At 56.3% G+C, this 57,279-nt stretch carries 56 protein-coding genes and 1 rRNA gene (1 of these 57 only partly in view); 17 read left to right on the top strand and 40 right to left on the bottom strand.

Annotation, left to right across the window (positions count from 1 at the left end; genetic code table 11):
• Together sseA and F0319_RS04755 are read left to right on the top strand one after the other, a co-directional pair.
• Positions 1-544: the 3' portion of a 3-mercaptopyruvate sulfurtransferase gene (gene sseA / locus F0319_RS04760; RefSeq protein WP_111965146.1), read on the top strand. The gene continues 302 nt to the left of window position 1, outside the view; the window shows 544 of its 846 coding nt (coding positions 303-846); the start codon falls outside the window, past its left edge; its stop codon occupies positions 542-544.
• A complete protein-coding gene (locus F0319_RS04755) occupies positions 544-1,314 on the top strand; it encodes a MurR/RpiR family transcriptional regulator (protein ID WP_149366377.1) in 771 nt (256 codons plus the stop codon). Before sseA ends, F0319_RS04755 begins: the two co-directional genes overlap by 1 nt.
• A 17-nt stretch (positions 1,315-1,331) precedes the next feature.
• Here F0319_RS04755 and sseB read toward each other — a convergent pair whose 3' ends face one another.
• From sseB to trmJ, 11 genes are all read right to left on the bottom strand, one after another.
• Entirely contained in the window at positions 1,332-2,108 is a 777-nt protein-coding gene (gene sseB, locus F0319_RS04750; protein WP_149366376.1) for an enhanced serine sensitivity protein SseB, read from the bottom strand.
• A gap of 78 nt (positions 2,109-2,186) precedes the next feature.
• Positions 2,187-3,473 carry an aminopeptidase PepB gene (gene pepB / locus F0319_RS04745; RefSeq protein ID WP_149366375.1) on the bottom strand — a complete coding sequence of 429 codons (1,287 nt, stop codon included), beginning with the start codon at positions 3,471-3,473 and terminating at the stop codon, positions 2,187-2,189.
• Positions 3,474-3,533: 60 nt separating this feature from the next.
• Positions 3,534-3,734 carry a Fe-S cluster assembly protein IscX gene (gene iscX, locus F0319_RS04740; protein ID WP_003860650.1) on the bottom strand — a complete coding sequence of 67 codons (201 nt, stop codon included), beginning with the start codon at positions 3,732-3,734 and terminating at the stop codon, positions 3,534-3,536.
• Position 3,735: 1 nt separating this feature from the next.
• On the bottom strand, positions 3,736-4,071 hold the full coding sequence (fdx, locus tag F0319_RS04735; protein WP_003860652.1) for an ISC system 2Fe-2S type ferredoxin: 336 nt from the start codon (positions 4,069-4,071) through the stop codon (positions 3,736-3,738).
• 1 nt (position 4,072) lies between these two features.
• Entirely contained in the window at positions 4,073-5,923 is a 1,851-nt protein-coding gene (gene hscA / locus F0319_RS04730; protein ID WP_149366374.1) for a Fe-S protein assembly chaperone HscA, read from the bottom strand.
• A 14-nt stretch (positions 5,924-5,937) separates the two neighbouring features.
• A complete protein-coding gene (gene hscB / locus F0319_RS04725; RefSeq protein WP_111965143.1) occupies positions 5,938-6,453 on the bottom strand; it encodes a co-chaperone HscB in 516 nt (171 codons plus the stop codon).
• A gap of 79 nt (positions 6,454-6,532) precedes the next feature.
• Complete coding sequence (gene iscA / locus F0319_RS04720; protein ID WP_003860659.1) at positions 6,533-6,856, bottom strand: iron-sulfur cluster assembly protein IscA; 324 nt, start codon at positions 6,854-6,856, stop codon at positions 6,533-6,535.
• 13 nt (positions 6,857-6,869) lie between these two features.
• The gene (iscU, locus tag F0319_RS04715) at positions 6,870-7,256 is read right to left on the bottom strand and encodes a Fe-S cluster assembly scaffold IscU (protein WP_003860661.1); all 387 of its coding nucleotides are present in this window, start codon (positions 7,254-7,256) and stop codon (positions 6,870-6,872) included.
• Positions 7,257-7,280: 24 nt separating this feature from the next.
• On the bottom strand, positions 7,281-8,495 hold the full coding sequence (iscS, locus tag F0319_RS04710) for a cysteine desulfurase (RefSeq protein ID WP_008502157.1): 1,215 nt from the start codon (positions 8,493-8,495) through the stop codon (positions 7,281-7,283).
• A 119-nt stretch (positions 8,496-8,614) separates the two neighbouring features.
• The gene (gene iscR / locus F0319_RS04705; RefSeq protein WP_045399615.1) at positions 8,615-9,106 is read right to left on the bottom strand and encodes a Fe-S cluster assembly transcriptional regulator IscR; all 492 of its coding nucleotides are present in this window, start codon (positions 9,104-9,106) and stop codon (positions 8,615-8,617) included.
• 216 nt (positions 9,107-9,322) lie between these two features.
• Complete coding sequence (trmJ, locus tag F0319_RS04700) at positions 9,323-10,048, bottom strand: tRNA (cytosine(32)/uridine(32)-2'-O)-methyltransferase TrmJ (RefSeq protein WP_111965142.1); 726 nt, start codon at positions 10,046-10,048, stop codon at positions 9,323-9,325.
• Between the two features lie 131 nt (positions 10,049-10,179).
• Here trmJ and suhB point away from each other — a divergent pair, with 131 nt between their 5' ends.
• Complete coding sequence (suhB, locus tag F0319_RS04695; protein WP_003860668.1) at positions 10,180-10,983, top strand: inositol-1-monophosphatase; 804 nt, start codon at positions 10,180-10,182, stop codon at positions 10,981-10,983.
• 40 nt (positions 10,984-11,023) lie between these two features.
• On the opposite strand, the gene F0319_RS04690 is transcribed toward suhB, so the two are convergent.
• Positions 11,024-12,004: a nickel/cobalt transporter gene (locus F0319_RS04690; protein WP_136195566.1), complete on the bottom strand. Its 981-nt coding sequence runs from the start codon at positions 12,002-12,004 to the stop codon at positions 11,024-11,026.
• Positions 11,995-12,633 (bottom strand): DUF1007 family protein, encoded by a 639-nt coding sequence (locus F0319_RS04685; RefSeq protein WP_149366373.1) that lies wholly within the window; start codon positions 12,631-12,633, stop codon positions 11,995-11,997. Before F0319_RS04685 ends, F0319_RS04690 begins: the two co-directional genes overlap by 10 nt.
• Before the next feature lie 125 nt (positions 12,634-12,758).
• On the opposite strand from F0319_RS04685, the gene csiE reads away from it, so the two are divergent.
• Complete coding sequence (csiE, locus tag F0319_RS04680) at positions 12,759-14,036, top strand: stationary phase inducible protein CsiE (protein WP_111965139.1); 1,278 nt, start codon at positions 12,759-12,761, stop codon at positions 14,034-14,036.
• On the opposite strand, the gene F0319_RS04675 is transcribed toward csiE, so the two are convergent.
• Positions 14,037-15,176, bottom strand: coding sequence for a 3-phenylpropionate MFS transporter (locus F0319_RS04675; protein WP_045908544.1), 1,140 nt, complete (start codon positions 15,174-15,176; stop codon positions 14,037-14,039). It lies immediately after the preceding gene.
• Between the two features lie 173 nt (positions 15,177-15,349).
• Between F0319_RS04675 and F0319_RS04670 the strand changes: the two genes are divergently transcribed.
• Positions 15,350-15,772, top strand: coding sequence for a DoxX family protein (locus F0319_RS04670; protein ID WP_023615984.1), 423 nt, complete (start codon positions 15,350-15,352; stop codon positions 15,770-15,772).
• Positions 15,773-15,826: 54 nt separating this feature from the next.
• On the opposite strand, the gene glyA is transcribed toward F0319_RS04670, so the two are convergent.
• Complete coding sequence (glyA, locus tag F0319_RS04665) at positions 15,827-17,080, bottom strand: serine hydroxymethyltransferase (protein WP_149366372.1); 1,254 nt, start codon at positions 17,078-17,080, stop codon at positions 15,827-15,829.
• A 304-nt stretch (positions 17,081-17,384) separates the two neighbouring features.
• Here glyA and hmpA point away from each other — a divergent pair, with 304 nt between their 5' ends.
• Positions 17,385-18,575, top strand: coding sequence for an NO-inducible flavohemoprotein (hmpA, locus tag F0319_RS04660; protein ID WP_149366371.1), 1,191 nt, complete (start codon positions 17,385-17,387; stop codon positions 18,573-18,575).
• A 73-nt stretch (positions 18,576-18,648) separates the two neighbouring features.
• On the opposite strand, the gene glnB is transcribed toward hmpA, so the two are convergent.
• From glnB to purL, 5 genes are all read right to left on the bottom strand, one after another.
• On the bottom strand, positions 18,649-18,987 hold the full coding sequence (gene glnB, locus F0319_RS04655) for a nitrogen regulatory protein P-II (protein ID WP_003860685.1): 339 nt from the start codon (positions 18,985-18,987) through the stop codon (positions 18,649-18,651).
• An 80-nt stretch (positions 18,988-19,067) separates the two neighbouring features.
• A complete protein-coding gene (gene glrR / locus F0319_RS04650; RefSeq protein ID WP_021241871.1) occupies positions 19,068-20,405 on the bottom strand; it encodes a two-component system response regulator GlrR in 1,338 nt (445 codons plus the stop codon).
• Positions 20,392-21,129 carry a two-component system QseEF-associated lipoprotein QseG gene (gene qseG / locus F0319_RS04645; RefSeq protein ID WP_149366370.1) on the bottom strand — a complete coding sequence of 246 codons (738 nt, stop codon included), beginning with the start codon at positions 21,127-21,129 and terminating at the stop codon, positions 20,392-20,394. The genes glrR and qseG overlap by 14 nt, the downstream gene beginning before the upstream one ends.
• A 1-nt stretch (position 21,130) precedes the next feature.
• Positions 21,131-22,558, bottom strand: a complete 1,428-nt coding sequence (qseE, locus tag F0319_RS04640) for a two component system sensor histidine kinase QseE/GlrK (protein WP_149366369.1) — start codon at positions 22,556-22,558, stop codon at positions 21,131-21,133.
• Positions 22,559-23,092: 534 nt separating this feature from the next.
• A complete protein-coding gene (gene purL / locus F0319_RS04635) occupies positions 23,093-26,980 on the bottom strand; it encodes a phosphoribosylformylglycinamidine synthase (RefSeq protein WP_149366368.1) in 3,888 nt (1,295 codons plus the stop codon).
• A gap of 267 nt (positions 26,981-27,247) precedes the next feature.
• On the opposite strand from purL, the gene mltF reads away from it, so the two are divergent.
• Positions 27,248-28,798 (top strand): membrane-bound lytic murein transglycosylase MltF, encoded by a 1,551-nt coding sequence (gene mltF, locus F0319_RS04625; RefSeq protein WP_111965132.1) that lies wholly within the window; start codon positions 27,248-27,250, stop codon positions 28,796-28,798.
• On the opposite strand, the gene tadA is transcribed toward mltF, so the two are convergent.
• Genes tadA through murQ form a run of 4 tightly spaced genes read right to left on the bottom strand, consistent with a single transcriptional unit; the run spans position 28,686 to position 32,154 of the window.
• Positions 28,686-29,192 carry a tRNA adenosine(34) deaminase TadA gene (tadA, locus tag F0319_RS04620; protein WP_220123739.1) on the bottom strand — a complete coding sequence of 169 codons (507 nt, stop codon included), beginning with the start codon at positions 29,190-29,192 and terminating at the stop codon, positions 28,686-28,688. The genes mltF and tadA overlap by 113 nt on opposite strands.
• Positions 29,193-29,248: 56 nt before the next feature.
• The gene (yfhb, locus tag F0319_RS04615; RefSeq protein ID WP_039263757.1) at positions 29,249-29,884 is read right to left on the bottom strand and encodes a phosphatidylglycerophosphatase C; all 636 of its coding nucleotides are present in this window, start codon (positions 29,882-29,884) and stop codon (positions 29,249-29,251) included.
• Positions 29,885-29,887: 3 nt separating this feature from the next.
• Entirely contained in the window at positions 29,888-31,249 is a 1,362-nt protein-coding gene (locus tag F0319_RS04610; protein ID WP_149366367.1) for a PTS transporter subunit EIIC, read from the bottom strand.
• 11 nt (positions 31,250-31,260) lie between these two features.
• Positions 31,261-32,154: an N-acetylmuramic acid 6-phosphate etherase gene (gene murQ / locus F0319_RS04605; RefSeq protein ID WP_111965129.1), complete on the bottom strand. Its 894-nt coding sequence runs from the start codon at positions 32,152-32,154 to the stop codon at positions 31,261-31,263.
• Between the two features lie 117 nt (positions 32,155-32,271).
• Between murQ and F0319_RS04600 the strand changes: the two genes are divergently transcribed.
• Together F0319_RS04600 and F0319_RS04595 are read left to right on the top strand one after the other, a co-directional pair.
• Positions 32,272-33,120: a MurR/RpiR family transcriptional regulator gene (locus F0319_RS04600; RefSeq protein ID WP_111965128.1), complete on the top strand. Its 849-nt coding sequence runs from the start codon at positions 32,272-32,274 to the stop codon at positions 33,118-33,120.
• Between the two features lie 46 nt (positions 33,121-33,166).
• Positions 33,167-33,427, top strand: coding sequence for a YfhL family 4Fe-4S dicluster ferredoxin (locus F0319_RS04595; RefSeq protein WP_008502177.1), 261 nt, complete (start codon positions 33,167-33,169; stop codon positions 33,425-33,427).
• Here F0319_RS04595 and acpS read toward each other — a convergent pair.
• From acpS to rpoE, 11 genes are all read right to left on the bottom strand, one after another.
• Positions 33,424-33,804, bottom strand: a complete 381-nt coding sequence (gene acpS, locus F0319_RS04590; RefSeq protein ID WP_023294331.1) for a holo-ACP synthase — start codon at positions 33,802-33,804, stop codon at positions 33,424-33,426. The genes F0319_RS04595 and acpS overlap by 4 nt on opposite strands.
• Positions 33,804-34,535, bottom strand: coding sequence for a pyridoxine 5'-phosphate synthase (pdxJ, locus tag F0319_RS04585; protein WP_149366366.1), 732 nt, complete (start codon positions 34,533-34,535; stop codon positions 33,804-33,806). Before pdxJ ends, acpS begins: the two co-directional genes overlap by 1 nt.
• 33 nt (positions 34,536-34,568) lie before the next feature.
• Positions 34,569-35,276, bottom strand: a complete 708-nt coding sequence (recO, locus tag F0319_RS04580; RefSeq protein ID WP_149366519.1) for a DNA repair protein RecO — start codon at positions 35,274-35,276, stop codon at positions 34,569-34,571.
• A gap of 18 nt (positions 35,277-35,294) precedes the next feature.
• Positions 35,295-36,200: a GTPase Era gene (gene era, locus F0319_RS04575; RefSeq protein WP_087449597.1), complete on the bottom strand. Its 906-nt coding sequence runs from the start codon at positions 36,198-36,200 to the stop codon at positions 35,295-35,297.
• Positions 36,197-36,877, bottom strand: a complete 681-nt coding sequence (rnc, locus tag F0319_RS04570) for a ribonuclease III (RefSeq protein ID WP_003860711.1) — start codon at positions 36,875-36,877, stop codon at positions 36,197-36,199. The genes era and rnc overlap by 4 nt, the downstream gene beginning before the upstream one ends.
• A 222-nt stretch (positions 36,878-37,099) precedes the next feature.
• Positions 37,100-38,074 (bottom strand): signal peptidase I, encoded by a 975-nt coding sequence (gene lepB, locus F0319_RS04565; protein ID WP_024908620.1) that lies wholly within the window; start codon positions 38,072-38,074, stop codon positions 37,100-37,102.
• A 15-nt stretch (positions 38,075-38,089) separates the two neighbouring features.
• On the bottom strand, positions 38,090-39,889 hold the full coding sequence (lepA, locus tag F0319_RS04560; protein ID WP_023308849.1) for a translation elongation factor 4: 1,800 nt from the start codon (positions 39,887-39,889) through the stop codon (positions 38,090-38,092).
• Between the two features lie 185 nt (positions 39,890-40,074).
• Positions 40,075-40,551, bottom strand: coding sequence for a SoxR-reducing system protein RseC (gene rseC / locus F0319_RS04555; protein ID WP_032640230.1), 477 nt, complete (start codon positions 40,549-40,551; stop codon positions 40,075-40,077).
• On the bottom strand, positions 40,548-41,501 hold the full coding sequence (gene rseB, locus F0319_RS04550; protein WP_023308851.1) for a sigma-E factor regulatory protein RseB: 954 nt from the start codon (positions 41,499-41,501) through the stop codon (positions 40,548-40,550). Before rseB ends, rseC begins: the two co-directional genes overlap by 4 nt.
• On the bottom strand, positions 41,501-42,151 hold the full coding sequence (rseA, locus tag F0319_RS04545) for an anti-sigma-E factor RseA (RefSeq protein ID WP_008502186.1): 651 nt from the start codon (positions 42,149-42,151) through the stop codon (positions 41,501-41,503). The genes rseB and rseA overlap by 1 nt, the downstream gene beginning before the upstream one ends.
• 31 nt (positions 42,152-42,182) lie before the next feature.
• The gene (gene rpoE / locus F0319_RS04540; RefSeq protein ID WP_006176728.1) at positions 42,183-42,758 is read right to left on the bottom strand and encodes an RNA polymerase sigma factor RpoE; all 576 of its coding nucleotides are present in this window, start codon (positions 42,756-42,758) and stop codon (positions 42,183-42,185) included.
• Positions 42,759-43,182: 424 nt separating this feature from the next.
• Here rpoE and nadB point away from each other — a divergent pair, with 424 nt between their 5' ends.
• Complete coding sequence (gene nadB, locus F0319_RS04535; RefSeq protein WP_111965124.1) at positions 43,183-44,802, top strand: L-aspartate oxidase; 1,620 nt, start codon at positions 43,183-43,185, stop codon at positions 44,800-44,802.
• Here nadB and trmN read toward each other — a convergent pair.
• Entirely contained in the window at positions 44,787-45,524 is a 738-nt protein-coding gene (trmN, locus tag F0319_RS04530; protein ID WP_111965123.1) for a tRNA(1)(Val) (adenine(37)-N(6))-methyltransferase TrmN, read from the bottom strand. The genes nadB and trmN overlap by 16 nt on opposite strands.
• Before the next feature lie 132 nt (positions 45,525-45,656).
• On the opposite strand from trmN, the gene srmB reads away from it, so the two are divergent.
• Complete coding sequence (gene srmB / locus F0319_RS04525; RefSeq protein ID WP_023344704.1) at positions 45,657-46,985, top strand: ATP-dependent RNA helicase SrmB; 1,329 nt, start codon at positions 45,657-45,659, stop codon at positions 46,983-46,985.
• Positions 46,986-47,036: 51 nt separating this feature from the next.
• Here the strand turns inward: srmB and grcA are convergent, their stop codons facing one another.
• Positions 47,037-47,420 (bottom strand): autonomous glycyl radical cofactor GrcA, encoded by a 384-nt coding sequence (grcA, locus tag F0319_RS04520; protein ID WP_008502190.1) that lies wholly within the window; start codon positions 47,418-47,420, stop codon positions 47,037-47,039.
• A 314-nt stretch (positions 47,421-47,734) separates the two neighbouring features.
• On the opposite strand from grcA, the gene ung reads away from it, so the two are divergent.
• Positions 47,735-48,424 carry a uracil-DNA glycosylase gene (ung, locus tag F0319_RS04515; RefSeq protein WP_111965122.1) on the top strand — a complete coding sequence of 230 codons (690 nt, stop codon included), beginning with the start codon at positions 47,735-47,737 and terminating at the stop codon, positions 48,422-48,424.
• A 40-nt stretch (positions 48,425-48,464) separates the two neighbouring features.
• On the opposite strand, the gene F0319_RS04510 is transcribed toward ung, so the two are convergent.
• Positions 48,465-49,598: a tRNA/rRNA methyltransferase gene (locus tag F0319_RS04510; protein WP_127731988.1), complete on the bottom strand. Its 1,134-nt coding sequence runs from the start codon at positions 49,596-49,598 to the stop codon at positions 48,465-48,467.
• 204 nt (positions 49,599-49,802) lie between these two features.
• On the opposite strand from F0319_RS04510, the gene trxC reads away from it, so the two are divergent.
• The 5 genes from trxC (at position 49,803) to F0319_RS04485 (ending at position 55,524) form a co-directional block, all read left to right on the top strand.
• Positions 49,803-50,222 (top strand): thioredoxin TrxC, encoded by a 420-nt coding sequence (gene trxC, locus F0319_RS04505; protein WP_111965120.1) that lies wholly within the window; start codon positions 49,803-49,805, stop codon positions 50,220-50,222.
• 69 nt (positions 50,223-50,291) lie between these two features.
• Positions 50,292-50,990, top strand: coding sequence for a tRNA-uridine aminocarboxypropyltransferase (gene tapT / locus F0319_RS04500; RefSeq protein WP_149366365.1), 699 nt, complete (start codon positions 50,292-50,294; stop codon positions 50,988-50,990).
• Positions 50,991-51,025: 35 nt separating this feature from the next.
• The gene (locus F0319_RS04495; RefSeq protein ID WP_149366364.1) at positions 51,026-53,689 is read left to right on the top strand and encodes a bifunctional acetate--CoA ligase family protein/GNAT family N-acetyltransferase; all 2,664 of its coding nucleotides are present in this window, start codon (positions 51,026-51,028) and stop codon (positions 53,687-53,689) included.
• 110 nt (positions 53,690-53,799) lie between these two features.
• Positions 53,800-55,155, top strand: a complete 1,356-nt coding sequence (gene pssA / locus F0319_RS04490) for a CDP-diacylglycerol--serine O-phosphatidyltransferase (protein ID WP_115876029.1) — start codon at positions 53,800-53,802, stop codon at positions 55,153-55,155.
• Between the two features lie 45 nt (positions 55,156-55,200).
• On the top strand, positions 55,201-55,524 hold the full coding sequence (locus F0319_RS04485) for a YfiM family lipoprotein (RefSeq protein WP_149366363.1): 324 nt from the start codon (positions 55,201-55,203) through the stop codon (positions 55,522-55,524).
• On the opposite strand, the gene F0319_RS04480 is transcribed toward F0319_RS04485, so the two are convergent.
• A complete protein-coding gene (locus tag F0319_RS04480; RefSeq protein WP_149366362.1) occupies positions 55,521-56,816 on the bottom strand; it encodes an MFS transporter in 1,296 nt (431 codons plus the stop codon). The genes F0319_RS04485 and F0319_RS04480 overlap by 4 nt on opposite strands.
• Before the next feature lie 209 nt (positions 56,817-57,025).
• Positions 57,026-57,141 (bottom strand): 5S ribosomal RNA (gene rrf / locus F0319_RS04475).
• Positions 57,142-57,279: the final 138 nt, after the last annotated feature.

Here is a 57,279-nt window from a genome sequence, read left to right as displayed (position 1 = left end):
ACCGCGCGCGTGGTGGATGCTGAAAAACTTCGGCGTGGAAAAAGTCTCGATTCTGGCGGGCGGGCTGGCGGGCTGGAAGCGCGACGAATTGCCCCTTCAGCAGGGTGGCGTAACGCTGCCGGAAGGCGAATTCGACGCGACCTTTGACACCCACGTGGTGAAACGCCTGACCGACGTGCTGGTCGTGAGCCATGAAAAAACGGCGCAAATCGTTGATGCCCGCCCTGCTCCGCGCTTCAATGCCCAAGCGGATGAACCGCGTCCGGGGCTGAAGCGCGGACATATTCCGGGCGCGCTGAACGTGCCGTGGGGCGATCTGGTGTTTGAGGGCGAGCTGAAAACCACCGACGAGCTGCGCGCTATTTTTGACCAGGCAGGGGTTGATTTACATCGTCCGATTATTGCCAGCTGCGGTTCCGGCGTAACGGCCTGCGTAGTGATTCTGGCGCTCGCCACGCTCGGCGTAAGCGACGTCACGCTCTACGACGGCGCCTGGAGCGAATGGGGTGCGCGAGACGATCTGCCTGTCGAACCCGCGAAATAATGGATAACCGCCTGGCCACGCTGTTAACGCGCGGGACGTCTCTGACCCGCGCGGAGTATCGCGTCCTCGCCCACCTCACGGAGCATCCGCTGCTGGTAGGCAACATCACGGTTCGCGAGCTGGCGCAGGCGACGTTCGTTTCTACCGCCACCATTATGCGGCTGTGCCAGAAGCTGGGGTTCAGCGGCTTTAGCGAGTTTATCTGGCACTGCAAGCAGCTGCTATCCGACACGCCGCATATTGCCGCTCAGGCGCAGTCGCGTCCTGAACTCCCGGTGCTGTTTAATCAGTTTATAGCCAACTATCAGCATACCTTTCAGTGGGTTACTCAGGAGAAACGCCAGCAGTTTGCTAACCTGCTGCGCCAGAAAGAGAGTTTCTTTCTCTACGGCGCCGGGTTTTCTTATCTGTTTGCGGAGTACCTGACCAAGAAGCTGCAGGTACTGGGCAAAACGGCGTTTATTTCCGGGCCGGGAGACAGCCGGAATATTTTCCTCAGCAACGCCGCCCGCTATCAGGTGTTTATTGCCGTCTCGCGCAGCGGCGAAACGGAACAGGTGCTGGATAAAGCGCGGATAGCCAAAAACGTCGGTATGACGATCGTCGCGTTTACCCGCGCCTCCGCCAATACGCTGGCGGGAATGGCGGACGTGCATTTTGCTCTCTATGACGAAGCGGTACACTTCGCCGCCGAAGCGGCAGGGGTGACGTCGTTTGAGTCGAATCTGGTGCTGCTGATGGATTTACTGCTGCTGGAAGCAACGGGGTGATATTCACCCCGCCGTAATCAGATGATGCGGTTAGTTTTGAGATCGCGCAGGAAACCGCCCCAGCGACGCTCGTAGAACGGGGTGATGTGCTCGGTTATAAAGTGGCTGATACCCTTCTCACCGTTTTTCACCTGGCAGATATCAATCGGCTCATCGCCTGGCAGCGTGTCGGTTGCCACGCTGCCCGTCGCCTGAATGATTTCGTCGATATCGCCATCGGCTTCAATACCGATCAACAGCACCGGCTGTTCGTCCGCACGCTCTTTAATGGAGCAGAGAAACGCGCGCCGGACGGGCTTGAGCGTTTTGAACAGCGTCGTCAGGGAATCAATCATCTGCGCGGGTGGCTCGGCCACCTCAGAGAGCAGCAGCGTTTCGCCCCCTTCCAGCACTTCCTGCGTGCTGAGCGGGTTGCCCTCTTCGCCAATCAGGTGGCTGATTTCACGCGGCGTAAACTCTTTCCCGGTCGGCAGCTTCGCGTTGAGGAATAGCGTCTGGCCGAGCGTCATTTCAAACAGGGTACGCACCGGCATCACCACGAACGCCTGTTCGTCTTCTACCGCTTTCTGAAGCGCTTCCAGCGAGGTGAAGAACGGGATCACCGACGTGCCGTCGTCTTTCTCCCAGTGCAGCAGATCCAGCGCGCTGTCTTCTACGACCTGCTCACCTTCCGCGGCGATACCCGGCACCCAGACGGTGGATTCCAGCAGGGTGCGGAAAAATGCCGGACGGTGGGCGGGCTCGGTCGCCGCCTGCTCCAGCAGGGTTTCTAATTCGTTTTTGGTTTCGGACATAGCAATTCCAGATGATGCATTTCCCCCTCCCCCCGGCCCTCTCCCCGTGGGAGAGGGTTAGGGTGAGGGCAATGAAGATTACTCAGCCGTCAGCAGGTTCGCCACGGTACGCACGCCCAGACCGGTCGCGCCCGCGGACCACTGCTCAACCGCCGCTTTACGGTAGGTTGCGGAGCAGTCAATGTGCAGCCAGCCTTCGTGATAATTCTCAACGAAGTGGGACAGGAATCCTGCTGCGGTGCTTGCACCCGCCGGGTACGCCGCGCTCGCGGTGTTGTTCAGCTCGGCAAAGTTGGACGGCAGCTGGCTGCGGTGGAACTCGGCCAGCGGCAGACGCCAGAACGGTTCGTTTTCCGCAGCGGCGCTTGCCAGCAGGCGAGCAGCCAGCTTGTCGTCAAAGCTGAACAGCGCATGGTAATCGTTGCCCAGGGCGGTTTTCGCCGCGCCGGTCAGGGTCGCCATGTCGATGATCAGCTCAGGCTTCTGGGCAGACGCGTCGATCAGGCCATCGGCCAGCACCAGACGGCCTTCGGCGTCGGTGTTCATCACCTCAACGTTTTTACCGTTGCGGTAGCGAATGATGTCGCCCAGCTTGAAGGCGTTACCGCTCACCATGTTGTCCGCGCAGCACAGATACAGCTTCACGCGCTTTTTCAGACCGCGGGTAATCGCAAACGCCAGCGCGCCGGTGATGGTTGCCGCACCGCCCATGTCGGACTTCATGGAGTCCATGAACGCGCTCTGCTTCAGGCTGTAGCCGCCGGTGTCGAAGGTGATGCCTTTACCTACCAGGCAGGCAAAGACCGGCGCTGCTTTATCGCCGGTTGGGTTGTAGTCCAGCGCCAGCAGGACCGGAGGACGCTCGGAGCCGCGGCCCACGGTGTGGATACCCATGTAGTTCTGCTCGCGCAGGTCTTCCCCCTTGGTGATGCGGTAAGACATTTTGTCGCCCGCCACGCCGCACAGCAGGTCAACCGCGCGTTGCGCCAGCTGCTCAGGGCCTAACTCTTCCGCCGGAGCGTTAATGGTGTCGCGTACCCAGTCGATGATTTGCAGGCGGCTTTCCAGCTCTTTCTGACCGGCTTCGTCGAGGTTCGCCCACTCAATTTTGCGGCTGCCTTTCGGCCCTTTGTAACCCGCCCAGAATGCCCAGCTGCGGTCGGTGTCCCAGCCTTCGCCTTCCAGAGAAACATGCTTAATGCCCAGACCGTCGATTTTGCGGGCAGCACGCTGGATCAGACCCAAATCGTCGTTGCCCGTCAGGTGCAGGGTAATGCCGTCGTTGTTGATGCTGTAGGTGGCTTTTTCGCCCCAGCGTGCGTCAGCAGGCTGTGTGGAGAGCGTAATCTTCATCGCTTCGGTCATTTTATTTTTCCTTATTAGCAACTAGCAAACGGGCCGCCTGAAGGCAGCCCGTTTTGTTATTTATTCTGCTTCATCTAACCAGACTAACAGAATCGCCTCCAGAATTTTTTCATTGGATGCGTTTGGATCGTCGTCGAAATCCTCTAAATCGCAGATCCACTGATGCATATCGGTGAATCGTACGGTCTTCGGATCGAGATCCGGGTTCGCGTCGTAGAGCGCTTCGCCGATTTCACGGCTGTCTGTCCACTTCAGTCCCATATTAATGCTCGCGTGCGTGGTTGATGGTGTAGCGTGGGAATTCCACGACCAGATCTTCATCGGTCACCGCGGCCTGGCAGCTCAAGCGGCTGTCTGGCTCCAGACCCCATGCTTTATCCAGCATGTCGTCTTCATCTTCGGTGCTCTCGGCGAGAGAGTCAAAACCTTCACGCACGATGCAGTGGCAGGTGGTGCAGGCACAGGATTTTTCACAGGCGTGTTCCACTTCGATACCTGCACGCAGGGCTACATCGAGAATGGTTTCACCGGTCTTCGCTTCCAGAACAGCGCCATCCGGACAGAGGTCCGCATGAGGCAAAATAACAATCTTTGGCATATTAAACCTCGTCCACGGACTGGCCTTTCAGCGCGACGCGGACAGATTTGTCCATGCGGCGAGCAGCGAAGTCCTGGGTTTGTTTATCAACGTTTTTAATGGCTTCTTCTATTGCGTCAGCGTCATTGCCTTCGGCCACGGCGCTTAAGCGCGCGGCAGCGTCGTCAATCACCTGGCGCTCAGCGGCGCTGAGCAGCGCGGCGTCGGCAGCGAGCGCGCCGGTCAGGCTTTCCAGCACGCGTGCGGCTTCCACTTTTTGTTCCGCCAGCATACGCGCCTTCACATCCTGCTCGGCGTAGCTCATTGAGTCCTGAATCATGGAGGCGATTTCGCCATCGGTCAGGCCGTAGGACGGCTTCACCTGAATGGACGATTCCACGCCGGTGGATTTTTCCATCGCCGTGACGCTCAGCAGGCCGTCGGCGTCCACCTGGAAGGTGACGCGAATGTGCGCCCCGCCCGCAGGCAGCGCTGGAATTCCGCGCAGCGCAAAGCGCGCCAGAGAGCGGCAGTCCTGCACCAGCTCGCGCTCACCCTGCATCACGTGGATGGACATCGCGGTCTGGCCGTCTTTAAAGGTGGTGAACTCCTGCGCGCGCGCCACCGGAATGGTGGTGTTACGCGGGATCACTTTCTCCACCAGGCCGCCCATGGTTTCTAAGCCCAGCGACAGCGGGATGACGTCCAGCAGCAGCATTTCGCTGTCCGGCTTGTTGCCAACCAGAATATCGGCCTGGATCGCGGCGCCCACGGCAACCACTTTGTCCGGGTCGATGGAGGTCAGCGGCGTGCGGCCAAAGAATTCGCCCACGCGCTCGCGCACCAGCGGCACGCGGGTCGAACCGCCCACCATGACCACTTCCAGCACCTCGTTCGCCTCAACGCCCGCATCTTTCAATGCGCGACGGCAGGCCAGCAGGGTGCGTTTAACTAAAGGCGCAATCAGTTCGTTGAACTGGTCGCGGGTGATCTCTCCCTGCCAGCCCGCAACGTTCACACTTACGGACTGCGCATCGCTCAGGGCGATTTTGGCGTCAATGGCCGCATCAAGCAGTTCACGCTGTACGCGCGCATCGCTGCGATCGCTGATGCCCGCCTGCTCGCGGATGTAGTCCGCCAGCAGGTGGTCGAAGTCATCACCGCCCAGCGCGGAATCCCCGCCGGTCGCCAGCACTTCAAACACCCCGCGGCTCAGGCGCAGGATAGAGATATCAAACGTCCCGCCGCCGAGATCGTAAACCGCGATCACCCCTTCCTGACCGGAATCGAGGCCGTAGGCAATCGCAGCCGCCGTCGGTTCGTTCAGCAAACGCAGCACGTGCAGGCCCGCCAGACGCGCGGCGTCTTTGGTGCCCTGGCGCTGTGCATCGTCAAAATAGGCCGGAACGGTAATGACTACGCCGTCCAGATCGCCGCCGAGCGTCGCCGTAGCGCGCTCAGCCAGCGCTTTGAGGATGTCGGAGGAAACGCGAATCGGGTTCAGCAGACCGGCCGCGGTCGCAATCATCGGCAGGCCGTTTTCACTGGCCTGCAGCTGATACGGCAGATGCGGGTAGCGGGTCTGAATATCGGCCAGCGAGCGGCCCATCATGCGCTTGACGGAGCTGATGGTGTTGGCCGGATCGCGCGCGGCGTTAGCGCGGGCGTCATAGCCTACCGCGTGACCCTGCTGCTGGTAGTGGACCACGGAAGGCAGCAGATGGCGGCCCTGCTCGTCAGCCAGCGTTTCCGCCTGGCCGCTGCGCACGGTCGCCACGAGGGAATTGGTGGTGCCCAGATCGATACCCACCGCCAGACGACGCTGGTGCGGTGCGGCACTTAAGCCAGGCTCACTAATTTGTAATAAGGCCATAATTGCTTCCGAAATTAAAAATCGAGCAGCTTTTCTTCGAGTTGTTCAGCACTGCTTCGCAGTTTATCGAGAAAACGGAGTTTGCGCACAGTGTCTGCCGCCACGTCCCAGGTCTCGTTGTTCAGTTGCTCCACCATCTGCTGATGGCGGGTATCGAACATGCCCTTCACGCGCGTGATAAAGCTTTCCAGACGCGCTTCGTCTTTGGCCTGTTCAATCTCATCGAGCTCTTCGCGAAGCTCCAGCTGCTCCATCAGAAACGCCGTGTCGCGCACGGTGTGCTGTTCGCTCGCCAGATCAAAACCGTTGAGCGAGAGCAGATATTCAGCGCGCGCCAGCGGGTGACGCAGCGTCTGCCAGGCCTGGTTGATGGTGGCAGAGTGGGAAACCGCAGCCAGCTGCTCTGCCTGAGTACCGCTCGCGAATTTGTCCGGATGGTACTGACGCTGCAGATCCTGAAAGCGGATCGTCAACGCCTGGAGATCGATCGGGTATTGAGCGGGTAGTCCGAAGAGAGTGAAGTAATCCATAACAATCTCAGGGGTAGCCTGTTAGAACAAACCCCACGCGCAGCGGGTACGCCACGGTGGGGTTTCGGATGACGCGCGGTTAAACGTGGAAGCTTTCGCCGCAACCACACTCGTCTTTGACGTTCGGGTTCGTGAATTTAAACCCTTCGTTCAGGCCTTCTTTAACGAAGTCCAGCTGAGTGCCGTTGAGGAATTGCAGGCTTTTGCCATCGACCACCACCTTCACGCCCTTGTCTTCAAACACGGTGTCGTCAGACGCCGGTTCGTCAACAAACTCCAGTACGTAAGCCATACCAGAACAGCCGGAGGTACGTACGCCCAGTCGCAGGCCAAAGCCTTTACCACGGTTCGCCAGAAAAGAGCTTACTCGCGCGGCAGCGCTGTCGCTAAGGGTAATCGACATACTCAAACCTCAATTATTTTGCTTCACGTTTGCTTTTGTAATCCGCAATGGCGGCTTTGATCGCGTCTTCTGCCAGAATTGAACAGTGAATTTTCACCGGTGGCAGTTCGAGTTCTTCAGCAATATCCGTGTTCTTAATTGCCTGTGCTTCGTCCAGAGACTTGCCCTTAACCCATTCGGTAACCAGGGAGCTGGACGCAATTGCAGAACCGCAGCCGTAGGTCTTGAAGCGCGCGTCTTCAATGATACCTTCATTGTTGACTTTAATCTGCAACTTCATCACGTCGCCACACGCTGGCGCACCGACCATGCCGCTTCCAACAGATTCGTCGCTGTTGTCAAAAGAGCCAACGTTGCGTGGGTTTTCGTAATGATCGATGACTTTTTCGCTGTATGCCATGATTGAATTCTCCTTATGTACCGATTAGTGATGTGACCATTCAATGCTGTTCAGATCCACGCCCTGCTTGAACATTTCCCACAGTGGAGAAAGGTCGCGCAGACGGCCAATGGAGTTGCGAACCAGCTTGATGGTGTAGTCAATCTCTTCTTCGGTAGTGAAACGACCTAAAGAGAAACGGATAGAACTGTGTGCCAGCTCGTCAGTCATACCCAGCGCACGCAGCACGTAGGATGGCTCAAGGCTTGCAGAGGTACAGGCAGAACCGGAAGAAACCGCCAGGTCTTTAAGCGCCATGATCAGCGATTCGCCTTCAACATAGTTGAAGCTGACGTTGAGGATGTTCGGTGCGCCCTGCTCGAGATCGCCGTTCAGATACACTTCTTCCATATCTTTCACGCCATCCCACAGACGGTTACGCAGCGTGCGCAGGCGTGCCATCTCGGTTTCCATCTCTTCTTTTGCAATGCGGTAGGCTTCGCCCATGCCCACGATCTGATGAACAGGCAGCGTACCGGAACGCATGCCGCGCTCGTGACCGCCGCCGTGCATCTGTGCTTCGATGCGGATACGTGGTTTACGACGAACGTACAGCGCGCCGATCCCTTTCGGACCATAGATTTTGTGGCCGGAGAAGGACATCAGGTCCACTTTCAGCTGGCTCAGGTCGATAGGCAGTTTGCCCACGCTCTGAGTCGCGTCCACATGATAGATGATACCGCGCGCGCGGCACATTTCGCCGATGGTCGCGATGTCCTGCACGACGCCGATTTCGTTGTTAACGTGCATGATGGAGACCAGAATGGTGTCATCACGCATGGCCGCTTCGAGCTCTTTCAGATCGATAATGCCGTTGCTCTGTGGCGCCAGATAGGTGACTTCGTACCCTTCACGCTCCAGCTGACGGCAGGTGTCCAGCACGGCTTTGTGTTCGGTTTTGCTGGTGATGATGTGCTTGCCTTTTTTCTGATAAAAGTTGGCTGCACCTTTGATCGCCAGGTTGTCGGATTCGGTCGCGCCGGAGGTGAAAACAATTTCACGCGGGTCGGCACCGACCAGGTCAGCAATCTGATTACGGGCGATATCAACCGCCTCTTCAGCATGCCAGCCAAAACGGTGTGAACGGGAAGCTGGGTTACCAAAGTTTCCGTCCAGGGTCAGACACTGCATCATTTTCTCGGCAACACGCGGGTCCACCGGCGTGGTTGCGGAGTAGTCGAGATAAATCGGTAATTTCATTGCTCTATAAACTCCGTACATCGCTTCAATGCAAGGAATCAGGCAACCGGCTGGATGTACGACCGAGTACACGGGGCGAGTCTTCGCCCCGGCCTGATTCTGAAATACTTATCGTTTTATTACGCGCGCAGTTTGACGTCGATAGCGTCCTGCGCGCGGGTGCTGCGTTGGGAATCATGGCCGTGCTGACGGCCCGATACGTCCAGAACTTCCTGGTTATTCACCAGCTCACCGAGGGTGATGTTGTTGAGGAAGCCGGTCAAACGGTCGCTCAGATCGCGCCACAGCGCGTGGGTCAGGCACTTATCGCCGCCCTGGCAGCCGCCTTTACCCTGGCAACGGGTCGCGTCAACGGATTCGTCAACTGCGCTGATCACTTCGCCAACTGCAATACTGCCCGCGTCTTTACCCAGCAGATAACCGCCGCCTGGGCCACGAACGCTGGAAACCAGTCCATTTTTACGCAGTCTGGAGAACAGCTGTTCCAGGTAAGAGAGGGAGATCCCTTGTCGTTCAGAAATATCAGCCAACGGAACCGGGCCCGCTTCGGAGTTGAGCGCAACGTCCAGCATCGCGGTCACGGCATAACGCCCTTTAGATGTCAGTCTCATGTCTTACTTAACCTCAAACTCGCCCCTGCCCGGGGTTTTTTATTGTAAAATGGGGGTATTGCATAGCAGGGCCAAGTCTGACATTCCTGACTAAAATGGTCAACTATTTACTTGACTGTTTTAGTCAGGTATTTAACCTTCTGTGCCTTCATAACCCAGGTGCGGGCTGATGCCCTCACCCCGCCCTTCTCCCACAGGGAGAGGAGGAAATCGACACTACTCTTTATTCTTCTGCTCAATCGACGCAAGAATCCCGCGCAGGATGTTCAGCTCCTGACTTTCCGGACGCGCGCGGGTAAACAGACGGCGCAGCTTGTTCATCACCTGCCCCGGGTGGCCTTCGCGAATAAAGCCGGTTGAGAGCAGCGTCTGCTCCAGATGACCGTAGAAGCGCTCAAGGTCATCCACCAGCGGGTAAGCCGTCTCTTCTTTTGGCTCGACCTCTTTCTCCTGCGTCGCCAGCCACGCCATTCGTACTTCGTAAGCGATAACCTGCACCGCCATCGCCAGGTTTAGCGAGCTGTACTCCGGGTTTGCCGCAATCGCGACGTGATAATGACACTTCTGCAGCTCGTCGTTAGTCAAGCCTACGCGCTCGCGGCCAAACACCAGCGCAACCGGTGCCTGTGCTGCTTCCGAGACACTTTTCAGGCCGCATTCACGCGGATCGAGCATTGGCCACGGCAGCGTGCGTGAACGCGCGCTGGTACCGACAACGAGGCTGCAGCCGGCCAGCGCTTCGTCAAGGGTATCGACGATCTGGGCATTGCCGATTACGTCGCTGGCACCGGCCGCCAGAGCAATCGCCTGAGAGTCAGGCTTCACCAGCGGGTTAACCAGCCACAGGTTCGTTAAGCCCATGGTTTTCATAGCGCGGGCAACGGAGCCCATGTTGCCGGTATGCGATGTTTCGACCAGCACAATTCGAATGTTTTGCAGCATAATTTTTAATGTCTGAATTCAGTGTCTGAAGAATATTCGGGCATATTATCATAAACGGGAGACATAATCCGATCCCGCTGCTATACTCTGCGCCGATTTTCCTGTTCTTTAACATCCAGTGAGAGAGACCGATGCATCCGATGCTGACCATCGCCGTGCGCGCAGCGCGCAAGGCGGGTAATGTAATTGCCAAACACTACGAAACGCCAGACTCCGTAGAAACCAGCCAGAAAGGCAGCAATGATTTCGTGACTAACGTCGATAAAGCCGCAGAAGCGATTATTATCGAAACGATCCGCAAATCTTACCCACAGCACACCATCATCACCGAAGAAAGCGGTGAACATGAAGGTACCGATCAGGATGTTCAATGGGTTATCGATCCACTGGATGGCACCACCAACTTCGTTAAACGCCTGCCACACTTCTCTGTGTCTATCGCAGTACGCATTAAAGGCCGTACTGAAGTCGCCGTTGTGTATGATCCAATGCGTAACGAACTGTTCACCGCGACCCGCGGTCAGGGCGCACAGCTGAACGGCTACCGTCTGCGCTGCAGCAACGCACGCGATCTGGACGGCACCATTCTGGCGACCGGTTTCCCGTTCAAGGCGAAACAGCACGCGACCACCTACATGAATATCCTGGGCAAACTGTTCACCGAATGCGCGGACTTCCGTCGCACCGGTTCTGCTGCGCTGGATCTGGCCTACGTGGCAACCGGCCGCGTTGACGGTTACTTCGAACTCTCACTGAAGCCATGGGATTTTGCTGCGGGCGAGCTGATCGCGCGTGAAGCAGGCGCCATTGTGTGCGACTTCACCGGCGGCCATAACTATATGTCTACCGGCAACATCGTTGCGGGTAACCCACGCGTTGTTAAAGCCATGCTGGCCAACATGCGTGATGAACTGAGCGATGCGCTGAAGCGTTAATCCCGGTAATCCCCTCTCCCTGTGGGAGAGGGGATCCCAACTAAAACGGCCGTAATCCCCTTCCCACCGGCACCGCACTCATCCACATTGTTACCGCAGCCACCAGCAAAATGACCCCGCCCGCCAGCGCAAGCGTGGTCCACCCTACCTGTCGCCACAGCACCGGCGTTTTATTGCCGCTGAGTTTGACCGCCAGCTGACGGAAGCTGTGTACCAACAGCGCTAAAGACGAAATAGTGAGAGAGGTTCCTGCCGCCATCGCCAGCGCGGACAGCATGCCCCAGCCGAACACGCCAATCACCTTACTGAAAAGCAGCACCATGATGGCACCCGAGCACGGGCGCATACCCATCGAGAGAACAATCATCAGCCGCGCACGCCAGTCGTCGCCGTTCTGCAACTGTTCTTGCGTGGGCAAATGCTGATGCCCGCAGCCGCAGTGTTCATCATGAACGTGGTGCGGCGTAAAGGATTTGAACGTTGGCTTTCGCAGCAGCGCGCGCAGCTTTTTCAGCGCCCGCCAGCACAGGATCAGCCCCAGCACGCCCACCAGCGCGTAGCTCCCCTTCTCCAGCCAGAAGCTGCTCATGTGCAGCTGGCGCGCGGGAAGCTGTAACAGCGAAAGGACGACCACGACCAGCGCAATCGCCACGCCGCCCTGAAGCAGCGAGGAGGCCAGCGTCAGGCCGATACTTGATTTCAGCTTTGACGGATGCGTGGCGAGCCAGGTTGTGATGACAATTTTGCCGTGCCCCGGCCCCAGCGCGTGCAGCACGCCATAGATAAAGCTGAACGCAAGCAGGGAACCGCCCGCCTTTGTCGGATTCTCCGCCACCGCCTTCAGCAGACCACTCATCTGCTGGTTGACCTCACGCTGCCAGATAATGCTTTTCATCATGACCTGCGGCCAGGCCTGCCACAGCCACATCGCGCCGCAAACGGCGAACAGCAAAAAGATCGCCAGCGGCCAGAGGTGCAGCCAGCGGCGCTGTTTTCGAACCGGAGAAGAGATCACTGACATTGTAACGTCACCTCCTGCGCGAACTGTTTACCCAATTCCATGTCCTCAGGCGGGGCATCTTCCTTGTCGAGGGAGACCGCAAAGTTCAGCGTCTCTTCGCTGGGCTTAGGGGTATGAACGCCGATTTTGCAGCTTTTTTGCAGCGCGTCCGGCAGCCGCACGTCGCTGTCTTTGTCATAGCGCATGTCGACATAATAGGTAGGGTCAAAGGTGGAAAAGCGATACGTTTGCCCCGCCAGCGGCTGAGGGTGCGCCAGCGGGAGCACGAACGTCAGCACCGCCCGGTGCCCGTCGCGCGTCATCCCGTATTCCGTGGGTCGGTTCAGAAATTTGACCTTTTGCCCGTTATGCCAGAACTCGGTGAAATAGTGCTGGCCGAGCACGTTAGCCATCACTTCTGCCGCCAGCATTTTCCAGATATCGTCACCGGGCTTCGCGTTTCCCGCATCATAGAGCAGATCGGCCGAGGTGATTTCATCCATCGTCCAGCGCATTTTCAGGCCGCTGAGCTGCGTGCCGTCGGTGACCAGCTCGGTCTGGAGGTCAATAAAACTGTGAGGATGTGCGCTGGCGGTGAAGCTGATAACCGCCAAAAATAACGCCATCGCACTTTGTTTAACTATTTGCATCAATTCCTCACGTCAAAAATTCTGTGATGTTCCCCAGCAATCCTGAATGAAAGGCCTGCCGGCGCGCTTTTCAGCGTTCATCCTTTAGCTATTCTTATCAAACATTCACACTGGATACCCGACAGATGATGACGACGCTTGAAATTCCATCTGTGCTTTCCAGTTCGCAGCGCCGCTGCCAGGTGCTTTTGATGCTTTACCTGCCCGATGCTGCCGTCACCGCACAGAGCATAATTGCTGCCAACGGCGTGGACGACGCGATGGCACGGCAAGATATAGCCGAGACGCGCGATGAAATCCAGCGCTATCACCGGCTGGATATCGTCACGCACCACGACGGCAGCTACCGGATTGAAGGCACAGCCCTGAATCAGCGTTTATGCCTGCTGCACTGGCTGCGCCGGGCGCTGCGGCTTTGCCCGCAGTTTGTCTCGCACCAGTTTACCCCCGCATTAAAAACCGCGCTTAAACAACACGGCATCGCGCGTCCGCTTTACGACGATGCGAACCTGCGGGCGCTGATCGGCTTCTGCTCTCGCAAGCTGCAGCGCCAGTTTGAATGCCGCGACGTCCAGTTTTTACAGCTCTATCTGCAATACTGCCTTATTCAGCACCAGCTCGGGAATACGCCGCAGTTTTCTCACGTTCAGCGCAGCTGGACCCAGTCAAGAGGGGAGTATTTTACAGCGCAGGAGATCGTGCGCCACTGGAGACGGCGCGTCCCGCAGGGTGCCCACGGGGATGAACAGCTGTTTCTGGCGCTGCTGTTTATGATGCTCCGCACGCCCGACCCGGTGCTCGATAAACACCAGCAGGATCAGCGTTTGCGCCGGGCCATCGTACGCATGGTCGCCCGCTTTCGCTCGCAGACCGGGATGAACTTCAGCGATGAGCAAGGGCTCACCGATCAGCTGTATATCCACCTTGCTCAGGCGCTGGACCGCTCGCTGTTTGAGATCGGCATCGACAATAACCTGCCGGAGGAGATCCACCGTCTCTATCCCCGGCTGTTACGCACCACGAAGGAAGCGCTGTTTGAGCTGGAAGCGGAGTTTGGGCTGCGTTTTTCCGATGAAGAGATGAGTCTGGTGGCTGTGATTTTCGGTGCCTGGCTGATGCAGGAGACCGATCTGCACGAAAAACAGGTGATCCTGCTGACGGGAGACGATAAAGCCAGTGAGGACCTGATTGAACAGCAGCTTCGCGAGCTGACGCTGCTGCCGCTCAACATTCGCTATCTGACGCTACAGGCTTTCCAGAAAGAGGGGGCACCGCGCGAAGCCGCGCTGGTTATCACCCCCTACCCTACGGCCCTGCCGCTGTTCTCGCCACCGCTGATTCATGCCGTTGAGACATTAAACGCGCAGCAGCAAGAACATATTCGCGCCATGCTGGAATCGTAGTTACGCGCGTGCGGCCACTTTCGGTCGAACAAACATTGCCGGTAGCGCCACCAGCGCCATTACCCAGAACACGCCATGCCCCAGGTGCTGGTAAAGGAACCCCGCAAAGACCGTCATGATCGCGATACTGCCCCCCATGGCTACCGCAGAATAGACGGCCTGCAGACGAATAACGTCTCCGCCCTCGCGCGCTGCGATATAGCGCATGGCCGCCAGATGGCACACGGTAAAGGTACCGCAGTGAAGAATTTGCGCCACAATCAGCCACGGCAGATCGGTTGTCCAGCCCATAATCCCCCAGCGCGCCACGCCGCACACGGCGGAAAGCAGCAGCAGGTCACGTGCGCCAAAGCGTCGAAACAGCTTCTTGCTCAGGGCGAAAATAATGACTTCGGCCACCACGCCCAGCGACCAAAGATAGCCCACTGCAGAAGCAGAATATCCCGCTCCCTGCCAGTAGATGGCGCTGAAGCCATAGTACGCCGCATGTGCCCCCTGCAGCAGACAGACACACGCCAGAAAACGCCAGCTCTGTGCAACCAGGCTCCGCCACGCGGGCCAGCCCGCGCTCTCCTGATGGCGACTTTCCCCTTGCGGCATCACCGACGGTCGCAGCAGCATGCCCAGCAGCATCGAGGCAATACCGATACTCAGCAGGGCAAGAATGGCGCGGTAATCGTAAAGGCTGACCAGTTTCCCCACCAGCGCAGAGCCAATCACAAAGGCGATAGAGCCCCACAGGCGCACGCGTCCATAGTCCATGGTGATCTGCTTTTGCCAGGTGTTCGCCAGGGCATCCGTCAGCGGTACCAGGGGTGAGAAGAACAGGTTAAAGCCGACCATCACCACCATCAGCCAGGCAAACTGGTGGCTGACCCAGAAGCAGGCCACAAAGACCAGGGTCAGCAGAGCAAGAATGCGCACGGCCTTGATCAGTAAGGAGGGATCGCTGACGCGCGGGGCAATCAGCAGGCTGCCGAGGAAACGCGCCACCAGCCCGGCCCCGAGCAGGACGCCGATGGTCTCGGGCGTCAGGCCGATACCCTTAAGCCAGACGCTCCAGAAAGGCAGAAAAATGCCGTAGCTAAAGAAATAGGTGAAATAACTGAGCGCCAGCCAGCGCGTGGAATGCAAGACCATGAATCCCTCCCGAAATCGAGGCCATAGTCTGGCGAGAATATAAAAATTAAGCAAGTAGATAGCCTGCTATAAATTAACAAAAATTTAACATCTTGTGCAATCGTCTGGCTTATGGCAGGGAATGAAAATATGTATTACGTTTAAATTACTCCACTTGCAGAGGTTTTTCTGCCATGAACTCACTACGTTATCTCGATTTCGGCCAGTCACGTCACCTGCTGCTGCTCATTGGCCGCATAGCCCTTGTCGTGCTGTTTATTATCTTTGGTTATCCCAAACTGACGGGGTTTAGCGGCACCGTACAATACATGACCTCGCTGGGGACGCCGATGCCCATGCTGGCGGCCATTATTGCGGTGGTGATGGAAGTGCCTGCCGCCATTCTGATCGTACTGGGGTTTTTCACCCGTCCTCTCGCGGTACTGTTTGTGTTCTATACCCTGGGCACGGCGATTATCGGTCACCATTACTGGGATATGACCGGTGATGCGGTCGTACCGAATATGATTAACTTCTACAAGAACGTCAGCATTGCTGGTGCTTTTATTTTGCTCGCCATTGTCGGTCCAGGAGCTATTTCCCTGGACCGGCGCTAAGCCATAAAAAAAGGCCGCAAGCGCGGCCTTTTTTATTTCTGCAGGGCAGAGGAATTATGCGTAGACCGGGAAGCGTGCGCAGATATCCAGAACTTTACCTTTGACGCGCTCGATAACCGCTTCGTCATTGATGTTGTCCAGAACGTCACACATCCAGCCAGCCAGCTCTTTCACTTCCGCTTCTTTGAAGCCGCGGCGAGTCACGGCCGGAGAACCGATACGGATACCGGAGGTCACGAACGGGCTCTTCGGATCGTTTGGCACGCTGTTTTTGTTCACGGTGATGTTGGCGCGGCCCAGGGCAGCGTCAGCTTCTTTACCGGTCAGGTTCTTATCAACCAGATCCAGCAGGAACAGGTGGTTTTCAGTCCCGCCGGATACCACTTTGAAGCCGCGGTTCAGGAACACTTCCACCATCGCTTTGGCGTTCTTAGCAACCTGCTGCTGGTAAACCTTGAACTCTGGCTCCATCGCTTCTTTCAGCGCTACCGCTTTTGCTGCGATAACGTGCATCAGCGGGCCGCCCTGCGCGCTTGGGAACACCGCGGAGTTCAGTTTTTTATACAGCTCTTCGTCACCGCCTTTCGCCAGGATCAGGCCACCGCGTGGACCCGCCAGGGTTTTGTGGGTGGTGGTGGTCACAACGTGAGCGTGTGGAACCGGGTTCGGGTAAACGCCTGCGGCGATCAGGCCCGCAACGTGCGCCATGTCAACGAACAGGTAAGCACCGATGCTGTCTGCGATTTCACGCATTTTTGCCCAGTCAACGATACCGGAGTATGCAGAGAAGCCACCGATGATCATCTTCGGCTTGTGCTCTTTAGCCTGCTTCGCCATGTCTTCGTAGTCAATTTTACCGGACTCATCAATACCGTAAGGGATGATGTTGTAAAGTTTGCCGGAGAAGTTAACCGGGGAGCCGTGAGTCAGGTGGCCGCCCTGCGCCAGGTTCATACCCAGAACGGTATCGCCCGGCTGCAGCAGCGCGGTGTAGACCGCGAAGTTAGCCTGAGAGCCAGAGTGCGGCTGCACGTTTGCGTAGTCAGCGCCAAAAAGTTCTTTCGCACGGTCGATAGCCAGCTGCTCAACGATATCAACGTACTCGCAACCGCCGTAATAGCGTTTGCCCGGGTAACCTTCAGCGTATTTATTGGTCAGCTGAGAACCCTGCGCCTGCATAACGCGCGGGCTGGTGTAGTTTTCGGAGGCGATCAGTTCGATGTGCTCTTCCTGACGTACTTTTTCCTGCTCCATAGCCTGCCACAGTTCGGCATCATAATCGGCAATGTTCATTTCACGCTTTAACATCCGCATCTCCTGACTCAGCTAACAAGTAAATTTTGGCCTGAAAAGGCAGTCCTGTTGGACGACGGGCAACAGTATAACTGATTAGTTCTGTGATAACAGGTCTTGACAAACGATTTTACGCAAACGTTTTCCTACCCGCCACGCAAGGGTTTGAGGAATAAAGCTCTCGCCCTTTCCAGCGGATTTCTTTTCAGGTTTGTGATGCATATTTTTCATCTTGCAAAGAACCATTTACAACGCAGGGGTATTTTTTATAAGATGCATTTAAAATACATCATTAAAGTCACATCGGAAGGAAGCAGCTATGCTCGACGCTCAAACCATCGCTACCGTAAAGGCCACCATCCCCCTGCTGGTGGAAACCGGCCCTAAACTCACCGCCCATTTCTACGATCGCATGTTCACGCACAACCCGGAGCTCAAAGAAATTTTCAACATGAGCAACCAGCGTAACGGCGATCAGCGTGAAGCGCTGTTCAACGCCATCGCGGCCTACGCCAGCAATATTGAAAACCTTCCAGCATTGCTGCCTGCGGTGGAAAAAATCGCGCAGAAACATACCAGCTTCCAGATCCAACCTGAACAGTACAACATTGTGGGCGGACACCTGCTGGCAACCCTGGACGAGATGTTCAGCCCGGGTCAGGAGGTGCTGGACGCCTGGGGTAAAGCCTACGGGGTACTGGCAAACGTGTTTATCAACCGTGAAGCGCAGATCTACAGCGAAAACGCCAGCAAGAACGGCGGCTGGAAAGGCACGCGCGCGTTCCGCATCGTTGAGAAAACGCCGCGCAGCGCTTTAATCACCAGCTTCGAATTTGAACCGGTGGACGGACAGCCGGTGGCCGATTACCAGCCAGGCCAGTATCTGGGCGTGTGGCTGAAGCCTGAAGGATTCCCGCATCAGGAGATCCGCCAGTATTCCCTTACCCGCAAGCCAAACGGCAAAGGCTACCGCATTGCGGTGAAGCGTGAGGACGGCGGTCAGGTTTCCAGCTGGCTGCACAACGAAGCTAACGTGGGCGACGTGGTGCATCTGGCCGCGCCGGCGGGCGATTTCTTTATGGCCGTTGACACCAATACGCCGGTCACGCTGATCTCTGCGGGCGTCGGCCAAACGCCGATGCTGGCGATGCTTGATACGCTGGCAAGATCACACCACGGGGCGCAGGTTAACTGGTTCCATGCGGCCGAGAACGGCGACGTGCACGCTTTTGCAGATGAAGTGAAAACGCTCGGGGCCTCCCTGCCGCGTTTCACCGCGCACACCTGGTATCGCCTGCCGACGGAAGCTGACCGCGCAGCTGCCCGCTTTGACAGCGAAGGTCTGATGAATCTTAGCCAGCACGAAGGCCTATTCAGCGCACCGGAGATGCAGTTCTACGTCTGTGGACCGGTGGCGTTTATGCAGTATGCCGCGAAGCAGCTGGTTGAGCTGGGCGTGAACAAGGACAACATTCATTACGAATGCTTCGGGCCGCATAAGGTGCTGTAAAGCAAAAAGCCCCTCGTTTGAGGGGCTTTTTTTCGTCGGATGGCGGCGGCGCCTTACCCGGCCTGGAAAATATTTAAATCGCCGCGTCGTCTTCTTCGCCGGTACGGATACGGATCACGCGCGCCACGTCGAAGACGAAGATTTTACCGTCGCCAATCTTGCCGGTCTGCGCCGTGCGGATAATGGTGTCCACACAGGTATCGACGATATCGTCGCTGACCACGATTTCAATTTTTACTTTCGGCAGAAAGTCGACCATGTACTCTGCGCCACGGTAAAGCTCGGTGTGGCCCTTCTGACGACCAAAACCTTTCACTTCCGTCACGGTCATCCCGGTGATGCCGACTTCCGCCAGCGCTTCACGCACATCATCCAGTTTGAAAGGTTTAATAATCGCATCAATCTTTTTCATGGTGGGTCCTTAAACTCTTGCCTGTAAGCTGCCTCGTAATCGATTGCTCACAGTATCATATTCAAGCGAATTTTGCGGTACTACTCTTTAAAATCGTTCGCTTCAAGCTCATGACGTGACAGCAGCTTGTAGAATTCGGTACGGTTGCGTCCGGCCATGCGCGCAGCGTGGGTCACGTTGCCTTTAGTGATCTGCAATAGCTTGCGCAGATAGTTCAGTTCGAACTGATTGCGCGCTTCTGCAAACGTCGGCAGAGCCGTGTTTTCCCCTTCCAGCGCCTGCTCCACCAGCGCGTCGCTGATCACCGGTGACGAGGTCAGCGCCACGCACTGCTCAATCACGTTCACCAGTTGACGCACGTTACCCGGCCAGCTTGCGGCCATCAGCCGCTTCATCGCATCGGTGGAAAACGCGCGCACGAACGGTTTATGGCGGTCGGCCGCCTGGCGCAAAAGATGGTTCGCCAGCAGCGGAATGTCTTCCGCACGTTCCGCAAGCGCAGGGATCTTCAGGTTAACCACGTTCAGACGGTAGTAGAGATCTTCGCGAAACTCGTTGCGAGCCATCACTTTTGGCAGATCGCGGTGGGTCGCCGAAATAATTCGCACGTTAATATCGATATCGCGGTTGCTGCCCAGCGGGCGCACTTTGCGCTCCTGCAGCACGCGCAGCAGCTTGACCTGCAGCGGCGCGGGCATGTCACCAATCTCGTCCAGGAACAGCGTGCCACCTTCCGCGGCCTGGAATAGCCCTTCCCGGCTGCTTACCGCCCCGGTGAATGCGCCGCGGGCGTGACCAAACAGTTCCGATTCAAGCAGCTGCTCCGGGAGCGCGCCACAGTTAATCGCAATAAAAGCGTTCTTGCTGCGCGGGCTGGCGTTATGAATCGCCTGCGCCAGGATCTCTTTCCCGGTTCCGCTCTGGCCGTTGATGAGCACGCTGACGTCAGACTGCGCCACCATCCTCGCCTGCTCTAGCAGGCGCAGCATCACGGGGCTGCGGGTGACGATAGACTCCCGCCACGCTTCATCCCCCGCCGGGGCGGCATGTTCCAGCGCGCTGTCGATAGCCTTATAAAGCGCGTCTTTGTCCACCGGCTTGGTCAGGAAGCTGAATACTCCCTGCTGCGTCGCGGCAACCGCATCCGGGATCGACCCGTGCGCGGTAAGGATAATTACGGGCATACCCGGCTGCTGCTTCTGGATCTCCGCGAACAGCTGCAGGCCATCCATTTCATCCATCCGCAGGTCGCTTATCACCAGATCGATTTTCTCTCGGCTGAGAATTTTCAGCCCCTCCAGCCCGCTTTCCGCGGTCACGACGCTGTAGCCCTCACTCACCAGACGCATCCCCAGCAGCTTTAATAGCCCGGGATCGTCATCCACCAGTAAGAGATGGGCTGGTTTACGGCTCGTCATGCTTCACGTCCTCTTGTTTCGGCGTATCGCTGTCCGGCGCAGCGGATGAACTCCCCGGCTGATATTTACGCGAAGAGAGCTGTCTTTCGATATCGGTCAGGTTCTCCAGCTTACGCGTCGTGGTATCCAGCTGGGTTCGTAAATGTTGCTGCTGCTGACGCAGCGTATCAAGCTCGCTGTCGGTTGACTGTTGCAGCTTGCTGTAGCGGGAGCGCTCTTCAGAAAGCTGAAGCTGTAGCGTCTGGCTATCGCGCCAGAGCTGGTATACCGGGCGTACCTGTACGGGTAGATTGACCACAAACGTGTCCAGTCGGGTTACATTAACGCGGCGTTCAACGGGGGTAATTTTCGCATCTGCGAGTAAAATCCCACGCTTGAAAGCGTCCTGCCAGGTGTCGTCATCCAGCATCGCCGCCTTCGAGCGGGCGTCTACCGGCGCCAGGCGCTGGGCGCAATCTATTCCACGCAGCCAGAACAGCGGGTTGCTTTCGACGTCATGCCCTGACAGGTTCCAGATGTCTTCGCAGCGGGTCGAGAGGAAATCGGCCAGCTGGTTATCGGGCCATTTATCTTCTTGTTTATCGCTAATGGCACTTTGCGGCACATGGGAAACACACCCTGCCAGAAATAAACAGGGCAGGCTCAGGCGAAGCGTGCGGCGGGAAAACACCGCGCGTACGGCGCGGGAAAAAACGTGTGACATACTCACCAGACATAGATTCATTTTATTGATTTTTCCGGCTCAGGGGCAGTTCAATACGGAAGCAAACATCCGAACGTTCGTCCGTGGCAATGTTTAGCTCACCCTGCATGCGTCGTATGCAGTCCCGGGCAATGCTCAAGCCCAGACCGCTTCCTTTCACCGCACCTTTCCGCTGATGACTCCCCTGGAAAAAGGGCTCGAAGATCATGGTTTTTTCGTCATCGGGGATCGGGGTGCCGGTGTTAGCGACGTCGATAAACACCCGGGAACCCTTCGTATAGCTTCGGATATAAATGTTACCGGATTCAGTACCATAGTGCACCGCATTGGAATAAAGATTATCCAGCACGCTCATTAACAGCATGGGTTCAGCGAGACAGGTCGGCGCATTCAGCTCTACACCGGTATGCATCATTTTAGCTCTTGCTGGCAAGCTATGGGCGGATATCACCATATCCACCAGCGGTTCAATCTCGACGTTTTCCAGTACGACCGCCCCATCTGCCAGCTTGCGGTTGTAATCCAGCAGTTGCTCAATCAGCTTCTGTAGATTCCGGCTGCTGTTATCCAGGATCTCGACAATTTCCTTCTGTTCGGGCGTAAGTGGCCCTGCCACTTCATCCGCCAGCAGTTCCGTCCCTTCGCGCATGCTGGCCAGGGGCGTTTTAAGCTCATGGGAGATATGGCGCAGGAACTGATGGCGCTGTGATTCAAGCCACGCCAGGCGCTCGGACAGCCAGATAATGCGCTGGCCGACGGATCGCAGCTCGCGGGGACCTTTAAAGGCGACCGTATCCCCGAGCGATTTCCCCTCCCCCAGGCGGTTGATCATCCGCTGGATACCCTTCACCGGGCCGATGATCATGCGGGTAAAGAGCAGAACCAGCCCGAGGCTCACCAGGAACAGCACCAGCGCCTGCCAGCCGAAGAACTGTCCGCGCTCGGCAATCTCCTGCTGAAGCTGCTGACCGCGGGAGAAGATCACCGTGCGCGTTGACTGCACCATCTCGGTGTTGGCACTGGCAAAAGCTTCGAGGCGTGCGGCGGCCGCCGCATCCGGGCCGCTGTTACTGCATTGCAGCTGCGCGAGATCGTTCAAATCCTGACGTAACGCCTGATACAGCCTGTCGTCAGGCAAAACCCCCGCATGAGCGTCCAGCATTTCGCTGTAGCGTTTGCGCTGACTCTGATAAACCTTTTCCAGCGTTCGATCGTCAAGCACGCAATACTGACGATAGCTACGCTCCATTTCCAGGGCGGCGTTTGTCATCGCTTCACTGCGTCTGGCGTCAATGAGCGTCGTGCGGTTGGTCAATGCCGCCTGCGCGCTCAGCGCGTTCAGACTTTGCCACGCCTGCCAGGCAAGGATCAGCAGCGGCAGCAGAATCAGCAGGAAGGCCATCATGACGAGCTGCCGCAGGGAGCGGGGGAAAACGGGCCAGCGTTTCAACGCATTACTCTCTTAATGGGGGTTTACGCAGAGCGTAACTGAGTCTGCCCTTCAGATACAACAAAGCCGGGTAAAAACCCGGCTTTGTCATGGAATGAGGCGGTGCCTAACTCGACGTTTCGCCCTGGCCTGATAAAGCATCGCTATGATCAGTAGTTGGACGGCAGGCACCTTTTTGTGCGTCATTCGAAATTTATGTAGCGCTTCCCGAAGGGGCTGACATAAGAAGGTGAATGAGCCACTGGCTAATATTATGCAACACCCGTGCCAGAATGCAAAACAAAATATTAACATATTGAAATATAACATTTTTACTCGTTAAGCTTGTTAATTATCGGTTGAATGATTTTCAGGCTAAGTGTCGCTATTAAGCAACACCTTAACGGAAACCTTTCCTGCCATATATAAATCAATAACTTAAATGTCTCTTTTTGGAGACACTTAAGTTGCCGGTCTGTCGCAATTATGCGACACAAATAAAAAAGCCCGGTTGAGCTTTCGCTTACCGGGCCTGGAAGGATGTGGGACTAAAACTTAACCCAATTGCTTACGCGCATTGCGGAAGATACGCATCCATGGGCTGTCCTCGCCCCAGTTTTCCGGGTGCCAGGAGTTGCTCACGGTGCGGAACACGCGTTCCGGGTGCGGCATCATGATGGTCGCGCGACCGCTTTCGCTGGTCACCGCCGTAATACCGTTGGCGGAGCCGTTCGGGTTAGCCGGGTAGGTTTCCGTGACCTTGCCGAAGTTATCGACAAAGCGCAGTGCCACCAGGCCTTTGCTCTCCAGCTGAGCCAGATGCGCAGCATCACGCACTTCTACCTGACCTTCGCCGTGGGAAACGGCGATTGGCATCTGTGAACCGACCATTCCCTGCAGCAGCAGAGACGGGCTCTGGGTCACTTCCACCAGGCTGAAGCGCGCTTCGAAGCGGTCAGACTGGTTACGCACAAAGCGCGGCCAGGCTTCGCTGCCCGGGATCAGCTCACGCAGGTTAGACATCATCTGGCAGCCGTTACACACGCCCAGCGCCAGGGTCTGCGGACGGTGGAAGAAGGTTTCGAACTCGTCGCGCACGCGGCTGTTGAACAGAATGGATTTCGCCCAGCCTTCGCCTGCGCCCAGCACGTCGCCGTAGGAGAAGCCGCCGCACGCCACCAGCGCCTGGAAATCTTCCAGACCGGTACGTCCGGCCAGCAGGTCGCTCATGTGGACGTCGATAGCGTCAAAGCCCGCGCGGTGGAAGGCCGCAGCCATCTCAACGTGGGAGTTAACGCCCTGCTCGCGCAGCACCGCCACTTTTGGACGCGCGCCGGTCGCAATGTACGGCGCAGCGATGTCTTCGTTAATATCGAAGGAGAGCTTCACGTTCAGGCCTGGATCCTGGTCATTGGACTTCGCGTTGTGCTCCTGATCGGCACATTCCGGGTTATCACGCAGGCGCTGCATCTGCCAGGTGGTTTCCGCCCACCACATGCGCAGCGTGGTTCGGCTTTCGCTGAACACCGTATGACCGTCTGCTTCAATGACGAAGCGGTCGCCCTGAACGGCTTTACCCAGATAGTGGACGCAGTCTGCCAGACCGTGCTTCGCCAGAATCGCTTCAACCGCATCGCGATCCGCCGCACGCACCTGAATCACGGCGCCCAGCTCTTCGTTGAACAGCGCAGCCAGACGGTCTTCGCCAAGCGTAGCGATGTTGGCTTCCACGCCACAGTGGCCGGTGAAGGCCATCTCTGCCAGGGTCACCAGCAGGCCGCCGTCGGAACGGTCATGGTAGGCCAGCAGCTTACGCTGCGCCACCAGCGCCTGAATCGCGTCGTAGAAGCCTTTCAGCTGCGCCACGTCGCGCACGTCGGCTGGCTTATCGCCAAGCTGACGGTAAACCTGCGCCAGCGCGGTGGCGCCCAGCGCGTTGTGGCCTTTACCCAGGTCAATCAGCAGCAGGGCGTTATCTTCGGTCGCCAGCTGCGGCGTAACGGTGTGACGCACGTCTTCCACGCGGGCAAACGCGGTGATCACTAGCGACAGTGGAGAGGTCATCTCGCGCTGCTCGTTACCTTCCTGCCAGCGGGTTTTCATCGACATGGAGTCTTTACCCACCGGAATGGTCAGGCCGAGTGCTGGACACAGCTCCTCACCCACCGCCTTCACGGCTTCATACAGGCCAGCATCTTCGCCCGGGTGGCCGGCTGCGGCCATCCAGTTTGCGGAGAGCTTGATACGTTTGATATCGCCAATCTGCGTCGCGGCGATGTTGGTCAGCGCTTCACCGACCGCCAGACGGGCAGAGGCGGCGAAGTCCAGCAGCGCCACCGGGGTGCGTTCGCCCAGCGCCATCGCTTCGCCGTAGTAGCTGTCGAGGCTCGCGGTGGTCACGGCGCAGTTCGCCACCGGGATCTGCCAAGGGCCGACCATCTGGTCGCGGGATACCATACCGGTCACGGTACGGTCGCCAATGGTCACCAGGAAGGTTTTCTCTGCCACAGCAGGCAGGTGCAGCACGCGGTTAACCGCTTCTGCCACGGTGATGCCCTGACGATCCAGCGCTTTTCCCGCAGCCTTGCGGGTCTGCACGTCGCGGGTCATCTTCGGCGTTTTACCGAGCAGGACGTCGAGCGGCAGATCGATCGGCTGGTTGTCGAAATGTGTATCGCTCAAGGAGAGATGCTGCTCTTCGGTCGCTTCACCGATGACGGCATACGGCGCGCGCTCGCGGCGGCACAGCTCGTCAAACAGCGGCAGCTGGTCCGCCGCAACGGCCAGCACGTAGCGCTCCTGGGATTCGTTACACCAAATTTCCAGCGGGCTCATGCCCGGTTCATCGCTCAGGATGTCGCGCAGGTTGAAGCGACCGCCGCGGCCGCCGTCGCTCACCAGCTCCGGCATGGCGTTGGATAAGCCGCCCGCGCCCACGTCGTGGATGAAGAGGATTGGGTTGGCATCACCCAGCTGCCAGCAGCGGTCGATCACTTCCTGGCAGCGGCGCTCCATCTCAGGGTTGTCACGCTGCACGGACGCGAAGTCGAGATCCGCATCAGACTGGCCGGAGGCCATCGAAGAGGCCGCACCGCCGCCCAGACCGATGTTCATCGCCGGGCCGCCGAGTACGATCAGCTTCGCGCCGACGACGATCTCGCCTTTCTGCACGTGATCGGCACGGATGTTGCCGATCCCGCCTGCCAGCATGATCGGTTTGTGGTAGCCGCGCAGCTCTTCGCCGTTGTGGCTGTCCACTTTCTCTTCATAGGTACGGAAGTAACCGTTCAGCGCCGGACGGCCAAACTCGTTGTTAAACGCCGCGCCGCCCAGCGGACCTTCGGTCATGATATCCAGGGCGGTTACAATGCGCTCTGGCTTGCCGAAATCTTCTTCCCACGGCTGTTCAAAGCCCGGGATACGCAGGTTGGAGACGGAGAAACCGACCAGACCCGCTTTTGGTTTTGCACCACGACCAGTCGCCCCTTCGTCACGGATTTCACCGCCGGAGCCGGTAGCCGCACCCGGCCACGGGGAGATCGCCGTCGGGTGGTTGTGGGTTTCAACCTTCATCAGGATATGCGCGGGCTCCTGATGGAAGTCATAGCGCCCTGCTTCGCGATCGGCGAAGAAGCGGCCCACCTCGGAGCCTTCCATCACCGCGGCATTGTCTTTATAGGCAGACAGCACGTGGTCAGGGGTTTGCTCCATGGTGTTTTTGATCATTTTGAACAGCGACTTCGGCTGCTGTTCGCCGTCAATAATCCAGTCGGCGTTGAAAATCTTATGGCGGCAGTGCTCAGAGTTAGCCTGCGCGAACATGTAAAGTTCGATGTCGTTCGGGTTACGGTTGAGCTTAACGAACGCATCCTGCAGGTAGTCGATTTCGTCTTCTGCCAGCGCCAGGCCGAGACGCAGGTTGGCGTCGATCAGTGCCTGACGGCCCTGCCCCAGCAGGTCCACGCTCTGTACTGGCGCAGGCTGATGGTGGGAGAAAAGCTTCTGTGCGTCATCGAGAGAGGCAAATACGCTCTCCATCATGCGGTCGTGCAGCTCAGCCGCAACCGCCTGCCACTGCGCGTCGCTCAGGGTTGAGGCTTCCACGTAGTACGCCACGCCGCGCTCCAGACGGTTAATCTGGCTCAGGCCACAGTTGTGGGCGATGTCGGTGGCTTTGGAAGACCAGGGGGAGATGGTGCCCGGACGCGGCGTCGCAAGGATCAGTTTGCCGGTTGGCGTATGGCTGCTGAGGCTTGGGCCATACTTGAGCAGGCGTTCCAGCTGTACGCGCTCCTCTGCATTCAGGGGGGCATTCAGGTCAGCAAAATGGACATACTCAGCGTAAATATTGCTTACCGGAAGGTCGGCCGCCTGAAAACGTGCCAGCAGTTTAGTGATACGGAAGGCAGACAGTGCAGGCGAACCACGCAGAATTTCCATCATAAGTCTCTCGTCTTCGAAGCGCCGGGGCGCTTACAGTGTGCGCAAGGGGGGAAAACGGGCGTCATTATAGAGAATCCTGAGCGCCGACGAAACCGTTTGCGTCGAAATAAAATTTGCCCAGAGGTTTAACAATAGATGTGACCTGTCTCTCTAATTGGTTGCCAAGTGGCGCAAGTTTACGCAAAATGCCGCTCATTCAATGGCAAACCTTATTATTAACATGGCTACAGCAAACTGAGGCAACCGGCGTCGCAGAGAATTAACTAATTGAAAAAATTAAAGATTAATTATCTGCTCATCGGCATTGTAACGTTGCTGTTGGCAGTGGCCCTCTGGCCTTCTATCCCCTGGTTCGGCAAAGCCGAAAACCGTATCGCCGCCATTCAGGAGCGGGGGGAATTGCGCGTCAGTACCCTTAACTCCCCGCTCATTTACAGCGACATCAACGGCAAAATCATTGGTCTGGATTATGAGCTGGCACAACAGTTCGCCGATTATCTTGGCGTGAAGCTTAAAATCACCGTCCGCCAGAATATAAATCAGCTTTTTGACGACCTCGATAACGACGATGCCGACATGCTTGCCGCCGGGCTGGTGTATAACAGCGAGCGCAGCAAGAACTACCAGCCGGGCCCGACCTACTATTCCGTTTCGCAGCAGCTGGTTTACCGCGTCGGGAGCCTGCGCCCGCGCTCGCTGGCTTCGATTAACGATCGGCAGCTGACGATTGCGCCCGGCCACGTGGTGATTGACGACCTGCGTGAGCTCAAGGAGAAAAAATATCCCGACCTGAGCTGGACGGTGGATCCGAAACTCGGCACGACGGAGCTGCTTGAGCAGGTAAAAGACCAGAAAGTGCCCTACACCATTGCCGATTCGGTCGCAATCAGCCTGTTCCAGCGCGTGCACCCTGAAATCGCCGTGGCGCTGGACGTTACCGACGAGCAGCCCGTGACCTGGTTTAGCCAGCTTGATGACGATCAGACCTTCTCTGCCGCGATGCTTGATTTTTTCAACACCATCAATGAAGACGGTACCCTGGCGCGTCTGGAGGAGAAGTACCTCGGGCACGGCGATGACTTTGACTACGTTGACACCCGCAGCTTCCTGCGCGCGGTAGACAGCGTCCTGCCGGACCTGCAGCCGCTGTTCGAAAAATACGCCCAGGAAATTGACTGGAAACTGCTGGCGGCTATTTCGTATCAGGAATCCCACTGGGATACCCAGGCCACGTCCCCGACTGGCGTGCGTGGTTTGATGATGTTAACCAAAAATACCGCGCTGAGCCTGGGCGTGAATGACCGTACCGATGCCGAACAAAGCATCAGCGGCGGCGCGCGTTATCTGCAGGATATGATGGCCAAAGTACCGGAAACGGTGCCGGAAGAGGAGCGGATCTGGTTCGCGCTGGCGGCCTACAATATGGGCTATGCGCATATGCTGGATGCGCGAGCATTAACGGCCAAAACGAAAGGCAACCCGGACAGCTGGTCAGACGTAAAGCAGCGCCTGCCGCTGCTGAGCCAGAAGCCATGGTATAACAAACTGACATACGGCTACGCGCGCGGGCATGAAGCCTACGCCTACGTGGAAAATATCCGTAAATATCAGATTAGCCTGGTCGGGTATCTGCTGGAGAAAGAGAAAGAGGCGACAGAGGCCAAACGGCTGGCTCAAAGCTACCCTGTCGTGGCGCCGGACGAACTTAATCGCCCAACAGCTTCAATTCTGCCTTTTGCTGCTTTTTCTGCTGACGGCGCATTCGAAAGAAATCACTTAATAGCCCCGAACACTCTGGTGCGAGCACCCCGCCGATAGTCTTCACCTGGTGGTTCATTCCGGGGTGCCCCAACACGTCCATCAGTGAGCCGGCCGCGCCGGTTTTTTCATCCCGCGCCCCGAAAACCAGAGTCCCGATCCGGCTGTGCACCATCGCCCCGGAACACATCACGCACGGCTCCAGCGTCACATACAGCGTGGTATCAAGCAGGCGATAGTTTTGCAGCACCAGACCGCCCTGACGAAGCGCCATAATTTCGGCGTGCGCGGTAGGGTCGTGGCGGCCAATCGGACGGTTCCACCCTTCGCCAATCACCTGGTTATTGTGGACCAGCACGGCGCCTACGGGCACTTCGCCCTCGTCCCAGGCACGCTGAGCGAGCGTTAGCGCGTGGCGCATCCAGTATTCATGATTGTATTCAGGGATGGACAACGGTTGATTCTCCAGTCGAAAAGCGGCGGCATTATACACACCCCTTATGGATAAGACTATTCGAGTTGCTGGAGTTCACCTGACGGCGTGACGCGCCAGCGATGCTGGCAAAAATAGAGCAGCGGGTTGTCCTGTTTGCTGTCGCTGTAGCCGCTGTACAGGCGCAGCGGCGTACCGATGCGTTTCTCCAGCTGGACCACTTTTTCATGCCCCAGACAGCGCAGGGTTAGCACCCAGCCGCCGTAACCGCGGGCAATTTGCGTGGCGATAAGATTCACGCGCGGAAGCCAGGGGGTATCAAAGTAGACCTGCTCCACAAGCGTCTGCGGGGAGCCTGTAATCAGCCAGATGTCGGCATCGTTCGCGTCGAGGTAGCTGGTCAGGCGCGCCTGTACAACAGGAAAGGCCGCAACGTGACCGCGAAACCAGTGCGCAAAATCCTTTTCGAGCTGTTTGAGCCGCGCTTCGCTGTGCCCAAAGGTACATCCCCACAGCAGCAGACTCATCGGCCATCGCGCCGCACGGCCTTTCACCAGCAGCGCGATACCGATAACGGGTAAGAGCGGTAGCACGAGCAGCGCATTCAAAGGCTGACGCCGCAGCAGGTAACGCATAAACGTACCAAACATATCCTGCTGATGCAGCGTTCCATCCAGATCGAAAAAGACAACGCGACGCGCGTGATTTGCCAAACCTTACTCCTCTGGGTCGTTGAATCCTAATAGCCAGGTAAAAAGGAACCCGGCGATCACCGCTACTAAATAGCCTAACAGATAGAGCATCACTTTTCCGGTCACGATGGTTAATGCCAGCGGTAAACCGGAAAGCCCAAAGGTGATCACGGTGGCGACTTTCCAGTAGCTGATCAGCGCCCCGCCTACCGCTCCGCCCAGACAGGCCGCGAGGAAAGGTTTACCCAGCGGCAGCGTAACGCCGAAAATCAGCGGCTCGCCGATGCCGAGCAGTCCGACCGGGAGTGCGCCTTTAATCATTTTCTTCAGACGCGCGTTGCGGGTTTTCATCAGTACGGCAATCGCCGCGCCGACCTGCCCCACGCCCGCCATCGACAGGATAGGCAGCAGCGCGTTATAGCCGTGCGCCTGCACCAGCTCGACGTGGATCGGCACCAGCCCCTGGTGCAGGCCGGTCAGCACCAGCGGCAGGAAGGTACCGGAAAGCACAGCGCCAACCAGCAGCCCGCCGCGGTCAATCGCCAGAGACGCACCGTGAGCGATGGCTTCAGAGATCCACCCGCCTAACGGCTGGAGGGCCACAATCGCTACGCTACCGGTAATCAGCGTGGTCAGCAGCGGGTTGAGGATAAGCTCAATCGAACCGGGCAAAATCGCGCGCAGCCGTTTCTCGATCCAGCACATCAGGATGACCACCAGCAGCACCGCAATCACCCCGCCACGGCCCGGCTGAAGCGCCTCACCAAACAGCGTAATCTGCGCCAACTGCGGGCTGGACAAAATGCCCGCCATCACCCCGCCCATCGCCAGCGATCCGCCAAACACCTTCGCGGTATTGACCCCGACAATAATGTTCATGATGGCGAACACCGCGCTGCCGAAGATCCCGAGAATCCCCAGCAGGTTCGGATACTGCGTGGCGAAATCCCCCACAATATCCGGTCGCTTGAGGATATTGATGATCCCGGTGATCAGGCCCGAGGCAATAAACGCCGGGATTAGCGGAATAAAGACGTTTGCCAGCTGTCGCAGCGCATCGCTCATCGGGGCTTTATATTTGGCTTTCGCCTGCGCTTTGGTGCGCTCAGTATCGTCAATCGACACGCTCGCGCTAACGCCCATCAGCGCGCGCATGGCGTCAACAACCTGCGCCGCTTTCCCCGGCCCGACGATCAGCTGATGCTGCTGGCCCTGCTTCACGTAACCGCTGACGCCGGACAGTTGCTTCAGACGCGACACGTCAAGCTGGTCGTCGTTATGCACCTCGACGCGCACGCGCGTCATGCAGTTTTCGAGACGCTGAATATTTTTTTCCCCACCTATCCCCTGAAGGATATCGCTGGCGAGCGCTGCTGTTTTGTCCATAGACGCCTCTGTTAGTTTTCTAATGCCGCCCGTAAGAAGCCGTTATGCGCATCGAGTTTTGCTCTCGCGGTCGCCGCATCCAGCCCGCTTAAGATCATCAGAATGGCAGGTTTAACATCATGATCGGTTTGTTTGAGTACCGCTTCGGCCTCTTCACGGCCTGCGCCCGTCGCCTCCATCACCATGCGGCAGGCTCTGTCCACCAGCTTGACGTTGGTGGCCTGCATATCCACCATCAGGTTCTGATACACCTTGCCGAACTTAACCATCGCGCCGGTGGAAATCATATTGAGCACCAGCTTTTGCGCGGTCCCTGACTTGAGGCGCGTGGAGCCGGTGAGCGCTTCCGGCCCGACCACCGGAGAGATAGCGATAGCGGCCACCTGCGCAATCGGGGAGCCAGGATTACAGGAGATGGCCACCGTCGTGCAGCCGGTCTGGTTGGCGTATTCCAGGCCGCCAATGACGTACGGCGTGCGCCCGGATGCCGCCAGACCGACCACCAGATCCTTCTCCGTCAGATTCAGCGCCTTCAGGTCATCCTCGCCCAGCTGTTTGTTATCTTCCGCCCCTTCAACGGCTTTCAGCAGCGCACCGGGTCCACCGGCAATTAACCCAACGACCAGACCATGCGGCACCCCAAAGGTGGGCGGACATTCTGACGCGTCCAGAACCCCAAGACGCCCGCTGGTCCCCGCGCCCATGTAAATAATGCGTCCACCGGCCTTGAGGGCTTCCGCCGCCGCATCGACCGCTTTCGCCACCTCGGGTAATGTCTCTTTCACTGCCTGCGCGACCAGCGTATCCTGTTGATTAAAGCGGTTAACCAGCTCCAGGGTGGAGAGCGCATCCAGATCCATGGTTTGCGGGTTACGCGTTTCAGAAACAAGTGAGCCAAGATTCATTTTTGTACCTCAAGAATTTTTAATTCATAATAATCACACTATAATGGAATATAAAATTCATTCAGGCGAGCAAAATTCGTATTTGCGCAGATAATCACATTTTCGCCAGGAGACCGTATGAACTGTTTAATTCGCATTCGCCAGCGCTACGCAGGCTTTGCCCAAAGCGACAAGAAGCTGGCGGATTTTTTGCTTTCTCAACCCGATCGCGCGCGCCATCTCAGCTCGCAGCAGCTGGCGAGTGAAGCCGGCGTGAGCCAGTCCAGCGTGGTGAAATTTGCCCAGAAGATTGGCTTTAAGGGATTCCCTGCCCTCAAGCTGGCGATCAGCGAAGCGCTGGTCAGCAACCCCAATCCGCAGTCCATGCCGGTGCATAATCAGATCCGCGGCGATGACCCAATGCGGCTGGTCGGCGAAAAGCTGATCAAAGAGAACGTGGCCGCCATGCATGCGACGCTCGATGTGAATACGGAAGAGAAGCTGCTGGAGAGCGTGGCGATGCTGCGTAGCGCGCGGCGGATCGTTCTGACCGGCATCGGCGCGTCCGGACTTGTGGCGCGTAACTTTGGCTGGAAGCTGACGAAAATTGGCCTTAACGCCATCGTCGAACAGGATATGCACGCCCTGCTGGCGACCGTACAGGCGATGGATCCTGACGATCTGCTGCTGGCCATCTCTTACTCCGGCGAGCGTCGTGAAATCAACATGGCAACTGATGAAGCGCTGCGCGTCGGCGGTAAAATTCTGGCAATCACCGGTTTTACGCCAAATGCCCTGCAGCAGCGGGCCACGCGCTGTTTATATACCATTGCCGAGGAGCAGGCCACGCGCAGCGCGGCTATCTCGTCCACCAGCGCACAAATGATGCTGACGGACCTGCTGTTTATGGCGCTGGTGCAGCAGGATCTGGAGCGAGCGCCAGAGCGCATTCGCCACAGCGAAGAACTGGTAAAGAAACTGGTTTGACGCGTATAATGCCCGCCCAGTTTGTGTTGTTTCTGAGAATTTCCTGATGGCGCTGTTAATTACCAAAAAATGCATTAATTGCGATATGTGCGAGCCCGAATGCCCGAACCAGGCCATTTCGATGGGCGACAGCATTTATGAGATTAACAGCGACCGCTGCACCGAATGCATCGGCCACTATGAAACGCCGACCTGTCAGAAAGTGTGCCCGATCCCGAATACCATTCTGAAGGATCCGGCGCACGTCGAGAGCGAAGAGCAGCTGTGGGATAAGTTTGTCCTGATGCACCACGCGGACAAACTTTAACTTTCGATGATCACCGTCGCGCTGGCATAGTGGCGTTCATCCGCGATCGTCACGTGCATGTGATTCACGCCCAGCTTCTCTGCAAGCTTTTGCGCCTCGCCCCATAAACGCAGGCTTGGCTTACCCAGCTCATCGTTAAACACTTCAAACTGGTTGAACGCCAGACCGTTACGAATGCCGGTCCCGAAGGCTTTGGCGGCCGCCTCTTTTACCGCAAAACGCTTCGCCAGAAAACGCACCGGCTGCTGATGCGCTTCCCAGATGGCCCATTCGTTATCGCTCAGCACACGCCTTGCGAGGCGATCGCCGCTGCGGGCGATCACCGCTTCAATGCGGGCTATTTCAACGATATCGGTACCCAAGCCCAGAATGGCCATTACTGACGCGCTTCCAGCATCAGGCGTTTCATCTCGGCGACCGCCTCTTTCAGGCCGCTCATTACCGCGCGGCCAATGATCGCGTGACCGATGTTCAGCTCGTGCATTTCCGGAATGGCGGCAATGGCCTTCACGTTATGGTAGGTCAGGCCGTGACCGGCATTGACCTTCAGGCCCAGGCTTGAGGCATACGTGGCCGCTTTAGCAATACGCTCCAGCTCTTTCGCCTGCTCGGCATCGTTTTTGGCATCAGCATAGCAGCCCGTGTGGATTTCGATATAGGGTGCGCCCACGTCGGCCGCCGCTTTAATCTGGGCGAAATCAGCGTCAATAAACAGAGAAACCAGGATACCGGCATCCGCCAGGCGCTTGCAGGCATCGCGCATTTTGTCGAGCTGGCCGGCCACGTCCAGACCGCCTTCGGTGGTCACTTCCTGGCGTTTTTCCGGCACCAGGCAGCAGAAGTGCGGCTGAGTCTCACAGGCAATGGTCAGCATCTCTTCGGTGACCGCCATCTCCAGATTCATACGGGTGTCCAGCGTCTGGCGCAGAATGCGCACGTCGCGGTCAGTGATGTGGCGGCGGTCTTCGCGCAGGTGAACGGTAATGCCGTCGGCGCCAGCCTGTTCAGCGATAAACGCCGCCTGAACCGGGTCGGGATACGCCGTGCCGCGCGCATTACGCAGCGTGGCGATATGATCGATGTTGACGCCTAACAGTAATTCAGCCATGACAATCCTCGGTTTTCTTTTCGATTCTGTGGTCTAACGTTTCGGCACAAACTGCCTGAATAATTCGCGGCTCTTTAAGGGCTTGCCGCCAAGATACGGCTTGAGGGCAATCCGGGTAAAGCGTTTTGCTGCGCGCAGGGTATCCCGATCGGGAAACTCGCGCTCATACAGCGCCCGGAGCTGGCGCCCGGTAAAGGTGCTGTTGTCGATCACGACGCTGGCAATAAAGCCTTTTTCTTCGCGGTAGCGGTAGGTCATGGTGTCTTCCACTTCGTCACCGCTGCCCGCACAGTGCAGAAAATCGACCCCGTACCCAAGATGGCCCAGCAGCGCCAGTTCAAAACGCCGCAGCGCAGGCTCGGGCGTGCCGGTTGCGCCAGCCAGCGCCTGGATACAGTGCAGATAATCAAAGAAAAGTTCAGAGAAGCGAGTCTCATGTTCAAGAACGCGTGAAATGAGTTCATTGACATACAGACCGCTGTAGAGCGTGATGCCGGAGAGAGGAAGCGCCAGGGAGACGGCTTCGGCGCTGCGCAGGGTTTTAACTTCACCTCGCCCACCAAAGCGAACCAGCAGCGGCGTGAAAGGCTGTAGGGCGCCTTTCAGGTTAGAACGTTTGGAACGTGCGCCTTTGGCAACAAGGCGCACGCGGCCCGACTCTTCCGTGAAGACGTCCAGCATTAGGCTGGTTTCGCTCCAGGGACGACTATGCAGAACGAAGGCGCGCTGCCATCCTTCCATCATACTCGTCGTCTTGAGTTACTGGTCTTCGCCGTAACCGAGGCTGCGCAGAGCACGCTCATCATCGGCCCAGCCAGATTTCACTTTCACCCACAGTTCGAGGTGAACCGGCGCTTCGAACATCTCCATCATGTCCTTACGGGCTTCAATGCCGATGGTTTTGATCTTGGCGCCTTTATTGCCGATCACCATCTTCTTCTGCCCTTCACGCTCAACGAGGATCAGGCCGTTGATGTCGTAGCCGCCACGCTCGTTGCTCTGGAAACGCTCGATCTCCACCGTCACAGAATACGGCAGTTCAGCGCCCAGGAAACGCATCAGCTTTTCACGAATGATTTCAGACGCCATAAAGCGCTGAGAGCGATCGGTGATGTACTCTTCCGGGAAGTGATGAATCGCTTCCGGCAGATGTTTACGCACGATGCCCGCGATGGTGTCCACGTTCAGACCCGTCTCTGCAGACAGCGGAACGATGTCGAGGAAGTTCATCTGGCTACCGAGCCACTGCAGATGCGGCAGCAGATCGGCTTTTTCCTGCACGTTGTCCACTTTGTTGACCGCGAGGATGACCGGCGTTTTGCCGTCACGCAGCTTGTTCAGCACCATCTCGTCGTCCGGCGTCCAGCGGGTGCCTTCCACAACGAAGATCACCAGCTCCACATCGCCAATCGAGCTGCTCGCTGCCTTGTTCATCAGACGGTTGATGGCACGCTTCTCTTCCATGTGCAGGCCCGGGGTATCGACGTAGATCGCCTGATACGCGCCTTCAGTATGGATACCGACGATGCGGTGACGCGTGGTCTGCGCCTTACGCGAGGTGATAGAAATCTTCTGCCCAAGCAGATTATTCAGAAGAGTGGATTTGCCAACGTTCGGACGTCCGACGATGGCAATAAATCCGCAATAGGTCTTTTCTTCGCTCATTCCAGCTCCAGCATTTTTAACGCCTGTTCGGCGGCAGCCTGTTCAGCCTTACGACGGCTTGAACCTGTGCCCACCACCGGTTCACTCAGGCCACTGACCTGGCAATGGATGGTAAATTCCTGATCGTGCGCTTCGCCACGAACCTGCACCACCAGATAAGACGGCAGCGGCAGATGACGACCCTGCAAATATTCCTGCAGACGCGTTTTCGGATCTTTTTGTTTATCGCCCGGGCTGATTTCGTCCAGACGGGTCTGATACCAGTTAAGGATCAGCTTTTCTACGGTCTGGATATCGCTGTCCAGGAACACACCACCAATTAATGCTTCGACCGTATCGGCAAGAATAGATTCACGACGGAAGCCGCCGCTTTTCAGTTCACCCGGCCCAAGACGCAGACATTCGCCCAGTTCAAATTCGCGCGCGATTTCCGCAAGGGTATTACCCCGAACCAGCGTGGCGCGCATGCGGCTCATATCCCCTTCATCCACACGCGGGAAACGATGATAAAGCGCATTCGCAATCACGAAACTTAAAATAGAGTCGCCTAAAAACTCGAGACGCTCATTATGTTTGCTGCTGGCACTGCGGTGGGTTAATGCCTGTTGCAACAACTCCTGATGATGAAAAGTGTAGCCCAGCTTCCGTTGAAGCCGATTAATTACGATGGGGTTCATGCGATACCAATAAATGAATGCGTCAAAAATGCAGCACACGAAACCGACCTGAGAAAACCAACGCGGTTTCGTGTGCCGTGGCACCCTTGCAGGGCCAACCTTAAACTTCGGGGGAATATTCTATACACAACGACAGGGGATGTCGTTAGTTCGAAGAGATTTATCGTGGAAATAATTCACGTAGCCGCTAATTAAAGCGGCTACGCGTTCATTTATTGAGAATTAATGGATTCCGCCGATACGACTCAGTCGAACACCGGTCGGCCACTCGCCTTCCTGTTTCTCAAAACTCATCCAGATGGCGGTAGCTTTACCGACCAGATTCGCTTCCGGCACGAAGCCCCAGTAACGGCTGTCAGCTGAATTATCGCGGTTGTCACCCATCATGAAGTAATGCCCTGGCGGTACAATCCAGCTCGCGAGCTGCTGGCCCGGCTGGCGATAGTACATACCCAGCTGATCCTGCGCGATTGGCACGGTGAGGATTCGGTGCGTCACATCGCCCAGCGTCTCTTTACGCTCAACCAGACGAATGCCGTCCTCTTTGGTTTCACCTTTCGGTACCTGGAAGAATCCGCTGGTCGCTTCGCCGCCGTTACGACGAGCAAAGGTCTGCACAAAATCACTTGGCTCAACGTTTGAGTAGGTGATTGGCAGCGCGTTTTCGCATGCGGTACCGGAGCTGCAGCCCGGCTGAACGGTGACTTCTTTCGCAACCGGATCGTAAGTCACTTTATCACCCGGAAGACCTACCGCGCGCTTGATGTAGTCCAGGCGCGGATCTTCCGGATATTTGAACACCACGATGTCGCCGCGTTTCGGATGACCGGTTTCGATCAGCGTTTTCTGGTAGATAGGATCTTTAATGCCGTAGGCAAACTTCTCTACCAGAATAAAATCACCGATCAGCAGCGTTGGCATCATTGAACCTGATGGGATTTGGAACGGCTCGTAAATAAACGAACGTACCACCAGCACAATCGCCAGCACCGGAAATACCGAGGCGCCCGTTTCCAGCCAGCCCGGTTTCGGGCCGACTTTCTTCAGGGTTTTCGCGTCAATCCCATCGCCAGTGGCTGCCTGTGCGGCAGCCTGACGTTCGCGACGTTTTGGGGCGAAGATAAACTTATCCAGACACCACAGCAGACCTGTCACCAGGGTAGCAATGACCAGGATCAGGGCAAACATGTTCGCCATGCCAACTCCTTAGGGTTATTTGCCGTCTTTACCAACATGAAGGATGGCAAGGAATGCTTCCTGCGGCAGCTCGACGTTACCGACCTGCTTCATACGCTTCTTACCTTCTTTCTGCTTCTGCAGCAGCTTTTTCTTACGGCTGACGTCACCGCCATAGCACTTCGCCAGAACGTTTTTACGCAGCTGTTTCACGGTGGAACGCGCGATAATATGGTTGCCAATGGCCGCCTGAATCGCGATATCGAACTGCTGACGCGGGATCAGATCTTTCATCTTCTCAACCAGCTCGCGGCCACGGTATGGCGCATTGTCGTTGTGGGTGATCAGCGCCAGCGCATCCACACGCTCGCCGTTGATCAGCACGTCCACACGCACCATGTTGGAGGCCTGGAAGCGTTTGAAGTTGTAATCCAGTGACGCATAGCCACGGGAGGTCGACTTCAGACGGTCGAAGAAGTCGAGTACCACTTCCGCCATCGGGATTTCGTAGGTCAGCGCCACCTGGTTACCGTGGTAAACCATGTTGGTCTGCACGCCGCGCTTCTCAATACACAGCGTAATGACGTTGCCCAGGAACTCCTGCGGCAGCAGCATGTGACATTCGGCAATCGGCTCACGCAGCTCGTGAATATTGTTCAACGGCGGCAGCTTGGACGGGCTGTCGACGTAGATCACTTCTTTCGAGGTGGTTTCAACTTCATATACTACCGTCGGCGCGGTGGTGATCAGGTCCAGATCGTATTCACGCTCCAGACGCTCCTGAATGATCTCCATGTGCAGCAGACCAAGGAAGCCGCAGCGGAAGCCGAAGCCCAGCGCCGTTGAGCTTTCTGGCTCATAGAACAGGGAGGCATCGTTCAGGCTCAGCTTGCCAAGCGCATCACGGAAGTTTTCGTAGTCGTCAGAGCTGACCGGGAACAGGCCCGCGTAAACCTGCGGTTTCACCTTTTTAAAGCCTGGCAGCGCTTTATCTGCCGGGTTGCGCGCACCCGTCAGGGTATCACCCACCGGCGCGCCGAGGATGTCTTTGATGGCGCAGACCAGCCAGCCAACCTCGCCGCATGTCAGCTCGGTGCGGTCAACCTGTTTTGGCGTGAAGATACCCAGACGGTCGGCGTTGTAGACCTGTCCGGTACTCATTACCTTGATTTTGTCGCCTTTGCGCATGGTGCCGTTTTTAATACGCACCAGGGAGACAACGCCCAGATAGTTATCGAACCAGGAGTCGATAATCAGCGCCTGCAGCGGGGCATCCGGATCGCCTTCCGGGGCCGGAATATCACGCACCAGACGTTCCAGCACGTCGGTGACGCCGACACCGGTTTTCGCGGAGCAGCGCACGGCATCGGTCGCGTCAATGCCGACAATATCTTCAATCTCTTCCGCTACGCGCTCAGGATCGGCGGCTGGCAGGTCGATCTTGTTCAGAACCGGCACAACTTCGAGATCCATTTCCATCGCGGTGTAGCAGTTTGCCAGGGTCTGGGCTTCAACGCCCTGCCCGGCATCCACCACCAGCAGCGCGCCTTCACAGGCCGCGAGCGAGCGTGAAACTTCATAGGAGAAGTCAACGTGGCCTGGGGTGTCGATAAAGTTCAGTTGATAGGTTTCACCATCAGCCGCTTTGTAATCAAGCGTAACGCTCTGCGCTTTAATGGTGATACCGCGTTCGCGTTCCAGGTCCATGGAGTCCAGAACCTGGGCTTCCATTTCACGATCAGACAGGCCACCGCAAATCTGGATAATACGGTCAGACAGCGTCGACTTACCGTGGTCAATGTGAGCAATGATCGAAAAGTTACGTATGTTCTTCATATAGTTAAATAATTATGCCTTACGAATTCCTGGAGGCCGCTGTTCTTAGCCTGACGTTTTTCAGTGCGAAAACGCAGCATTCTACACTACATCCTCGCTACCTGGAAATGCACTTAGAGACTGGTATAGCGTGAAGAAAGGACGTTTTCTGTTTTAGGGTGTAAAAAAAGATAAAGCCCGATGGATCACCGGGCCTCAGAAGAAAGCGTTTCAACACGAAGCTGGTCTGGCGCCAGCCCAACGCTGAGAATGACAGGCTGCCACTCCTCGCGCGCGGCAAGCGTTGGGGAGAGACCTTTGGCAAGCCAGAATCCCCCCACGCCACCCAATGCGGCACCGCATATAGCGGCCACATCGGTACCAAACAGCATCTGAAACAGACCACCCATGATAAACAGACCGACCAGCGGAGAGAGATACACCAGCATAGCGGAGCTGAGCAGGCTGCCTTCCGCGATGCCCAGTTCCACCTTCTGCCCGGCCATCAGCGGCTGTTCGCTTGGCACTGAAATCGTGTGCGATGTTTGTGGCCCGAGCTTGTTCAGCACGCGGCTGCCACAGCCAGCGCGGGATGCACAGCTATTACATGAGGCTTTAACATCGCAGCTCACCAGCGCAATGCCGTTCTGCCATGAGACAACTGTCGCCCACTCTTTGATCATTGTGCAGCCCTGAATTTAATGCTGTCGGAAATACGCTTCGCCGTTTGCGGAGGGAGTTCTCCCACAATGGTGATCTCTGCATTATCGCGTACCGTTGTACTCACCGTACGGCGCCCGGTACGCAGCATTTGTTCAGCGCTGTTTGCCGTTGCGCGATTGATATTCACCGAGAAGCTAAACAAACCATCTGAATAGAGGCGCGATTCCACCGGCGTTTCAATCGTTGGCAGCTGACGACGGCTGCTGGACACTTCGCTAAACCCTTGTGGGATCCAGGCAGGTACCCAGTTGAAATTAACGGAATCCCCGGCAGGAACAGAAAGCAGCGGCGGCAGGCTGGCCTTAGCCAGATTCTGCATGCTGTTACCAACCTGATTGTTCACGCTGAACGAAATAACGCGGAACTGTTCCAGCGTTTCACCGTCACGGTCAAGCAGGTCTACACGCATCGGGAGTTTAGTTTCAGCGTCGATCCAGACAATATAGCTGTAGCGCGTTCCATCCCGGGCGACAACGCGGATCACCTCGCAAAGTCTGTCCGCAATACGCGTACGCCCTACCGAAATAAAATCATAGTAAGGGGCAAGCCGTTTGAAGTCGGTGTAAATGAGTGACGGCAGGGAATCAACGATATAGTCGCCATTCAGCGTGAAAGGTTCCAGGCCGGGCTCGAAATAGCTGATTTCGTTACCACGCTGGACAACTTCCCGACGCGGGCCATCCATCTGTAAAAGCTGGGCGAGCGGCTGGTTATCAAGACGGGCATGGCGATAGCGTAACGACTCGACGCCCTGCTTGTTGATGCTGATAAATGCCAACTCGTAATTGAGTGACTGGCTGGCCAGATTCATTTGCTGCAACAACGCCCCGGATGATACATCAGCCGAGGCGTTGGCAGAGAAGAACAGGCTACCCGCCATCAGAGACATGGCGAACCAAAGTTGCTTCATTACTGCGATTGCGTTCCTAAAGTTTGGTTTCCGGGCACCTGCACAGCAGCTTGCTGTGTCTGCGCCTGCTCAAACTGAAGCTGTTCAGAGTGCAGACGACGCTGCAACTCATAATCCTGCAACATCGCATTAATGCGACGGCGCTGCTCCTGAACCTGCTGTTGCTGGCCGCCGCTGGCGGAAGCATCAGCCGGTACGCCCAGGCTTACCGGGCTGGCTTTGCCCATCATCGGCAGTGTGTTAAACACTGGCGCTTCTGGCTGCTGATTAGTTTCAGACTGAGTATTATAGTGCTGGACGCCAACAATAACTGCAAGCGATACGCATGCAGCCACACCCATTTGGGTAAGCTGGCTGGCCCACGGGCGCACCTTTTGCCAGAATGGCATTTTCTGCCACTGGTGAGGTGCGGGTTGAGCTTCAGGAATCAGCGGAGTGGTCTGATGAACAGGCTCATTCTCAATCGCCGCCATGACGCGGGCTGAGATATCGAAATGGAGAACCTCGCCGGTGTCACCGCGAAGGGTGTCACGGATGAGATGGTAACTCTCCCAGGTCTCTTGCATTTCGGGAGAATGAGACAGCTCGTTGAGCAGCTCACTATCTACCGTTTCACCATCCATTAAAGCGGAAAGTTTTTCTTTCTGCATGCCTAATACCTTTTCCAGTATCCCGCTATCGTCAACGCCTGATAAGCGGTTGAACTTTATTATCAATAGCTTCTCGCGCACGGAAAATTCGTGAACGTACCGTGCCGACCGGACAATCCATGATAGCGGCTATCTCTTCATAGCTCAGACCATCAAGCTCCCGTAACGTAATTGCCATGCGTAAATCTTCCGGGAGCGACTCGATCGTGCGAAAAACGATTTGTCTCAGTTCTTCTGACAACATTAAGTTCTCAGGGTTCGAAATTTCTTTCAATGCTCCGCCACTTTCGAAGTTTTCGGCGTCAATTGCGTCCACATCACTTGAAGGCGGACGACGACCCTGAGCGACCAGATAATTCTTTGCCGTATTGACCGCAATACGGTACAGCCAGGTATAAAAAGCACTATCTCCCCGGAAAGAATCCAGCGCGCGATAGGCCTTAATAAAAGACTCTTGCACCACATCAGGCACATCGCCTGACGGTACATAGCGGGAAACCAGGCTCGCCACCTTATGCTGGTAGCGCACCACCAGTAAGTTAAAGGCTTTCTGATCTCCCTTCTGGACCCGTTCAACCAGGACCTGGTCCGTTAACTGCTCGCTCATCCGAGGTAATGTCTCCCCAAACCTAAATTCCACGCGTTATTCGAAACGCCACTCTAAAAATACCGCACTTTGAGCAAGCACAAATTAGAGTGTCTGATCTTCAATAAGTTCCGTAACGCCTTTGTTTTTGTTCATCGCGCCGCAGACTGTTCATTTTCTCTCATTATAAGTCTGTTCACGATACGCACCAGTTTCTGACAAGAAACATCTTTTTCCCGCCAGAAGAGTAACGCAACACAGGCTTTATTTCACCACAAAATCTGACGCTAACGATCTGCTTCGCAAAATAATTTCACTCATTTACCCTCCGTTTACCTCAACTTAAGAGTTTAGCCATTGCAACAGTCGCTAAAAAAATACGTGCGATATATCGCATTCGAGTGCTATTCTGACTCAACACTGTTTAGTAAATTAAACAACAATCATGAACACAACACCTGAACTCCATTGTGATGTACTGATCATCGGCAGCGGCGCTGCCGGTCTCTCTCTGGCGCTGCGCCTGGCCGAGCATCAAAACGTTATCGTTCTGAGTAAAGGGCCGATAAGCGAGGGTTCCACGTTTTATGCCCAGGGTGGCATTGCCGCGGTGTTTGATGAGACAGACAGCATTGCATCCCACGTTGAAGATACGCTGATTGCCGGGGCCGGGATCGTGGATGCACACGCCGCAGAGTTTGTCGCCAGCAATGCCCGTCATTGCGTGCAGTGGCTCATCGACCAGGGCGTCTTGTTCGATACGCAGGTTCAACCCAACGGTGAAGAGAGCTACCACCTGACGCGCGAAGGCGGCCATAGCCACCGCCGCATCCTGCACGCAGCAGATGCTACCGGAAAAGAAGTGGAAACCACGCTGGTCGGCAAAGCGCTGAAGCATCCTAATATTCGGGTTCTTGAGCGGAGTAATGCCGTTGACCTGATTATCTCTGACAAGATTGGCCTGCCCGGCACGCGTCGCGTGGTGGGCGCCTGGGTCTGGAACCGTAATAAAGAGAAGGTGGAAACCTGTCAGGCAAAGGCTGTAGTACTGGCTACGGGCGGCGCCTCAAAAGTGTATCAGTACACCACGAACCCGGACATTGCCTCCGGAGACGGTATCGCTATGGCCTGGCGCGCCGGCTGCCGGGTGGCGAATCTTGAGTTCAATCAGTTTCACCCAACCGCCCTGTTCCACCCTCAGGCGCGCAACTTCCTGTTGACGGAAGCCCTGCGCGGCGAAGGGGCCTATCTGAAACGCCCTGACGGCACCCGCTTTATGCCGGACTTTGACGCCCGTGGCGAACTGGCCCCCCGCGATATCGTTGCTCGCGCCATCGATCATGAAATGAAGCGCCTTGGCGTGGACTGCATGTATCTTGATATCAGCCATAAGCCAGCAGCGTTTATTCGCCAGCATTTTCCAATGATTTATGAAAAGCTGCTCAATCTTGGCATTGATTTAACGCGCGATCCGGTGCCGATTGTGCCAGCCGCCCACTATACCTGCGGTGGCGTAATGGTTGACGATCATGGGCGTACCGATGTGGACGGACTTTATGCTATCGGTGAGGTCAGCTATACCGGGCTTCACGGCGCGAACCGTATGGCTTCTAACTCGCTGCTTGAATGTCTGGTGTACGGCTGGTCGGCCGCAGAAGACATCACGAAGCGCATGCCCTACGCCCGTGAGACTGAGCACCTGCCAGCCTGGGATGAAAGCCGCGTGGATAACCCGGACGAGCTGGTCGTGATCCAGCATAACTGGCATGAGCTGCGGCTGTTTATGTGGGACTACGTCGGAATTGTGCGCACCACGAAACGTCTTGAACGCGCATTGCGCCGCATCACCATGCTGCAGCAGGAAATTGATGAGTATTATGCCAATTTCCGCGTATCCAATAATCTGCTGGAGCTGCGCAATCTGGTGCAGGTTGCCGAGCTGATCGTTCGCTGCGCGATGATGCGTAAAGAGAGCCGCGGGCTGCACTACACCCTGGACTACCCGAATCAGCTTGCTGAGTCCGGCCCGTCGATACTCGCCCCGCAGGTTTACATAAACAGATAAAACGCCTGGGTCAGGGCAGTGTAATCTTCGGAATAACGCTGGTCTGGCCCACGGATCACCATTCGATCGTTAAAGCATTCCCCCTCTTTCGGCGAGAGCGCCAGCAGCACGCGGTGCGGCAGTCGGCCTTCCGTATCCGAAATATCGGTACGCAGGCGTAACGTCCAGCCAATCTCCTGCGCGATACCAATGAACGTGTTGCCGGTACTCTCAGGCAGGACCACGCAGAAAAAACCTTCTTCGGAGATAAGCTCGGCCGCACTGGTGAGCAGGGCCTTGTGATCGAGGGAACCGGTATAACGCGCCTGCTCACGCTCGGGGGTACCGCACTCAACGCCGGGCTCGTAGTAAGGAGGGTTGCTGACGATCAGATCGTAACGCGCGGTTTGTTCAGGCGCCCAGGCGAGCACATCTGCGCATTCCACTTTCATGCGGGCAGCCCAGGGGGATTCGGCTACATTTTCATTCGCCTGCTCTGCCGCCTGCGCATCCAGCTCGACGGCATCGATGGTGACATGCTCTTCCGTGCGCTGCGCCAGCATTAACGCCACCAGCCCGCTGCCGGTACCGATATCAAGAATACGCTTAACACCTGCGACAGGCGCCCACGCTCCCAGTAAAATGCCGTCTGTACCGACCTTCATGGCACAGCGATCGTGAGCGACAAAAAATTGTTTGAACGTAAAACCATCGCGGCGCAGCTGCGCTTTGAGTTGAGACATGTCGGGGCAACCTTCTAAGTGAAACTGGAGTAGCATAGGGGAAAGCGAAGTGGCCGAAAAGCGATATCCATACAAACAGATGAAGATTACAGCCGTAACGTCTATAATCAGCGCCCCACACAGAGGTAGAACATGACTGTAACGACTTTTTCCGAACTTGAACTCGATGAAAGCCTGCTCAATGCACTTGAGAGCAAAGGCTTTACACGCCCGACCGCCATTCAGGCAGCGGCCATTCCGCCTGCGCTTGAGGGCCGCGATGTGCTCGGTTCTGCGCCAACCGGCACGGGGAAGACAGCAGCCTATTTGCTGCCTGTGTTGCAGCATCTGCTCGACTTTCCGCGTAAAAAATCTGGCCCGCCGCGTATTTTAATCCTGACGCCGACGCGCGAACTGGCCATGCAGGTGGCCGATCACGCGCGTGAACTCGCGGCAAATACCCATCTGGATATCGCTACCATCACCGGCGGCGTTGCGTATATGAACCACGCCGAAGTGTTCAGCGAAAACCAGGACATCGTCGTTGCGACGACGGGCCGCCTGCTGCAGTACATTAAAGAAGAGAACTTCGACTGCCGCGCGGTTGAAACGCTGATCCTCGACGAAGCCGACCGCATGCTGGACATGGGTTTTGCACAGGATATCGAGCACATTGCAGGGGAAACACGCTGGCGTAACCAGACGATGCTGTTCTCTGCCACCCTCGAAGGGGAAGCGATTAAAGACTTCGCAGAGCGTCTGCTGGAAGATCCGGTAGAAGTGTCGGCGACGCCGTCCACCCGTGAGCGTAAGAAGATCCACCAGTGGTACTACCGCGCGGACAACCTTGAGCACAAGGTCGAATTGCTCAAACACCTGCTGAAGCAGGAAGATGCGCTGCGCACAATCGTGTTTGTGCGTAAGCGCGAGCGCGTGCACGAGCTGGCAGAAATGCTGCGTAACGCCGGGATCAACAACTGCTATCTTGAAGGCGAGATGGCGCAGATCAAGCGTACCGAAGGCATTAAGCGCCTGACCGATGGCCGCGTTAACGTGCTGGTTGCCACAGACGTTGCCGCTCGCGGGATCGACATCCCTGACGTCAGCCACGTCATTAACTTCGATATGCCGCGCAGCGGCGATACCTATCTGCACCGTATTGGCCGTACCGGCCGCGCGGGCCGCAAAGGGATTGCTATCTCACTGGTCGAAGCGCATGACTACCTGCTGTTGCAGAAAATTGGCCGCTATGTTGACGAGCCGCTGAAAGCGCGCGTTATTGACGGCTTGCGCCCAACCACACGTGCGCCGAGTGAAAAAATGACGGGTAAACCGTCCAAGAAAGCGCTCGCGAAACGTGCTGAGAGAAAAGAGAAAGAAAAAGAGAAACCGCGCGTGAAGCAGCGCCACCGCGATACCAAGAATATTGGTAAGCGACGTAAGCCAAGCTCTGCCGCACCAGAGACGAAAACTGAAGAGTAATAAAAAAGCCGGGGAAATCCCCGGCTTTTTTATTCCCCCCTGCTGAAGCCGTTACAGGCTTTCAGTAAAGGTACGGGCGATGACGTCGCGCTGCTGTTCTGGAGTCAGTGAGTTAAAGCGGACCGCATAGCCGGACACGCGAATGGTCAGCTGTGGATATTTTTCTGGGTGCTCAACCGCGTCCATCAGCGTTTCGCGACGCAGTACGTTTACGTTCAGGTGCTGACCACCTTCCACACGCACTTCCGGTTTTACTTCCATTGGAATTTCACGGTATTCGATTTCGCCCAGTTTGCTCACCGGCACGATTTCATCTTCAGCAAAACCCGCTTTCGCAACGACACAGCGCGCTTCGTTTTTCTCGCTGTCCAGCAGCCAGAAAGAGTTGAGCAGATCGTCATTTGCAGCTTTAGTAATCTGGATACCTGTAATCATGTGTTGCCTCCCTTAGGCTACATTAGCTGATGTCGGCCTCTCGCGGCCAATTGGTAAAACCATTGTTTCTTGTGTGTATATATATCATTCACACCACGGTGATTTATTGATTTAAATCAACAAAAACACCAACCACATAAAGAGTGTGGTTTGAATTTATTGCTTTAGATCAATTTCACGACCTTACCAATTCAATTTTACCTGCACATTTTCAACATAAATTTAGCCACTTAGCGCGCATTTCAGCGTGTAATTTTGCTCACCGGGCTTTAGAAGGTAAGCTAGTAAGAGATTGAGATTCGCAGGAGAGCGAGATGACGACACCTTTAACCTGGCATGACGTGCTGGCAGAAGAAAAGCAGCAGCCATATTTTATCAATACGCTCAGCACCGTTGCCGCTGAGCGTCAGTCCGGACAGACGATTTACCCGCCGCAGAAAGATGTTTTCAACGCCTTTCGCTACACCGAACTGAGCGATGTGAAAGTGGTCATTCTGGGCCAGGATCCCTATCACGGCCCGGGCCAGGCGCATGGGCTGGCGTTTTCCGTACGTCCCGGCGTGGCGATCCCCCCTTCTCTGCTCAACATGTATAAAGAGCTTGAGGGAACTGTGCCCGGTTTTACCCGGCCAAACCACGGCTATCTGGAAAGCTGGGCGCGCCAGGGCGTACTGTTACTGAATACGGTGCTTACCGTACGGGCGGGCCAGGCGCACTCGCACGCCAGCCTTGGGTGGGAGACCTTTACCGATAAAGTCATCAGCCTTATCAACGAGCATCGTGAAGGGGTCGTGTTTTTACTGTGGGGTTCTCACGCGCAGAAGAAAGGGGCGATTATCGATCGTCAGCGTCATCACGTGTTGAAAGCACCGCACCCGTCACCGCTGTCTGCGCATCGCGGTTTCTTTGGCTGTAATCATTTTGTTCTGGCGAACGAATGGCTGGAAAAACGTGGCGAAACGCCAATTGACTGGATGCCCGTGCTACCGGCTGAGAGCGAGTAATAATTGAATGTGCCGGGTATGACCCGGCACATGAAGAGGCTTATGCCTTATTCTGACGCCACCACTCGGCCAGCAGTACGCCGGTCGCAACGGATACGTTCAGACTTTCCACATTGCCTGTCCCATCAATAGAGACGCTCAGATCCGCACTGGAGAGCGCCGCGTCAGACAGACCATCACGTTCCTGACCTAATACCAGCACCATTTTACGCGGCAGCGTCGCTTTAAACAGCGGCGTACCGGCATGGCTTGAAGTAGTTACGATGGAATAGCCCGCTTTACGGAACTGCTCAAGAGCATCTAGCACGCTGTCGCCGGTGATCGGCTGCACGTGCTCGGCTCCGCCTTCCGCAGTACGGATCGCGGCACCGGATTCCAGCAGTGCAGCATCCTGCAACAGCACGCCTTTCACGCCAAAGTGCGCGCAGCTACGCATCATTGCGCCCAGGTTATGCGGGTTGCCCACATCTTCCAGCGCCAGCACGCAGTCATCGGCATCCGCCTGACTGACCCACTGCTGAACGGTGGTGCCGTTACGTTTTTTGATCAGGAAGCAGACGCCGCCGTGGTGTTCAGTACCGGAGGCTTTGGTCAGCTCAGCGTCATCAACCACGTGGTAGGCTTTACGATTCGCGGCCATCCAGCGCAGGGCTTCTTTGAAGCGCGGGGTTACGCTCTGGATAAACCAGGCGCGGACGATACACTCAGGACGGCTCTGGAATAGCGCCTGGCAGGCGTTCTCACCATACACGCGGGTCTCTTCCGCACGCTGGCGGCGCAGCACTTCCGGGTCGATAAAGCTTTTACCGCTGATACCGCCGTGATCGGCTTTTTCCGGCGTCTCATCGCCAGGGGCGCGAGAAACGGTACGCCACGGGGAGGCATTATCACGTGAGAAGTCTTCCCGCGGCCGGTCATCGCGTGGACGGTCACTACGCGGGCGGTCGGAACGCGGACGGTCATCGCGTTTGCGATCGTCACGTTTGCGGTCATCACCGCGGTTATTTCTGTCATCGCGGGCGGGGCGACGGCCACCGTCAGCACGAGAAGAAGACGCCGGACGCCCGCCACCTTTTCCGGTACGCGGATTTTGGGTGCGTTTATCAGAGTCATCATCACTGCGGACATACATCACTTTGACCTTGCCGCTTTTGTTTTTCATTTCGTCGTTCATGCTTTTCTCCACCAGCGCTGCGCGAAGCGCGCAGATTACCCGATGTGCCAGCGCATAGCCATAATTTCGTACAAAAGCCTGTGACTATTGTTCTCATTGAATAAAACGCATTGTTGTTTCAAACAGGCTCATTGATAATATGTAACATATTAGAAACATTATCGGCGTTCCGCCGCTGTCCCACGGCTCTATCAGAGGTTAGTTATGAATACCGTATGTGCCAACTGTCAGGCTCTTAACCGCATTCCGGACGATCGGATGGAAGATGGTGCGAAATGCGGACGTTGCGGCCATGAATTGTTTGATGGCGACGTCATTAACGCAACGGGTGCTACGCTGGACAAACTCCTCAAGGACGATCTTCCTGTCGTGGTCGATTTCTGGGCGCCATGGTGCGGCCCTTGCCGTAGCTTCGCGCCAATCTTCGAAGATGTGGCCGAAGAGCGAAACGGAAAAATGCGGTTCGTTAAGGTCAACACTGAAGCTGAGCCCGAACTGAGCGCCCGTTTTCGCATCCGCAGCATCCCGACCATTATGATTTTTAAAAATGGTGAGGTGATCGATATGCTCAACGGTGCAGTTCCAAAAGCACCTTTTGAAAGCTGGTTAAACGAGTCGCTGTAACATTCACGGGGCACATCTTGTGCCCCGCTGCCGCCTCTGCGAAAATAGGGTTTTTCCTGCATTTCGCCCATGACTGATAACGCTGTTCTTCAACTACGCGCCGAACGCCTTGCGCGCGCCACTCGACCGTTCCTCGCCCGAGGCAACCGTATTCGCCGCTGCCAGCGCTGCCTGCTGCCGCTGAAGGTTTGCCTGTGCGAGACGCTGACTCCGAGTACGGCACAGAGCCGTTTTTGTCTGGTCATGTTCGATACCGAGCCGATGAAACCCAGCAATACGGGACGCCTTATCGCCGATATTCTCCCGGATACTGCGGCTTTTCAGTGGTCCCGAACGGAGCCACCTGAGGCCCTGCTCGACTTAGTGGCTAGCCCGGACTATCAGCCGATGGTCGTTTTCCCCGCCTCTTATGCAGGCGTGGATCGCCAGGTGCTTTCGACGCCGCCATCCGGTAAACCGCCGCTATTTATTATGCTGGACGGCACCTGGACCGAAGCGCGAAAAATGTTTCGCAAAAGCCCGTATCTCGACGCACTTCCGGTGATTTCTGTCGATCTTTCCCGCGTCTCCGCCTACCGCCTGCGTGAAGCGCATGCTGACGGACAATACTGCACCGCCGAAGTGGCCATTGCGCTTCTGGATCTGGCGGGTGATACCGCTGCGGCTGGCGCCCTGGGCAACCATTTCTCCTGTTTCCGGGAACGCTATCTGGCGGGAAAAACCGTTCATAAGGGCAGCGTCACAGCAGCCGAGGCGGAAAGCGTTTAAAATCATCAGGTCGCTTGCATTCACAGGAGGCCTGCATGAGCCAGCGAGGGTTAGAAGCGCTACTTCGTCCTAAATCCATTGCCGTCATCGGCGCATCAATGAAACCGGATCGTGCTGGCTATCTGATGATGCGCAACCTGCTGGCCGGGGGATTTAATGGCCCAGTCATGCCCGTCACACCGGCGTATAAGGCCGTTCAGGGAGTCCTTGCATGGCCTGATGTACAGAGCCTGCCTTTCGTACCGGATCTTGCCGTACTTTGTACAAACGCGAAGCGTAACCCGGAACTGCTGGAATCACTCGGCAAGAAGGGATGTAAAACCTGCATTATTCTCTCGTCTCCGCCTGAACAAAAAGCCGAGCTTCTGGCCTGCGCCAGCCGCTATCAAATGCGTATTCTTGGACCAAACAGCCTGGGTCTGCTCGCTCCCTGGCAGGGCTTAAATGCCAGTTTCTCTCCGGTTCCGATCCGCAAAGGTAAACTCGCGTTTATCTCGCAGTCGGCTGCGGTATCGAACACTATCCTCGACTGGGCGCAGCAGCGTGAAATGGGATTCTCCTACTTCATTGCCCTGGGCGACAGCCTGGATATCGACGTTGATGAGCTACTTGATTTTCTGGCACGTGACGGCAAAACCAGTGCAATCCTGCTTTATCTTGAGCACCTCAGCGACGCGCGTCGTTTTGTCTCGGCTTCTCGAAGCGCTTCGCGCAATAAGCCGATCCTGGTGATCAAAAGCGGGCGAAGCCCTGCGGCACAGCGCCTGCTGCATTCGCATTCCGGCATGGATCCCGCCTGGGACGCCGCCATCCAGCGCGCGGGGTTGCTGCGGGTGCAGGATACACACGAACTTTTTTCCGCCGTTGAGACGTTAAGCCATATGCGCCCGTTGCGCGGCGAGAAGCTAATGATCGTTAGTAACGGTGCCGCCCCTGCCGCGCTCGCTCTGGATGAGCTATGGCGGCGCTTCGGCAAGCTGGCAACGCTAAGTGAAGAGACGCTGCAGCGCCTGAAAGAAGCGCTTCCGACCAGCGTGACGCCCGGCAACCCGCTTGATTTGCGCGATGACGCCAGCAGCGACCGCTATATCAGGGCGATCTCCATTTTGCTGGATAGCCAGGATTTCGATGCGCTGATGATTATCCATTCACCCAGCGCGGTCGCGCCGGGCAGTGAAAGCGCGCGCGCGCTCATTGACGCCGTGCGCAGCCATCCGCGAGGCAAATATGTCACCCTGCTCACCAATTGGTGCGGTGAGTTTTCTTCTCAGGAGGCGCGGCGCCTGTTCAGCGAGGCCGGGCTGCCAACCTACCGCACGCCGGAAGGCACCATCACCGCGTTTATGCATATGGTGGAATATCGCCGTAACCAGAAACAGCTCCGCGAGACGCCGGCCTTGCCCGGGAATTTGACGGCCAACACCGTTGACGTTCACCGGCTGTTGCAGCAGGCCATTGAAGAAGGCGCAACGTCGCTGGATACACATGAGGTCCAGCCGATTCTGGGCAGCTACGGGATGCAAACCCTGCCGACCTGGATCGCCAGCGACAGCGCTGAGGCCGTGCATATTGCCGAGCAGATTGGCTATCCGGTTGCCCTGAAGCTACGTTCCCCGGATATCCCGCATAAGTCGGATGTGCAGGGGGTCATGTTGTACCTGCGCACGGCAACGGAGGTGCAGCAGGCAGCTGATGCCATTTTCGATCGGGTCAAAATGGCCTGGCCGCAGGCAAGAATCCACGGATTGCTGGTGCAAAGCATGGCCAACCGCGCTGGTGCTCAGGAATTACGGGTGGTGGTTGAACACGATCCCGTCTTCGGTCCGCTCATCATGCTGGGAGAAGGCGGCGTTGAGTGGCGCCCGGAAGAGCAGGCCGTGGTGGCGTTGCCGCCTCTTAACATGAATCTGGCGCGTTATCTGATCATTCAGGCGATTAAAAGTAAAAAGATCCGCGGCCGGAGTGCGCTGCGTCCGCTCGATATTGCCGGGCTAAGCCAGTTCCTGGTGCAGGTCTCTAACCTGATTGTGGATTGTGCCGAGATCCAGCGGCTGGACATTCATCCGCTGCTCGCCTCCGGCAATGAGTTTACGGCGCTGGACGTGACTCTGGATATCGCACCATTCGAAGGAGACAGAGAGAGTCGCCTGGCAATCCGCCCGTATCCCCTGCAGCTGGAGGAGTGGGTTGAGATGAAAAATGGTGAACGCGCCTTGTTCCGCCCTATTCTGCCGGAAGATGAGCCCCAGCTGCGAGCCTTTATCTCTCAGGTCACGAAAGAGGATCTTTATTATCGCTATTTTAGCGAAATCAACGAATTTACCCACGATGATTTAGCCAATATGACCCAGATCGACTACGATCGAGAAATGGCGTTTGTTGCCGTTCGTCGCTCCGATAAGGGTGATGAGATCCTCGGCGTTACGCGTGCGATTTCTGACCCGGATAACGTCGATGCGGAGTTTGCGGTGCTGGTGCGCTCCGATCTTAAAGGCCTGGGTCTGGGAAGACGGTTGCTGGAAAAACTCATCAGTTATACGCGAGATCACGGATTGTTACGCCTTAATGGCATTACTATGCCTAACAATCGCGGTATGGTGACCCTGGCGCGAAAACTTGGGTTTGACGTTGATATTCAGCTTGACGAAGGTATTGTTGCCTTGTCCCTTAGTCTGACATCAGCAAGCAAACGCGAGTAAGCTACTGGAAATGTTACCCACTTTGGACGGGACTGGTGGTATCATTGTCCGCTTATGTTGTTTGCATAGTACAGACAACCCTTCAATGAACAGAGAAGATACGCACTGTGATGTTGTCAAAATTTAAGCGTAATAAACATCAACAACACCTTGCTCAACTACCGAAGATTTCTCAGTCAGTTGATGATGTAGAGTTCTTTTACGCTCCCGCTCATTTTCGGGAGACGCTTCTGGAAAAGATTGCCAGCGCCACACGACGCATTTGCATTGTGGCACTGTATCTTGAACAGGATGAAGGCGGGCGCGCGATCCTGAACGCGCTCTATGACGCCAAACGTCAGCGCCCGGAACTTGATGTTCGCGTGCTGGTAGACTGGCATCGAGCTCAGCGTGGCCGTATTGGCGCTGCCGCGTCAAACACCAATGCTGACTGGTATTGCCGTACGGCGCAGGAAAATCCTGGCGTCGATGTGCCTGTTTATGGCGTCCCGGTTAATACCCGTGAAGCGCTCGGCGTCCTTCATTTCAAGGGATTCATCATTGATGACAGCGTGCTGTACAGCGGCGCCAGCCTCAATGATGTCTACCTTCATCAACTCGATAAATATCGCTACGACCGCTATCATCTGATCCGTAATCCGCAGATGGCCGATATCATGTTTAACTGGGTTGATAAAAATCTGGTCCATGGCCGTGGTGTTAACCGTCTTGACGATCCCGAGCGCCCTAAAAGCCCGGAAATTAAAAACGATGTTCGCGCCTTCCGCCAGGAGCTGCGTGATGCGGTCTATCATTTCCAGGGCGATGCGAACAACGAAGAGTTATCCGTTACCCCGCTGGTAGGACTCGGCAAATCAAGCCAGCTGAACAAAACGATCTTCCATCTGATGCCGTGTGCGGAGCAGAAACTCACCATCTGTACGCCGTACTTTAACCTTCCTGCCGTGCTGGTGCGTAATATCATTCAGCTGCTGCGCGACGGTAAAAAAGTGGAAATTATCGTTGGTGATAAAACGGCAAACGACTTCTTCATTCCTGAAGATCAGCCGTTCAAAATCATCGGTGCGCTGCCTTATCTCTATGAGATTAACCTGCGTCGTTTCCTGAGCCGCTTACAGTATTACGTCAACACTGACCAACTGGTTGTGCGTCTCTGGAAAGATGAAGACAATAGTTACCATCTGAAAGGCATGTGGGTCGACGATGAGTGGATGTTGCTGACCGGTAACAACCTGAACCCGCGCGCATGGCGACTGGATCTGGAAAACGCTATCCTGATCCATGACCCGCAGCATGAATTAGCCGCCCAACGTGAACGCGAGCTGGAGCTGATTCGCACCCATACGACCGTGGTGAATCACTACCGCGAACTGCAGAGCATTGCCGATTATCCGGTAAAAGTTCGCAAGCTTATTCGCCGCTTACGTCGTATCCGTATCGACCGACTTATCAGCCGTATTCTGTAATATCCAGGCCCTGTCACCCGCAGGGCTTTTTTATGGAGCCCGTTGATGCGTATTCCTCTGTTACTGAGTGTCCTTTTCCTGAGTGGCTGTAGCCATATGGCCAACGATAGCTGGTCCGGACAGGATAAAGCACAGCATTTCCTCGCTTCCGCGATGTTGTCCGCAGCCGGTAATGAATATGCCCAGCATCAGGGATACAGCCGGGACCATAGCGCGGCGATCGGGCTGATGTTCTCAGTAGGTCTTGGGGCATCAAAAGAACTGTGGGATAGCCGCCCCGCAGGGAGCGGCTGGAGCTGGAAAGATTTCGCCTGGGATGTTGCCGGCGCAACGACCGGCTACGCCGTGTGGCAGATGGCGCGCTATTAAAGTCGGATACCTTTCCCTTTGCGATGCAGCATCAGGGAAACAATAAAAGCCAGAGCCCCCATACCCGTTACGTACCAGAAGAATGTCGTTTCGCTTCCCCATGACTTAAGCGACAACGCAACGTACTCCGCCGATCCGCCAAACACCGCGTTGGCTACCGCATAAGAAAGCCCTACTCCTAACGCACGAACCTGCGCCGGGAACATCTCGGCTTTCAGTATCCCGCTGATTGAGGTATAGAAACTGACAATCACCATCGCCACCATCACCAGCGCAAAGGCGGCATACGGTGAAGAGACATGCTGAAGCGCAGTCAGAATAGGAACGGTACATAACGCCGACAGCCCGCCAAAAATCAGCATCGACGTACGTCGACCAATTTTATCCGAGAGCGCACCGACGATCGGCTGTATGAGCATAAAGACAAACAGCGCCACGGTCATGACCACGCTGGCGACGTTGGCGTGCATACCGGTTGTGTTCACCAGGTACTTTTGCATATAGGTGGTGAACGTGTAGAAACTAAGAGAGCCGCCCGCGGTGAAGCCCAGCACCATCAGGAAAGCTTTGCGGTTACGCCACAACCCTTTGAATGTTCCCGCCTCCTTCAGCATCCGGACCTCTTTCTGAGAGGTTTCATCTAACTGACGGCGTAGCCAAAGTGCAACGACCGCCAGTACTGCGCCCATTGCGAAAGGGATCCGCCATCCCCAGGCATGAAGCTGTTCGTCCGTCAGAATTTGCTGCAGGATCACCACCACAAGGATGGCCAGCAGCTGACCGCCAATCAGCGTGACGTACTGGAATGAGGCGTAAAAACCTTTACGGCCTTCCAGTGCAATCTCACTCATGTAGGTCGCACTGGTACCGTATTCACCGCCCACCGATAATCCCTGGAATAAGCGGGCCAGCAAAAGTAGCGCCGGTGCCCAGGTGCCAATCGATTCATATCCCGGTAAGCAGGCGATCACCAGCGAGCCAAAGCACATCATGCACACAGAGATCAGCATAGAGGCCTTACGCCCGCGACGATCCGCAATGCGGCCAAACAGCCAGCCCCCGATGGGTCGCATCAAGAACCCCGCGGCAAATACCCCTGCCGTTTGAAGCAGCTGCGTTGTGGTGTTGCCGGAGGGGAAGAAGATATGTGCGAAGTAGAGTGAACAGAATGAGTAGACGTAAAAGTCGAACCATTCAACCAGATTCCCTGAAGAGGCGCTGACGATTGCCCATACCCTTCTTCGGGTATCACTGTGACCCAGCGTCCCGTTTGATGTCATGCTTTCTGTCATTGTGATTATGCTCCTGCCATAAACTGCGGCGTATTGAGCCAGGAGACTCAATAACCTCGTAAATGAAATGTTATAATTTTGTTATAAATCACATTGAGACAGAGATCACACATTCCATTAGCAGGATAAGGGATTAAGAGAAAGGCCAGAGTGGGAAAACAAAAGCAAAAAACCCCGCACCTTTCGGTACGGGGTTCTTCTATTTTGATGCCTGGCAGTTCCCTACTCTCACATGGGGAGACCCCACACTACCATCGGCGCTACGGCGTTTCACTTCTGAGTTCGGCATGGGGTCAGGTGGGACCACCGCGCTAAAGCCGCCAGGCAAATTCTGTTAAATCTGTATCAGGCTGAAATTTGATTGTTCTGTCTCTTCGCCAAAACATCTTCGGCGTTGTAAGGTTAAGCCTCACGGTTCATTAGTATCGGTTAGCTCAACGCATCGCTGCGCTTACACACCCGA

The sequence above is a fragment of the Enterobacter vonholyi genome, assembly GCF_008364555.1.
Lineage (GTDB): Bacteria > Pseudomonadota > Gammaproteobacteria > Enterobacterales > Enterobacteriaceae > Enterobacter > Enterobacter vonholyi.
This window is presented reverse-complemented; position numbering and strand designations above follow the sequence as displayed.

Coding starts and splice junctions, on each gene's coding strand:
- rseC (WP_032640230.1), bottom strand. CDS start 40,551: ATGATCAAAGAGTGGGCGACAGTTGTCTCATGGCAGAACGGCATTGCG.
- F0319_RS04495 (WP_149366364.1), top strand. CDS start 51,026: ATGAGCCAGCGAGGGTTAGAAGCGCTACTTCGTCCTAAATCCATTGCC.
- iscU (WP_003860661.1), bottom strand. CDS start 7,256: ATGGCATACAGCGAAAAAGTCATCGATCATTACGAAAACCCACGCAAC.
- rnc (WP_003860711.1), bottom strand. CDS start 36,877: ATGAACCCCATCGTAATTAATCGGCTTCAACGGAAGCTGGGCTACACT.
- lepA (WP_023308849.1), bottom strand. CDS start 39,889: ATGAAGAACATACGTAACTTTTCGATCATTGCTCACATTGACCACGGT.
- F0319_RS04510 (WP_127731988.1), bottom strand. CDS start 49,598: ATGAACGACGAAATGAAAAACAAAAGCGGCAAGGTCAAAGTGATGTAT.
- F0319_RS04610 (WP_149366367.1), bottom strand. CDS start 31,249: ATGGACAAAACAGCAGCGCTCGCCAGCGATATCCTTCAGGGGATAGGT.
- era (WP_087449597.1), bottom strand. CDS start 36,200: ATGAGCGAAGAAAAGACCTATTGCGGATTTATTGCCATCGTCGGACGT.
- F0319_RS04755 (WP_149366377.1), top strand. CDS start 544: ATGGATAACCGCCTGGCCACGCTGTTAACGCGCGGGACGTCTCTGACC.
- recO (WP_149366519.1), bottom strand. CDS start 35,276: ATGGAAGGATGGCAGCGCGCCTTCGTTCTGCATAGTCGTCCCTGGAGC.
- iscS (WP_008502157.1), bottom strand. CDS start 8,495: ATGAAATTACCGATTTATCTCGACTACTCCGCAACCACGCCGGTGGAC.
- purL (WP_149366368.1), bottom strand. CDS start 26,980: ATGATGGAAATTCTGCGTGGTTCGCCTGCACTGTCTGCCTTCCGTATC.
- F0319_RS04685 (WP_149366373.1), bottom strand. CDS start 12,633: ATGCAAATAGTTAAACAAAGTGCGATGGCGTTATTTTTGGCGGTTATC.
- iscR (WP_045399615.1), bottom strand. CDS start 9,106: ATGAGACTGACATCTAAAGGGCGTTATGCCGTGACCGCGATGCTGGAC.
- iscX (WP_003860650.1), bottom strand. CDS start 3,734: ATGGGACTGAAGTGGACAGACAGCCGTGAAATCGGCGAAGCGCTCTAC.
- srmB (WP_023344704.1), top strand. CDS start 45,657: ATGACTGTAACGACTTTTTCCGAACTTGAACTCGATGAAAGCCTGCTC.
- trmJ (WP_111965142.1), bottom strand. CDS start 10,048: ATGCTGCAAAACATTCGAATTGTGCTGGTCGAAACATCGCATACCGGC.
- iscA (WP_003860659.1), bottom strand. CDS start 6,856: ATGTCGATTACCCTTAGCGACAGCGCTGCCGCGCGAGTAAGCTCTTTT.
- glrR (WP_021241871.1), bottom strand. CDS start 20,405: ATGACGAGCCGTAAACCAGCCCATCTCTTACTGGTGGATGACGATCCC.
- F0319_RS04670 (WP_023615984.1), top strand. CDS start 15,350: ATGAACTCACTACGTTATCTCGATTTCGGCCAGTCACGTCACCTGCTG.
- F0319_RS04480 (WP_149366362.1), bottom strand. CDS start 56,816: ATGACAGAAAGCATGACATCAAACGGGACGCTGGGTCACAGTGATACC.
- acpS (WP_023294331.1), bottom strand. CDS start 33,804: ATGGCCATTCTGGGCTTGGGTACCGATATCGTTGAAATAGCCCGCATT.
- trmN (WP_111965123.1), bottom strand. CDS start 45,524: ATGTCTCAACTCAAAGCGCAGCTGCGCCGCGATGGTTTTACGTTCAAA.
- hscA (WP_149366374.1), bottom strand. CDS start 5,923: ATGGCCTTATTACAAATTAGTGAGCCTGGCTTAAGTGCCGCACCGCAC.
- grcA (WP_008502190.1), bottom strand. CDS start 47,420: ATGATTACAGGTATCCAGATTACTAAAGCTGCAAATGACGATCTGCTC.
- lepB (WP_024908620.1), bottom strand. CDS start 38,074: ATGGCGAACATGTTTGCCCTGATCCTGGTCATTGCTACCCTGGTGACA.
- nadB (WP_111965124.1), top strand. CDS start 43,183: ATGAACACAACACCTGAACTCCATTGTGATGTACTGATCATCGGCAGC.
- ung (WP_111965122.1), top strand. CDS start 47,735: ATGACGACACCTTTAACCTGGCATGACGTGCTGGCAGAAGAAAAGCAG.
- rseB (WP_023308851.1), bottom strand. CDS start 41,501: ATGAAGCAACTTTGGTTCGCCATGTCTCTGATGGCGGGTAGCCTGTTC.
- rseA (WP_008502186.1), bottom strand. CDS start 42,151: ATGCAGAAAGAAAAACTTTCCGCTTTAATGGATGGTGAAACGGTAGAT.
- hmpA (WP_149366371.1), top strand. CDS start 17,385: ATGCTCGACGCTCAAACCATCGCTACCGTAAAGGCCACCATCCCCCTG.
- F0319_RS04485 (WP_149366363.1), top strand. CDS start 55,201: ATGCGTATTCCTCTGTTACTGAGTGTCCTTTTCCTGAGTGGCTGTAGC.
- csiE (WP_111965139.1), top strand. CDS start 12,759: ATGATGACGACGCTTGAAATTCCATCTGTGCTTTCCAGTTCGCAGCGC.
- F0319_RS04675 (WP_045908544.1), bottom strand. CDS start 15,176: ATGGTCTTGCATTCCACGCGCTGGCTGGCGCTCAGTTATTTCACCTAT.
- glnB (WP_003860685.1), bottom strand. CDS start 18,987: ATGAAAAAGATTGATGCGATTATTAAACCTTTCAAACTGGATGATGTG.
- murQ (WP_111965129.1), bottom strand. CDS start 32,154: ATGAATCTTGGCTCACTTGTTTCTGAAACGCGTAACCCGCAAACCATG.
- F0319_RS04690 (WP_136195566.1), bottom strand. CDS start 12,004: ATGTCAGTGATCTCTTCTCCGGTTCGAAAACAGCGCCGCTGGCTGCAC.
- F0319_RS04595 (WP_008502177.1), top strand. CDS start 33,167: ATGGCGCTGTTAATTACCAAAAAATGCATTAATTGCGATATGTGCGAG.
- sseB (WP_149366376.1), bottom strand. CDS start 2,108: ATGTCCGAAACCAAAAACGAATTAGAAACCCTGCTGGAGCAGGCGGCG.
- suhB (WP_003860668.1), top strand. CDS start 10,180: ATGCATCCGATGCTGACCATCGCCGTGCGCGCAGCGCGCAAGGCGGGT.
- qseG (WP_149366370.1), bottom strand. CDS start 21,129: ATGAATCTATGTCTGGTGAGTATGTCACACGTTTTTTCCCGCGCCGTA.
- pepB (WP_149366375.1), bottom strand. CDS start 3,473: ATGACCGAAGCGATGAAGATTACGCTCTCCACACAGCCTGCTGACGCA.
- rpoE (WP_006176728.1), bottom strand. CDS start 42,758: ATGAGCGAGCAGTTAACGGACCAGGTCCTGGTTGAACGGGTCCAGAAG.
- F0319_RS04600 (WP_111965128.1), top strand. CDS start 32,272: ATGAACTGTTTAATTCGCATTCGCCAGCGCTACGCAGGCTTTGCCCAA.
- tapT (WP_149366365.1), top strand. CDS start 50,292: ATGACTGATAACGCTGTTCTTCAACTACGCGCCGAACGCCTTGCGCGC.
- trxC (WP_111965120.1), top strand. CDS start 49,803: ATGAATACCGTATGTGCCAACTGTCAGGCTCTTAACCGCATTCCGGAC.
- glyA (WP_149366372.1), bottom strand. CDS start 17,080: ATGTTAAAGCGTGAAATGAACATTGCCGATTATGATGCCGAACTGTGG.
- pdxJ (WP_149366366.1), bottom strand. CDS start 34,535: ATGGCTGAATTACTGTTAGGCGTCAACATCGATCATATCGCCACGCTG.
- hscB (WP_111965143.1), bottom strand. CDS start 6,453: ATGGATTACTTCACTCTCTTCGGACTACCCGCTCAATACCCGATCGAT.
- pssA (WP_115876029.1), top strand. CDS start 53,800: ATGTTGTCAAAATTTAAGCGTAATAAACATCAACAACACCTTGCTCAA.
- fdx (WP_003860652.1), bottom strand. CDS start 4,071: ATGCCAAAGATTGTTATTTTGCCTCATGCGGACCTCTGTCCGGATGGC.